The organism is Pseudomonas sp. MDT2-39-1, assembly GCF_054898085.1.
Genome location: NZ_CM142716.1, coordinates 1 through 54,754, shown reverse-complemented (window position 1 = coordinate 54,754; position 54,754 = coordinate 1). Strand labels below are relative to the sequence as shown.

Annotated in this window: 57 protein-coding genes and 13 pseudogenes (1 of these 70 cut by a window edge); 24 read left to right on the top strand and 46 right to left on the bottom strand. The window is 52.1% G+C overall.

What is annotated here, in order from left to right:
• The 4 genes from ACYZTM_RS00350 to ACYZTM_RS00335 form a co-directional block, all read left to right on the top strand.
• On the top strand, positions 1 to 170 hold the end of the coding sequence (locus ACYZTM_RS00350) for a metallophosphoesterase family protein (protein ID WP_461986307.1). It extends 559 nt beyond the left edge of the window; only the last 170 of its 729 coding nucleotides appear in the window; the start codon falls outside the window, past its left edge; it ends in the stop codon at positions 168 to 170.
• A 43-nt stretch (positions 171 to 213) separates the two neighbouring features.
• Positions 214 to 618 (top strand): DUF6957 family protein, encoded by a 405-nt coding sequence (locus ACYZTM_RS00345; protein ID WP_461986305.1) that lies wholly within the window; start codon positions 214 to 216, stop codon positions 616 to 618.
• Positions 619 to 667: 49 nt separating this feature from the next.
• On the top strand, positions 668 to 1,024 hold the full coding sequence (locus tag ACYZTM_RS00340) for a hypothetical protein (protein ID WP_461986303.1): 357 nt from the start codon (positions 668 to 670) through the stop codon (positions 1,022 to 1,024).
• 734 nt (positions 1,025 to 1,758) lie between these two features.
• Positions 1,759 to 2,064, top strand: coding sequence for an NIPSNAP family protein (locus ACYZTM_RS00335; RefSeq protein WP_461986301.1), 306 nt, complete (start codon positions 1,759 to 1,761; stop codon positions 2,062 to 2,064).
• A 138-nt stretch (positions 2,065 to 2,202) separates the two neighbouring features.
• Here the strand turns inward: ACYZTM_RS00335 and ACYZTM_RS00330 are convergent, their stop codons facing one another.
• Positions 2,203 to 2,868 (bottom strand): TetR/AcrR family transcriptional regulator, encoded by a 666-nt coding sequence (locus ACYZTM_RS00330; RefSeq protein ID WP_461986299.1) that lies wholly within the window; start codon positions 2,866 to 2,868, stop codon positions 2,203 to 2,205.
• Between the two features lie 92 nt (positions 2,869 to 2,960).
• Between ACYZTM_RS00330 and ACYZTM_RS00325 the strand changes: the two genes are divergently transcribed.
• The 3 genes from ACYZTM_RS00325 (at position 2,961) to ACYZTM_RS00315 (ending at position 5,236) form a co-directional block, all read left to right on the top strand.
• Entirely contained in the window at positions 2,961 to 3,596 is a 636-nt protein-coding gene (locus ACYZTM_RS00325) for an NAD(P)H-dependent oxidoreductase (RefSeq protein WP_461986297.1), read from the top strand.
• A 198-nt stretch (positions 3,597 to 3,794) separates the two neighbouring features.
• Positions 3,795 to 4,448: a hypothetical protein gene (locus ACYZTM_RS00320; protein ID WP_461986295.1), complete on the top strand. Its 654-nt coding sequence runs from the start codon at positions 3,795 to 3,797 to the stop codon at positions 4,446 to 4,448.
• 353 nt (positions 4,449 to 4,801) lie between these two features.
• The gene (locus ACYZTM_RS00315) at positions 4,802 to 5,236 is read left to right on the top strand and encodes a LexA family protein (RefSeq protein WP_461986293.1); all 435 of its coding nucleotides are present in this window, start codon (positions 4,802 to 4,804) and stop codon (positions 5,234 to 5,236) included.
• A gap of 431 nt (positions 5,237 to 5,667) precedes the next feature.
• Here ACYZTM_RS00315 and ACYZTM_RS00310 read toward each other — a convergent pair whose 3' ends face one another.
• Positions 5,668 to 6,105, bottom strand: a complete 438-nt coding sequence (locus ACYZTM_RS00310) for a GNAT family N-acetyltransferase (protein WP_461986291.1) — start codon at positions 6,103 to 6,105, stop codon at positions 5,668 to 5,670.
• Between the two features lie 373 nt (positions 6,106 to 6,478).
• On the opposite strand from ACYZTM_RS00310, the pseudogene ACYZTM_RS00305 reads away from it, so the two are divergent.
• Positions 6,479 to 6,706 (top strand): annotated as a pseudogene (locus ACYZTM_RS00305) (histone-like nucleoid-structuring protein, MvaT/MvaU family); the annotation flags it as partial.
• Between the two features lie 163 nt (positions 6,707 to 6,869).
• Here ACYZTM_RS00305 and ACYZTM_RS00300 read toward each other — a convergent pair.
• The gene (locus ACYZTM_RS00300; RefSeq protein ID WP_461986289.1) at positions 6,870 to 7,760 is read right to left on the bottom strand and encodes a DMT family transporter; all 891 of its coding nucleotides are present in this window, start codon (positions 7,758 to 7,760) and stop codon (positions 6,870 to 6,872) included.
• Between the two features lie 14 nt (positions 7,761 to 7,774).
• A complete protein-coding gene (locus tag ACYZTM_RS00295; protein ID WP_461986287.1) occupies positions 7,775 to 8,650 on the bottom strand; it encodes an aspartyl/asparaginyl beta-hydroxylase domain-containing protein in 876 nt (291 codons plus the stop codon).
• A 118-nt stretch (positions 8,651 to 8,768) separates the two neighbouring features.
• Here ACYZTM_RS00295 and ACYZTM_RS00290 point away from each other — a divergent pair, with 118 nt between their 5' ends.
• A complete protein-coding gene (locus ACYZTM_RS00290; protein ID WP_461986285.1) occupies positions 8,769 to 9,653 on the top strand; it encodes a LysR family transcriptional regulator in 885 nt (294 codons plus the stop codon).
• A 1,181-nt stretch (positions 9,654 to 10,834) separates the two neighbouring features.
• Here the strand turns inward: ACYZTM_RS00290 and ACYZTM_RS00285 are convergent.
• The 5 genes and pseudogenes from ACYZTM_RS00285 to ACYZTM_RS00265 all read right to left on the bottom strand — a co-directional run bounded on the left by ACYZTM_RS00285 (position 10,835) and on the right by ACYZTM_RS00265 (position 13,336).
• The gene (locus ACYZTM_RS00285; protein ID WP_461989291.1) at positions 10,835 to 11,041 is read right to left on the bottom strand and encodes a hypothetical protein; all 207 of its coding nucleotides are present in this window, start codon (positions 11,039 to 11,041) and stop codon (positions 10,835 to 10,837) included.
• Positions 10,975 to 11,109 (bottom strand): annotated as a pseudogene (locus tag ACYZTM_RS00280) (DUF2256 domain-containing protein); the annotation flags it as partial. The gene ACYZTM_RS00285 and the pseudogene ACYZTM_RS00280, both read right to left, overlap by 67 nt.
• Positions 11,106 to 11,993 (bottom strand): annotated as a pseudogene (locus ACYZTM_RS00275) (cryptochrome/photolyase family protein); the annotation flags it as partial. The pseudogenes ACYZTM_RS00280 and ACYZTM_RS00275, both read right to left, overlap by 4 nt.
• A 73-nt stretch (positions 11,994 to 12,066) precedes the next feature.
• Positions 12,067 to 12,597: pseudogene (istB, locus tag ACYZTM_RS00270) on the bottom strand (IS21-like element helper ATPase IstB); the annotation flags it as partial.
• A gap of 133 nt (positions 12,598 to 12,730) precedes the next feature.
• Positions 12,731 to 13,336 (bottom strand): hypothetical protein, encoded by a 606-nt coding sequence (locus ACYZTM_RS00265; RefSeq protein ID WP_461986283.1) that lies wholly within the window; start codon positions 13,334 to 13,336, stop codon positions 12,731 to 12,733.
• A gap of 189 nt (positions 13,337 to 13,525) precedes the next feature.
• Between ACYZTM_RS00265 and ACYZTM_RS00260 the strand changes: the two genes are divergently transcribed.
• Entirely contained in the window at positions 13,526 to 14,032 is a 507-nt protein-coding gene (locus ACYZTM_RS00260) for an AAA family ATPase (protein WP_461986280.1), read from the top strand.
• Positions 14,033 to 14,261: 229 nt separating this feature from the next.
• Here the strand turns inward: ACYZTM_RS00260 and ACYZTM_RS00255 are convergent.
• Positions 14,262 to 14,504, bottom strand: a pseudogene (locus ACYZTM_RS00255) (transposase); the annotation flags it as partial.
• Positions 14,505 to 14,867: 363 nt separating this feature from the next.
• Between ACYZTM_RS00255 and ACYZTM_RS00250 the strand changes: the two are divergent.
• From ACYZTM_RS00250 to ACYZTM_RS00235, 4 genes and pseudogenes are all read left to right on the top strand, one after another.
• Positions 14,868 to 15,464: a methylamine utilization protein gene (locus ACYZTM_RS00250; protein WP_461989263.1), complete on the top strand. Its 597-nt coding sequence runs from the start codon at positions 14,868 to 14,870 to the stop codon at positions 15,462 to 15,464.
• Complete coding sequence (locus tag ACYZTM_RS00245) at positions 15,448 to 17,805, top strand: putative bifunctional diguanylate cyclase/phosphodiesterase (RefSeq protein ID WP_461986278.1); 2,358 nt, start codon at positions 15,448 to 15,450, stop codon at positions 17,803 to 17,805. Before ACYZTM_RS00250 ends, ACYZTM_RS00245 begins: the two co-directional genes overlap by 17 nt.
• Before the next feature lie 5 nt (positions 17,806 to 17,810).
• Positions 17,811 to 18,674 carry a DUF3034 family protein gene (locus tag ACYZTM_RS00240; RefSeq protein WP_461986276.1) on the top strand — a complete coding sequence of 288 codons (864 nt, stop codon included), beginning with the start codon at positions 17,811 to 17,813 and terminating at the stop codon, positions 18,672 to 18,674.
• A pseudogene (locus ACYZTM_RS00235) lies at positions 18,674 to 19,084 on the top strand (group I truncated hemoglobin); the annotation flags it as partial. The gene ACYZTM_RS00240 and the pseudogene ACYZTM_RS00235, both read left to right, overlap by 1 nt.
• A 458-nt stretch (positions 19,085 to 19,542) precedes the next feature.
• Here the strand turns inward: ACYZTM_RS00235 and ACYZTM_RS00230 are convergent.
• From ACYZTM_RS00230 to ACYZTM_RS00190, 9 genes and pseudogenes are all read right to left on the bottom strand, one after another.
• Positions 19,543 to 19,749, bottom strand: a pseudogene (locus ACYZTM_RS00230) (hypothetical protein); the annotation flags it as partial.
• A 209-nt stretch (positions 19,750 to 19,958) separates the two neighbouring features.
• Complete coding sequence (tnpB, locus tag ACYZTM_RS00225; RefSeq protein ID WP_461986274.1) at positions 19,959 to 20,294, bottom strand: IS66 family insertion sequence element accessory protein TnpB; 336 nt, start codon at positions 20,292 to 20,294, stop codon at positions 19,959 to 19,961.
• Positions 20,291 to 20,614, bottom strand: a complete 324-nt coding sequence (gene tnpA, locus ACYZTM_RS00220; RefSeq protein WP_461986272.1) for an IS66-like element accessory protein TnpA — start codon at positions 20,612 to 20,614, stop codon at positions 20,291 to 20,293. The genes tnpB and tnpA overlap by 4 nt, the downstream gene beginning before the upstream one ends.
• Before the next feature lie 311 nt (positions 20,615 to 20,925).
• Positions 20,926 to 21,461: pseudogene (locus tag ACYZTM_RS00215) on the bottom strand (IS66 family transposase); the annotation flags it as partial.
• Positions 21,439 to 21,765: a hypothetical protein gene (locus tag ACYZTM_RS00210; RefSeq protein ID WP_461986270.1), complete on the bottom strand. Its 327-nt coding sequence runs from the start codon at positions 21,763 to 21,765 to the stop codon at positions 21,439 to 21,441. The gene ACYZTM_RS00210 and the pseudogene ACYZTM_RS00215, both read right to left, overlap by 23 nt.
• A gap of 72 nt (positions 21,766 to 21,837) precedes the next feature.
• A pseudogene (locus ACYZTM_RS00205) lies at positions 21,838 to 22,272 on the bottom strand (methyl-accepting chemotaxis protein); the annotation flags it as partial.
• A 108-nt stretch (positions 22,273 to 22,380) separates the two neighbouring features.
• Positions 22,381 to 23,064 (bottom strand): annotated as a pseudogene (locus ACYZTM_RS00200) (PAS domain-containing protein); the annotation flags it as partial.
• Between the two features lie 858 nt (positions 23,065 to 23,922).
• Positions 23,923 to 24,333 carry a hydroxyisourate hydrolase gene (gene uraH, locus ACYZTM_RS00195; RefSeq protein WP_461958919.1) on the bottom strand — a complete coding sequence of 137 codons (411 nt, stop codon included), beginning with the start codon at positions 24,331 to 24,333 and terminating at the stop codon, positions 23,923 to 23,925.
• A 10-nt stretch (positions 24,334 to 24,343) separates the two neighbouring features.
• Positions 24,344 to 24,847: a GlcG/HbpS family heme-binding protein gene (locus ACYZTM_RS00190; protein WP_461959317.1), complete on the bottom strand. Its 504-nt coding sequence runs from the start codon at positions 24,845 to 24,847 to the stop codon at positions 24,344 to 24,346.
• 150 nt (positions 24,848 to 24,997) lie between these two features.
• Between ACYZTM_RS00190 and ACYZTM_RS00185 the strand changes: the two genes are divergently transcribed.
• The 3 genes from ACYZTM_RS00185 to ACYZTM_RS00175 all read left to right on the top strand — a co-directional run bounded on the left by ACYZTM_RS00185 (position 24,998) and on the right by ACYZTM_RS00175 (position 28,973).
• A complete protein-coding gene (locus ACYZTM_RS00185; RefSeq protein ID WP_461958920.1) occupies positions 24,998 to 25,669 on the top strand; it encodes a heavy metal response regulator transcription factor in 672 nt (223 codons plus the stop codon).
• Positions 25,666 to 27,036, top strand: a complete 1,371-nt coding sequence (locus ACYZTM_RS00180) for a heavy metal sensor histidine kinase (RefSeq protein ID WP_461989262.1) — start codon at positions 25,666 to 25,668, stop codon at positions 27,034 to 27,036. Before ACYZTM_RS00185 ends, ACYZTM_RS00180 begins: the two co-directional genes overlap by 4 nt.
• Before the next feature lie 377 nt (positions 27,037 to 27,413).
• On the top strand, positions 27,414 to 28,973 hold the full coding sequence (locus ACYZTM_RS00175; RefSeq protein ID WP_461989260.1) for a diguanylate cyclase domain-containing protein: 1,560 nt from the start codon (positions 27,414 to 27,416) through the stop codon (positions 28,971 to 28,973).
• Positions 28,974 to 29,068: 95 nt separating this feature from the next.
• On the opposite strand, the gene ACYZTM_RS00170 is transcribed toward ACYZTM_RS00175, so the two are convergent.
• The 6 genes and pseudogenes from ACYZTM_RS00170 to ACYZTM_RS00145 form a co-directional block, all read right to left on the bottom strand.
• Positions 29,069 to 29,194 (bottom strand): DUF2256 domain-containing protein, encoded by a 126-nt coding sequence (locus ACYZTM_RS00170; protein ID WP_461986269.1) that lies wholly within the window; start codon positions 29,192 to 29,194, stop codon positions 29,069 to 29,071.
• The gene (locus tag ACYZTM_RS00165; protein ID WP_461986267.1) at positions 29,191 to 30,729 is read right to left on the bottom strand and encodes a cryptochrome/photolyase family protein; all 1,539 of its coding nucleotides are present in this window, start codon (positions 30,727 to 30,729) and stop codon (positions 29,191 to 29,193) included. The genes ACYZTM_RS00170 and ACYZTM_RS00165 overlap by 4 nt, the downstream gene beginning before the upstream one ends.
• 25 nt (positions 30,730 to 30,754) lie before the next feature.
• Positions 30,755 to 31,060 (bottom strand): DUF6482 family protein, encoded by a 306-nt coding sequence (locus tag ACYZTM_RS00160; RefSeq protein WP_461986265.1) that lies wholly within the window; start codon positions 31,058 to 31,060, stop codon positions 30,755 to 30,757.
• Between the two features lie 14 nt (positions 31,061 to 31,074).
• A complete protein-coding gene (locus ACYZTM_RS00155) occupies positions 31,075 to 31,785 on the bottom strand; it encodes a Rossmann-fold NAD(P)-binding domain-containing protein (protein ID WP_461986263.1) in 711 nt (236 codons plus the stop codon).
• A 35-nt stretch (positions 31,786 to 31,820) separates the two neighbouring features.
• A complete protein-coding gene (gene folE, locus ACYZTM_RS00150) occupies positions 31,821 to 32,381 on the bottom strand; it encodes a GTP cyclohydrolase I FolE (RefSeq protein WP_461986261.1) in 561 nt (186 codons plus the stop codon).
• Positions 32,382 to 32,535: 154 nt separating this feature from the next.
• Positions 32,536 to 32,836 (bottom strand): annotated as a pseudogene (locus ACYZTM_RS00145) (thiol-disulfide oxidoreductase DCC family protein).
• Between the two features lie 208 nt (positions 32,837 to 33,044).
• On the opposite strand from ACYZTM_RS00145, the gene ACYZTM_RS00140 reads away from it, so the two are divergent.
• From ACYZTM_RS00140 to ACYZTM_RS00130, 3 genes are all read left to right on the top strand, one after another.
• Positions 33,045 to 33,542, top strand: coding sequence for a Rieske 2Fe-2S domain-containing protein (locus ACYZTM_RS00140; protein ID WP_461986259.1), 498 nt, complete (start codon positions 33,045 to 33,047; stop codon positions 33,540 to 33,542).
• A gap of 699 nt (positions 33,543 to 34,241) precedes the next feature.
• Positions 34,242 to 34,706: a DUF3429 domain-containing protein gene (locus ACYZTM_RS00135; RefSeq protein ID WP_461986257.1), complete on the top strand. Its 465-nt coding sequence runs from the start codon at positions 34,242 to 34,244 to the stop codon at positions 34,704 to 34,706.
• On the top strand, positions 34,703 to 36,022 hold the full coding sequence (locus ACYZTM_RS00130; RefSeq protein ID WP_461986255.1) for an ABC1 kinase family protein: 1,320 nt from the start codon (positions 34,703 to 34,705) through the stop codon (positions 36,020 to 36,022). Before ACYZTM_RS00135 ends, ACYZTM_RS00130 begins: the two co-directional genes overlap by 4 nt.
• A gap of 237 nt (positions 36,023 to 36,259) precedes the next feature.
• On the opposite strand, the gene ACYZTM_RS00125 is transcribed toward ACYZTM_RS00130, so the two are convergent.
• From ACYZTM_RS00125 to ACYZTM_RS00105, 5 genes and pseudogenes are all read right to left on the bottom strand, one after another.
• The gene (locus ACYZTM_RS00125) at positions 36,260 to 36,487 is read right to left on the bottom strand and encodes an AbrB/MazE/SpoVT family DNA-binding domain-containing protein (protein ID WP_461986253.1); all 228 of its coding nucleotides are present in this window, start codon (positions 36,485 to 36,487) and stop codon (positions 36,260 to 36,262) included.
• Positions 36,488 to 36,584: 97 nt separating this feature from the next.
• Positions 36,585 to 36,896, bottom strand: a pseudogene (locus ACYZTM_RS00120) (DUF7693 family protein).
• Between the two features lie 95 nt (positions 36,897 to 36,991).
• On the bottom strand, positions 36,992 to 37,201 hold the full coding sequence (locus tag ACYZTM_RS00115) for a hypothetical protein (RefSeq protein ID WP_461986251.1): 210 nt from the start codon (positions 37,199 to 37,201) through the stop codon (positions 36,992 to 36,994).
• A 63-nt stretch (positions 37,202 to 37,264) separates the two neighbouring features.
• Positions 37,265 to 37,960, bottom strand: a complete 696-nt coding sequence (locus ACYZTM_RS00110; RefSeq protein ID WP_461986249.1) for a hypothetical protein — start codon at positions 37,958 to 37,960, stop codon at positions 37,265 to 37,267.
• Positions 37,961 to 38,450: 490 nt separating this feature from the next.
• A complete protein-coding gene (locus ACYZTM_RS00105) occupies positions 38,451 to 39,314 on the bottom strand; it encodes a Fic family protein (protein WP_461986247.1) in 864 nt (287 codons plus the stop codon).
• A 228-nt stretch (positions 39,315 to 39,542) separates the two neighbouring features.
• Here ACYZTM_RS00105 and parS point away from each other — a divergent pair, with 228 nt between their 5' ends.
• Positions 39,543 to 40,004, top strand: a complete 462-nt coding sequence (gene parS / locus ACYZTM_RS00100) for a type II RES/Xre toxin-antitoxin system antitoxin (protein WP_461986245.1) — start codon at positions 39,543 to 39,545, stop codon at positions 40,002 to 40,004.
• Between the two features lie 57 nt (positions 40,005 to 40,061).
• On the opposite strand, the gene ACYZTM_RS00095 is transcribed toward parS, so the two are convergent.
• The 14 genes and pseudogenes from ACYZTM_RS00095 to ACYZTM_RS00030 form a co-directional block, all read right to left on the bottom strand.
• Entirely contained in the window at positions 40,062 to 40,472 is a 411-nt protein-coding gene (locus ACYZTM_RS00095; RefSeq protein ID WP_461986243.1) for a hypothetical protein, read from the bottom strand.
• Positions 40,473 to 40,474: 2 nt separating this feature from the next.
• Positions 40,475 to 40,582 (bottom strand): annotated as a pseudogene (locus ACYZTM_RS00090) (AbrB/MazE/SpoVT family DNA-binding domain-containing protein); the annotation flags it as partial.
• Between the two features lie 111 nt (positions 40,583 to 40,693).
• The gene (locus tag ACYZTM_RS00085) at positions 40,694 to 40,834 is read right to left on the bottom strand and encodes a DUF7693 family protein (RefSeq protein WP_461989258.1); all 141 of its coding nucleotides are present in this window, start codon (positions 40,832 to 40,834) and stop codon (positions 40,694 to 40,696) included.
• A gap of 14 nt (positions 40,835 to 40,848) precedes the next feature.
• Entirely contained in the window at positions 40,849 to 42,147 is a 1,299-nt protein-coding gene (locus tag ACYZTM_RS00080; RefSeq protein ID WP_461986241.1) for a tyrosine-type recombinase/integrase, read from the bottom strand.
• A gap of 1,117 nt (positions 42,148 to 43,264) precedes the next feature.
• The gene (locus ACYZTM_RS00075) at positions 43,265 to 43,810 is read right to left on the bottom strand and encodes a hypothetical protein (protein WP_461986239.1); all 546 of its coding nucleotides are present in this window, start codon (positions 43,808 to 43,810) and stop codon (positions 43,265 to 43,267) included.
• 175 nt (positions 43,811 to 43,985) lie between these two features.
• A complete protein-coding gene (locus ACYZTM_RS00070; protein ID WP_461986237.1) occupies positions 43,986 to 44,210 on the bottom strand; it encodes a hypothetical protein in 225 nt (74 codons plus the stop codon).
• 10 nt (positions 44,211 to 44,220) lie between these two features.
• Positions 44,221 to 45,468: a type IV pilus secretin PilQ gene (locus ACYZTM_RS00065; RefSeq protein ID WP_461986235.1), complete on the bottom strand. Its 1,248-nt coding sequence runs from the start codon at positions 45,466 to 45,468 to the stop codon at positions 44,221 to 44,223.
• 28 nt (positions 45,469 to 45,496) lie between these two features.
• Positions 45,497 to 46,588: a zonular occludens toxin domain-containing protein gene (locus tag ACYZTM_RS00060; protein ID WP_461986233.1), complete on the bottom strand. Its 1,092-nt coding sequence runs from the start codon at positions 46,586 to 46,588 to the stop codon at positions 45,497 to 45,499.
• On the bottom strand, positions 46,588 to 46,875 hold the full coding sequence (locus ACYZTM_RS00055) for a DUF2523 family protein (protein WP_461986231.1): 288 nt from the start codon (positions 46,873 to 46,875) through the stop codon (positions 46,588 to 46,590). Before ACYZTM_RS00055 ends, ACYZTM_RS00060 begins: the two co-directional genes overlap by 1 nt.
• Before the next feature lie 9 nt (positions 46,876 to 46,884).
• Positions 46,885 to 48,183 (bottom strand): hypothetical protein, encoded by a 1,299-nt coding sequence (locus ACYZTM_RS00050; protein WP_461986229.1) that lies wholly within the window; start codon positions 48,181 to 48,183, stop codon positions 46,885 to 46,887.
• Positions 48,184 to 48,320: 137 nt separating this feature from the next.
• Positions 48,321 to 48,548 carry a hypothetical protein gene (locus tag ACYZTM_RS00045; protein WP_458556019.1) on the bottom strand — a complete coding sequence of 76 codons (228 nt, stop codon included), beginning with the start codon at positions 48,546 to 48,548 and terminating at the stop codon, positions 48,321 to 48,323.
• Positions 48,549 to 48,557: 9 nt separating this feature from the next.
• Positions 48,558 to 48,782 (bottom strand): hypothetical protein, encoded by a 225-nt coding sequence (locus tag ACYZTM_RS00040; protein ID WP_458556020.1) that lies wholly within the window; start codon positions 48,780 to 48,782, stop codon positions 48,558 to 48,560.
• A gap of 11 nt (positions 48,783 to 48,793) precedes the next feature.
• Positions 48,794 to 49,126 carry a DNA-binding protein gene (locus ACYZTM_RS00035; RefSeq protein ID WP_458556021.1) on the bottom strand — a complete coding sequence of 111 codons (333 nt, stop codon included), beginning with the start codon at positions 49,124 to 49,126 and terminating at the stop codon, positions 48,794 to 48,796.
• A gap of 260 nt (positions 49,127 to 49,386) precedes the next feature.
• Positions 49,387 to 50,676 (bottom strand): phage/plasmid replication protein, II/X family, encoded by a 1,290-nt coding sequence (locus ACYZTM_RS00030; protein ID WP_458556022.1) that lies wholly within the window; start codon positions 50,674 to 50,676, stop codon positions 49,387 to 49,389.
• Positions 50,677 to 50,814: 138 nt separating this feature from the next.
• On the opposite strand from ACYZTM_RS00030, the gene ACYZTM_RS00025 reads away from it, so the two are divergent.
• The 3 genes from ACYZTM_RS00025 to ACYZTM_RS00015 all read left to right on the top strand — a co-directional run bounded on the left by ACYZTM_RS00025 (position 50,815) and on the right by ACYZTM_RS00015 (position 52,961).
• On the top strand, positions 50,815 to 51,018 hold the full coding sequence (locus ACYZTM_RS00025) for a hypothetical protein (protein WP_080520536.1): 204 nt from the start codon (positions 50,815 to 50,817) through the stop codon (positions 51,016 to 51,018).
• A 214-nt stretch (positions 51,019 to 51,232) separates the two neighbouring features.
• Positions 51,233 to 51,640, top strand: coding sequence for a hypothetical protein (locus tag ACYZTM_RS00020; protein WP_458556023.1), 408 nt, complete (start codon positions 51,233 to 51,235; stop codon positions 51,638 to 51,640).
• Between the two features lie 1,015 nt (positions 51,641 to 52,655).
• A complete protein-coding gene (locus tag ACYZTM_RS00015; RefSeq protein ID WP_282378387.1) occupies positions 52,656 to 52,961 on the top strand; it encodes a hypothetical protein in 306 nt (101 codons plus the stop codon).
• 96 nt (positions 52,962 to 53,057) lie between these two features.
• Here ACYZTM_RS00015 and ACYZTM_RS00010 read toward each other — a convergent pair whose 3' ends face one another.
• Both ACYZTM_RS00010 and ACYZTM_RS00005 read right to left on the bottom strand, forming a co-directional pair.
• Entirely contained in the window at positions 53,058 to 53,312 is a 255-nt protein-coding gene (locus ACYZTM_RS00010; protein ID WP_461986225.1) for a bacteriocin immunity protein, read from the bottom strand.
• Between the two features lie 8 nt (positions 53,313 to 53,320).
• Positions 53,321 to 54,562, bottom strand: coding sequence for an S-type pyocin domain-containing protein (locus tag ACYZTM_RS00005; protein ID WP_461989256.1), 1,242 nt, complete (start codon positions 54,560 to 54,562; stop codon positions 53,321 to 53,323).
• Positions 54,563 to 54,754 lie beyond the last annotated feature (192 nt).

Sequence of the window (54,754 nt, the reverse complement as noted above, 5' to 3'; positions counted from 1 at the left end):
CCTACGCCAACGAATGGCCGGAGCTTCTGGGCAAGGCTGATCTTTGGGTCTATGGGCACACTCATGTGGCAGCAAGCTTCACCAAAAATGGATGCCATGTGGTCTCAAATCCACGCGGTTATCCTGGGCAGAGCACCGGTTTTGATCCTGAGTTGATTATCAAGCTTTGAAGGCTGGCGACTCATCCGCGTTCAATCAAATTGAGAACTTGAAATGGCAACATTGGAGGAAGTCGCGCAGCTTTTTTACGGAGAGGGTGAGGCCATACCTGGATGGGAGGGCTCTCGGGAAGACCTGATTTCCTTGGCGTCAAAGGCATTCCCGGGCAAAGCATTTTGCGTGGTGAAAAAGTGGATTTTGATCGACCTCACCATAGCGCCTGATGAGAAGGAAAAGCTTACGAAGCTCGGCTTGCTTCCTGCAACGCTCTTCGCTCATGAGGTAGTCCTGGACAGCAGAGGGCGCTTCCAACCTCGCATGTGGGTACGCAGTAACTTCGGAAAATCCTTCACCGAAGGCTATATGTTTGAAACCAAGAACACCGTCTACCTGCTCTCTGGGGCAGGCCAGAAAAAGACGGCTAGCTTAGGTGCCGCGTTTTCGATGTCGCCCGCGTGAGTGGTAAAAACCGCAAACACATAATGAGTCATTTTGGAGATTTGGCCGGATGCCTGATGTAGTCGAAGTAGAGCTTCATGGTAAGGATGTTAGTGACTTTCAGCTGCGTCGCTTGGTGCGAGCGAGACATCGAAAATACAGCGTGCCAATTACCGCTTTCATCAGTGATGCTTTCATCGCTGAGGACACGTGTGCAGGTGTTTCTTTTGACCACGCAGAGAAACACGAGGGCTACCGAAAAGTAGATGGTGCCATCCTGCGAACAGGAAAAATCCACACCGTAAGGAAAGAAGGGCGTTTCTGGCTGCTCGAAGCACAAGATGGCAATTACGTCATTGGCAGCTTTTTGCGAGGCGTTGGACGGGGGAGTTTTCTGAAGTTTTTGCGCACCGGCGAACGCATCTGAGAGTTCAATCAAAGAGCTCCGACCGCAATCGGAGCTCTTCATTCTTAGGCCCTACTTTGTGAATCCCTCACCTATTCCCCGTTGCTACGAGACTAGAGACCGGCCTTCATAGCCGAACTCGCTCAACAATTTTTGCAAGAACTCGCGCCGTCTTTGCACAATACACAGGATCAAGTAATCCCTGTCCGTATCTCTCGTCGACAAATGCCCGGCACCCACCAGGCCATGGATGTAACCCTCAGCTTTGCCCCTGGCTTCAAGTAAGGCTTCGATGGAGGTGCTTTTGTAGATGTCGCTAGCGATGAGCTGCCACCGCTTCATTTGACGCTGTCCAACCGCGTCGTCCGAAAATTTTGGTGCGCTGATCATTACTTCGAAATCGCTAGGTACGTTGGGTGTGCTCAAGGCAGGTTCTCACGACGGTTAAATCTGACCGCAGGCTATCATGCGTACACTTAATCGCCTGTCACTACCTGGGCATTGGTGAACCACATGCCTGATTGGATCATTCCCCCGGTACGGCCAGCCGCTTGCGCGAAGAAGCGATTGCCTTTCTACCGGAAATTGCACAGGATCGCACGCCAGCTTAAATCCATTCTGACCAGCTTTTTGCATCGAATTTGACGCTGAATCTAGATGAGCGACCGGCAGAGATCGACCCAAAACTGCCGTCGACGACTCAGCTTATGGCATGTGTAGAATAGCGGTTTTCCCATTTTCAAAGGAATGATCCAGTGATCACTTGCCACGTCAGGTATGTAATCGATCCCTACCAGATCCCGGCTTTCGAAAGCTATTCTCGCCATTGGATTCGTGTGGTGACCCGTATGGGAGGAAACCACCACGGCTACTTTCTACCAGCCGAAGGCGCCAACAACATCGCTTACTGCCTATTCAGTTTTTCCAGCCTGGCAGATTATGAGCAGTACCGTAGGGAGGCCGGAGTAGATCCTGAGTGCGTTCAATTGGTGACGCAGGCTACCGAGCAAAAATTCATCCTGAGCTACGAGCGCAGTTTCCTTCGCCCCATTCTTGATTGAACTGACGTGTTTGCGGCCGCTCCCGGGCGCGCCAAAGAGGCTGCTTTTGACCGATTTCTGCCTATCGCGACCAGCTTACAACGACCCTTTTTGGACGTCGGATAGATTCGTGAGCTAGCTGCTGTTTGGCGTTCCGGTTCAATAGGCGCTCAGTTTGCCGCCCTCGTCGACACTGTGCGTGCCACCGCGCGCGCTTCTGTCGACCATTGCGATGATCGTTTCGAAGAGTTCGTCCTGCGCCTGCTCGGGTGTGATTTCTCCGGTTGCGGCAGCATGGGACAGGGCCTCGGCCGCACCGAGCATCGCCCGAAGACTCGCGGGCGCGATAGCACCCTCTCTGGTAAATGGGGAGAGGGCCATCCGGCACTTGTTCATGAAGATCGCTTCGTATTCGCGCTTGATCTTTTCGAGCTCCGGTGAACTGGCCAACGCCGCGATCACGCCGGGTATCTCGTTGCCCTGGAGAAGCACGCAGTCGACGTAAGACGATGCGATGACCGTCGCAGTTTCCAGCAAGGTGGGTTCGCTCGTCTGAAGCGCGGCGTCCATGAGTGCGGTCTGGCGAGCATCGAACTCCTGATAGAGCGCCGCCAGCAACCCGGGCCTCGTGCTGAAATGATCGTAAACCACGGGTTTTGTCACGCCAGCTTGTTCGGCAAGCCGTCCAAGCGTCAAGGCTTCCGTGCCTTCCTCCCGGACTAACCGCCAGGCGACGTCCAGCAATTGGCGTTGCCTCTCTTCTCTTGACATGCGCCGACGCGGCTTCGGACTGGAATCCTGCTTTCTTGTCTCAATGCTTGACATGGCTATATACCAAAAGTAACTTAATAACGTAACTTACCATGAGTATATAAGGTTCGCCCTCACGCCCTCAATCACTCGCAGGAGTTTTCGACATGCACGCACTCATCGTTGTTGCTCATCACGATCCCCAGTCCCTCACCCATAGCCTCGCTGCGCAAGTCGCCGAAGGCTTATCCCTGGCCGATCCCGGCAACTCCTTCGAAATCGCGGATCTCTCTGCGCAAGCATTCGATCCGAGGTTCACCGCGGCTGATCTCGCTGTCCATCACAGGGAGGCACCGCCCCCCGCCGATGTTGCCGCCGAGCAGGCGCGGATCGATCGCGCCGACGCCCTTGTGCTGGTCTATCCCGTCTACTGGTGGTCGATGCCAGCGCTTCTCAAGGGATGGATCGATCGCGTGTTCGCCAATGGCTGGGCGTTCGATTTCAGTTCAGATGCCAAGCTGGTGAAGAAGCTTCGCCACCTGCGGGTTCATCTTGTCGGTGTCGGCGGCGCCGACGGGGGAACCTATGAGCGGCACGGCTATGCCGACGCCATGAAGACGCAGATTGACCATGGGATCTTCGATTATTGCGGCGTATGCGTCGTGACGTCCGAACTCCTGCTCGAATCGGAAACGCAGGATTTGACTGCTCATATGGACACTGCACGAGCTCTCGGTCGAGAACTTTTCACTGTATCGAAGCGATGCAGTAATAACGGGACAGATTTATTGCCCATGGCTTGAATGCCCGCTTCTGGCCGATTACTGCCTGACACGAAGTGCCGATCGACCCAAAGCGGACGATCACATTCACTGTTACTAGCAGCTTAGCCAGACAACTGATGAGTTTTCTTTCATTCAACGAGCACTCAAGCCCAAAGCAGCAGGGCCGATACAACTGTCCGTGTAACCACCAAAAAAACCCTCAGTAAGGATACCCACGTGGGCGTTTCGCAAGCGGCAATCGCATTCCGTACTCCGCAGATCGACTTTAATCCTCAGCAGGTGGTGTCTGATCTGTTCAACAAGCGCGCTGAGGTGCTCGATCAATGCCCCCCGCGCTTCGACACTCGCCAGATTAATGATGTGGCTGTTGAGCAATACGGCGATATCTGGGTGATCAGCAGCGACGCGCTGACTATGCCGCTGCTGGAAAATCCTCACTATAACGCCAGGGAATTGCATCGAACTCTGGGCTCGCCAGCAATGATCATCCCGTTCTGCCAGTACGACTCCGGAGGCACCTACGGCTACGCGTTCATCGAGAACGGAGTTCTCACGCGATCACGACTGCATTCATGCGATAGCCCGGTGCAGCAATTCGGGCCCTTGAAACCGTTTGAAGAACGCTGGGCATCAGCTGAGTTTTACTTTGAGGAAGATGATTGCCCTGAGGATGAGCGGCAAAAGATCTACTATCTGGGCGACCGCGAGGTGGAAGTGCCAGAATTTGGGTTAAGCAACCGTTTGAGTTATGAAGCGTTGAGCGAATACCTCGGGATTTGCCCGTGGGACAATGCCCTCAAGCCGCGTATCTGGTACCTACGTCTTCATGACCTGCCACTGCCGCGCAAGCTATGGTGGAAATTCTGGTAGGCGGCAACGCGATAAAATCATTCGACGCTTCTTCACTGTTGGTTCCTGATGCCGAATGCCTGCTTCTGGCTGACCTCTGCCTGTCGCATGCCTTGCTCCGCGTCCATTTTGGTTTGGGAAAAACCAATGCACTTGGTGGTTTGAATGCAAACCGGTTAGCGGTGGAATGCGATTCACAACCTCGGGCGCCACATCAAAATTCGGTCAGATTGCAGCGCTCATGACTTCCTGGCCAACTTTCAAACGTCCACTCAGAAATCCCACCGGTCGCAATTGTCAGTGCCCGAGATTGACCGCAAGCAGTCTTCGACGTTAACTGTATAAATGTACAGTTATGGCTTAAGATATTTCTCATGAGCGTCACCATCCTCGGCCCCTTGGCAGCAGGGGGAGTTCAGCTTCCCTTTTACTCGTTCAGAGTCCCAGCGGGTTTTCCCTCTCCAGCAGCCGATCATCTCGAGCAGCATATCTCCATCGACGAGATCTTGGACATTCGGGCGCCGCATATCTACCTGGTACGGATAGAGGGCAGCAGCATGGAAGGCGCAGGTATTTTCGATGGCGACATGGCGGTGGTTGATCGCTCGATGACTGCTGAGCACGGGCATATCGTCATTGCTGCAGTGAACTCTGAGCCGGTATGCAAGCGTCTCTGCAAACGAGGCCCCAACATCATCCTGATGTCTGAAAACACAGGTTACCCGCCGCGTTACATCCTCGAAGGCGACGAGCTGATCATTTGGGGCGTTGTGACGTTTAGTGTGCTTGCCCATGATCCAAAAGCCTGAACCCGTTTTCGCACTGATCAACTGCAACAGTTCCGGGGCGTTACTAACAGTTAGTTTCGATTTTATGTAGAGAATACAGTCGGTTAGGCTAGGTAACTTTTTTTCATATTTTTTGTTTTCAGGTAGTTGTCGACCACGTTAATCGGGCTCTGCATGCCCTCTTTACATCCACTATCCTTGTAGCTCCCAACATCAGGTATGGAGGGACATGGCAGGACTCCACGCGGCAATCCAGTTTCTGGCTGGGGAGTTGCACAGAATTGCCCGCCCGTTTGCATTCGACCTGACCAGTCCTTTGGGCCGGATTCGACCAGCACGCTTCTTGATCATGTTCGGCAGAAGACGACCCAATGCGGACGCTGACCAGCATTTGGCTAAGGGGCGGGCTTTAGCCCGTCCCAGTGAGCGAAGCGAACGGTTTGAACCAATTGTTATGCATGTTTTACTAGCCGTTTCTTTAAATGATACAGGTTAGTCCCGATTGGTCGATCCTCAAGAACACCATAAATCTCATACCCATGCTGCTCATAGAACTGTTTAGCATCAACGGTTTTTAAGAATGCAACTACTGCCCCATTGTTGGCGCCAATCGTTTCTGCTTTTTCCAATAGCATAGAACCGACTTTTCTACCGCGATGAGATTCCTTAACCCAAAAGGTATCAATTTCTAAGCCATCCCAGTAACAATTACAGCTTATTGCACCGATGTAGTCGCCTACTTCATCGTGTGCAACCACCATAAATATTTTATCTTCCGATTCTGGCGGTATATTTGGATATTGAATTTGAAGATATTCTGAAAACTTATCATTCAGAACTCCTTGATCCTTTTCTGTTGGAGAATCCAATATATCAATCTTGATTTCCACTTTGTTGCTCCGATCATTCAACTTTGAGGTGCCGTACGGCTTTTGGCATAACAATAAATTTTGCGACATGCGATGTCGCATAACATTCCATGTTCATGCGTAATCCCTTGAACAATCAAAAAATCGAGTCTGTAAATGCGACATCAAGAAGGGGGAAAACGGCATATTTTTTTGCACATTACTGACGTATTAGCTGCGTGTCCATGGTCTGCTTTTGGCCGTTCTCTGTCGGTCACGGCCACGAAGCATGCTGGTCAAATCCGATGCAATCGGTGGTCAGGTCGAATGCAAACAGGTGGTCAAGTGAAGTGCAATTTCGCATCTGGCGGCTCGGAACAAAAATTACAGACCGTTTGATCTGTGGGTCACGTTTTATGGGCGGGGCCTGAAAGACGTGGTCAATCTGCTTGATCCTCAAACTGGTCGCCGTGCTCCAGCCACCGAGTCTAAAACTGGCAGCCGCAAGCCACGCCGAGTGAAGGTCTACTAGAATCCAGAATCTGGCGAAGTTGTAGAAACCAAAGGCGGCAACCACAAAATTTTGAAAGAGTGGAAAGCGAAATACGGTTCTGACACCGTCGAGTCCTGGCTGACCAAGTGATTTTGGTTTGAGTACAAAAGGGCCTTTTTGGCCCTTTTTTTTGGAGATCATTGAGAGTCGATCTTTTGAGTTCTCCGGCAAAACGAAGGGCGGGCCGAGATGAATAAAGGAGAGGTCGCCCGCATCAAGCTGTTTTTCGCATCAGTTGTACTATGTGGTTGCTCTAAGCCTTAGATGTGAGAACGACCGGGGTAAGCTGGACTTTTCCGAAGCCTTTTACTGCTACGATCACTAATAAAGCTCCCATGATAGTAATCCAAGTGACTTTATTTCCGAATGTGAGGTAGTCCAAAAGCATTGTGATTACTGGAACCATGTAGAAAAGTACGCCGACCTTGCTTGCTGAATTTTTCGCTAACATACGGAATAAAAGTAATACGGCCAATGTTGATACTACAATCGTCATCCATGTGGCTGAGACTATAAATGTGGGGGTTAAGTTAAGTGTTATCTCGGTGAAAGGGAGTAGTAATAGAAAAATGCAAGATGCGGTCAGAGCTTGGTAGAAAGCTGCGATAACAGGATCGATTACGGACTTCTTCTGCATAACTGAACCGGCGCTTATAGCTATGACAGATATCAGGCCGAAGAACAGTCCAAGCATGGTTACGGCACCAAGGTCGCGCGCCCCAAAAATAGCGATTGTCAAACCTGTCAATCCAAGAAGTAAATAAAAACATCCTACTTTGCCTATTTTTTCATTCGCGAATATCGGGGTTAAAATTGGTTGAAGGCCTAAAATTATTGCAAGAACCCCTGGAGTTAATTTGTAGTTGAGGGCTAAAAAGTAAGCCGTCTGATAGACTACTTGCAACAAGACGCCAATCAGTATTGCTCGTAGCAGCAAGCGTTTTGGCAATAACAATGTCTCTTTTAATCCGCGCTCGCCTGCAATTAAGGCGCATACGATAATCAGCGCCAAACTAGCACCTACGGAGCGTATAGTGAGGAATACGGAAACAGACGCATCCTCAAGCCCTAGCTTGACGAATATGGCTCCGCTACTCCACATTAAGAGAAATAGTAATGGTGAATATTTTTCTAAAGTGTTCATAGCGAAGCTCCAGATTACACGTTCCAGTCGTTTATTGTATAGCGCTCACCCATGTCTCTTTTCTCAATAAGATATCGACGCAAAGACTTAGCCTTTTTAATGATTTCGCCATTGTTTGCCTGCTCTGCGGCACTAATTATCCAGTCGTAGCAAGATGATACTGGCAAATCATAAATGAAATGATATTTGGAAAGAGCGAATATTATATCTTTGAAAGTAAAGCGATTGATAATTTTTGATGTCGCGGCAATTACCTCCTTTTTATTGATTTCTGAGAAGGGTTCGCGTTTTATATGGAAGGAGTTGCGATAGGGGTCAAGCGAGGAAGGGGCAGCAAAAATATCGGTATATTCAAACTCGCCCTCATACATGAAGTCCAGGCAGAGAAACATACGGCTTTTCAGTCCGAAATTCACAGCTGCATGGCTGATCCCCGCGTCCAAAAACCAGACTTCACCTGCCATCATTTGGAAAACGCCACGCTCGTCAGAGTGGAAGGCTTCGTCGTTATTCTCAAGGGCTACGAAAACCCGGAAGTAGGTTGTCGCTTTATCAAGCTCAACAAAGTCGCGGTGCGGTATAACCAAGCCGTCGACGAGGCTTCTAGCGCGGATCATTTTGAGGTTGTCGAGTTTAAAATGCTGCGATACCAGATTTTGGATGCCCGGACAAAGTTTCGCATGTTCAGTAGGAAAGCATTGCTCGGTATTCCTGTATTGAGTGTCCGATGCGTCGCCGCTTGCGTTATAAATAGAAAGGTTTTTCCAATACCCTTGGCCAAACTCATCATATTCTTCAGGCTGCTTAGTGACCGAGTTAAGATATTTAACGTCGGTTTCTAAGTCGTAAGCACTGATGTTGATTTTTCCGATAATCTTTGACGCCATCATTTGACTCCCTATTAATTTAGGCTTCGATAGTAAGCCATAGATTGACTAGCTACGCGTTAATAATTATGATATGCCCTATCTCGGAATGTGATGATGGATTATCAAAATGAATTTGGACATGAATCAGCTACGTGCATTTGTCACCGTTGCCGAGCTTAAAAGTTTTTCCAAGGCATCCCAGAAGTTATGCCGCGTCCAATCTGCTATCAGTCAGCAAATACAAAAACTTGAAGGCCATCTAGGTTCAGATCTTTTCGTTAGAGGTAAGCGAATGCTGGAGCTGACTGCTCATGGCGATAGTATGCTTGCTTATGCAATAAAAATTTTGGAAGTTAATGATCAAGCAGTAGCAAAATTAACTGATAAATCTTACAAGGGTGTGGTTAGAGTTGGGACGTCTGATACTTACGCATCTAACTACTTCTCGGAAATTATAAAGTGTTGTGCAGACCGCTTTCCTGATATTGAAATCGAGGTGCATTGCGGATACAGCAGTCAAATTTGGCAGAGCTATGAAGTTGGCGAGCTTGATGTTGTGCTGACGCAGGGATGCCCGTCGAGCGTACCGTCGGAACTCCTTCACTCAGAACCCCTGAAATGGGTTTGCACTTACGAGAGCAAAATTGTTGAAAGAAATCCTGTCCCTCTAGCGCTTTTTACTAAGGGCTGCGGAGATAGAGACTTAATATTAAACGCTTTAAATCGAGTCAAAAAGGCGTACCGGATAAGTTATCATAGTACAAGCCATGCTGGGATTCTCGCGGCCTTGTCGTCTGGCTGTTATGTATCTGCTGTGTTGTTGAGCACTGTTCATGACGAGCTTCGTGTGTTGGGCGAGTCTGAAGGCTTTCCACTAATAGGTAATTTAGATATTTCGCTTGCCTATCATGATAAATCGAAAGGCTCACTCTCAAGTTTATTTGCGGATATATCGAGGAGCTATTTTCAATCATTGAGTGCGGGCCATGTTATCTGTTCAACCAAGCGTGCGTGCGCGACTTGATGTACAAAAAATAATTCGCCGTTTTTTGGATTTACCTGTGAGCGGAGCAATAATTCAGCTGTTCACCTTCGTGCTTGGGGAAGGCAAAGCGAACGCCCTCCATATTTAGGTATAGGGTGTACTGTGATGCCAACTCGGAGATTCGAGAGAGGAGAGGTGTATGAACGTCTTCATTAGTCAGTAGTTGGAGGTTTCGAGAATTATCGCGCCGTCGCTAAGAGAGCTGTGACGCTGCTAGGCCACACACCTAAAATGAGTGAGGAGTTCGGCGCAAGACCGTACTCGTCTCAGGCAGCGTGCATGATGGAGGTCGATAAGACTGATTGTCATGAGCATATGATTCTGACTCTGAAGGGCGAAGTGCTCTACCCGGAGAGTTTCAAATACCCAGAGGTCGAGTGCCAGCTATACGCAGAATCCTCGATTGATGCAAGACATAGAATCCTCCAAAGGGAATCGGGTCTATGGCAGCAAGCGGGAAACGGCTGGTTGCGTATGTAGCAGTGCCTCGCGAGCGGATTGACGCCCTGGTTGGTGCGGCTGACCGACTTCTTTCCCTCGAGTTGAATGCCACCCCGTTGCACTACCGGCGTGCGCTGATTATGTCGATTCATTTGGGTACAGAGCCGGAGCCCGATTGGTGATCCCATTGCCGGCTAACTGGATGCCCTTTTGATGGGGGCAAGGGAGCAGCCTCGTAGTGTTGAGGAGGTTCTACGTTTCGTACCGACTGAGCCGCATAGCTAGCTGGCAAGCCAAGAAGAGCCTGGACGAACTAAGGGTAACCAGCCTTGCTCTATCATTCTGACCACCAGTCCTTTTCTGTACGTGCCATCCCATAGCCGTTGAACCAGCTTTCAATTTCGACGGTGAGCCAAGTGACAGATGAAGTGTTTGGGTGGAGTGGGTCGAGAAGGTTCGCTTGCGATGTAGCCCAGGCCACCCACAGCGCAGTTTGTTGCTGGGTTTGCTCTGAGGTATCGGCATTGGCATCGCAGGTCGCCTGGATGAATGCGACTGAGCCCTTGCTGGTCGATATCTGGCTCGTGGCTAACCTCGTCTGCAGATGAAACTCAGCAGATGAAAATTAAAAAGGTGCCTAACGTCGGCACCCAAAGCCCGACTCTCAACCAAAGGGGAACACACGTGCTGATTATTGGAGTCGGCCTCTACGTGGGCTTTCATGGTTGGATCGGCTTGAACGCATAACCATCGCGATTTGAAGCAATGGAAGACAGAACATGGCTCAGATACAGTCGAGTGGTGTCTGACCAAGTAATTTTGGGTTGAGTACAAAGGGGCCTTTGATGGCCCTTTTCTTGGTTTGGCTTTTGCTGCGCCGGCAGCGCTCCGAGCAGTAGCGAACTTCCTCCCAGCAGCGTGCCCATTTCTTTCTCCATGTGAAGGGAAGGCCGCAGGTGACGCAGGTTTTGACTGGAAGCTCACTTTTTTTCACAACGACTCACCGTTGTCTAATTTGTCGAGCAACAACTGGCCGCGTTGCCATAGCGCCTGCCGTTTGGATTCATCCATGCGGTCGAGGTTTTTATAAATCATAGCCATGCGTTGATTGCCGCGCAGGCGGTCGCCGTGACGCATCAGGAAGTGCCAATAGAGCGCGTTGAAAGGACAGGCGTCTTCTGTGGTGCTTTCACTAACCTTGTAGGCGCAGCCACGGCAATAGTCGGACATGCGCTTGATGTATCGGCCGCTCGCGCAGTAAGGCTTGGAGCCTAGATAGCCACCGTCGGCGTGCATAACCATGCCCAGAGTATTGGGTAGCTCCACCCAGTCGAAGGCGTCCATATAGATCGCCAAATACCATTCACATATTTGACTCGGTGCGATACCGGCGAGCAGGGCGAAATTACCGGTCACCATCAGCCGTTGGATATGGTGAGCGTAGGCATGCTCCAGGCTCTGGCCGATGGCTTGGCGCATGCAGTTCATCTGTGTCGCGCCCGTCCAATAGAACTCTGGAAGCGACCTCGTATTACCGAAGGCATTGCCATGGGCATAGTCAGGCATCTTCAGCCAGTAGACGCCTCGGACATACTCACGCCAGCCGATCAGTTGTCGAATAAAGCCCTCGGCGGCGTTGAGTGCAATGCTGCCTGACCAATACGCAGACTCCACATCGCTGCATAGCTGGCGGAGATCCAGTAAGCCAATATTTAGCGCCGCGCTTATGCGGGCATGAAACAGAAAGGGCTCATTGCTAGCCATAGCGTCTTGATAGTCGCCGAAGGCTGCCAACCCCCAGTCGAGGAAGTAATCCCATAGGGCCTGAGCTTCGGCTTGGGTTACCGGATAGTCGAACGTGTCGAGGGCCCCATAGTTGTCAACACCGGTTGAAAACTGACCCACCCTACCGAAGTAAAACTGACCCACCCCGACGGTGTTTGAGGTCTGTTTATTTCTGTGGCGAGGCCGTTTCTCTCGGCACCACCTGACCTGATTTCAGCTTGTCCTTCAGTCGATAACTTTGTCCGCTGACCTGGACGATATGCGCATGGTGCAGAAGCCGATCCAGCAGCGCAGCGGTCAGTGTCGAGTCGTCCGCGAAGGTCGTTGCCCACTGGCTGAACGGCAAGTTGCTGGTCAGCACCAAGCTGCCATGTTCGTACCGTTTGGCGATCACGTTGAAGAACAAGTTGGCTTCGTCACGGCCAAACGGCAAATAGCCGATCTCATCAATCACCAGCAGTTTCGAGCGTTGAACAACGCGACTGAAATACTGAGCTAGGCGCCCTTGATGGTGCGCGGCGACGAGTTGCAAAGTCAGGTCGGCGGCAGAGATGAATCGGGTGGAAATGCCTGCCATGATCGCCCGATGAGCCAGAGCGCTGGCCAAGTGTGTTTTGCCAACGCCCGACGGCCCCAGCAGTACGACGTTTTCCTTACGCTCGATGAAGGCCAGCCCGGCCAGTTCCAGGATTGGGCTCTCATCTTGAAATCCAACTGGCGTCGGCGCCCCCATCTGTGTAAGCGGCTGGCTAATACGCCTGTACATTGCTTTCACGTCAATTCACGTTCTCTGCATCAGCCTCTCAAATCCCTGTCGGCAGGAGTGCTGATTATTTTCTGGGGAGCGATGCGATCATTTGATCAAAGGCCGTCACCGAATATCTCCCATCAAGGTTTTCCACGGTGGGCATTTTTGAAGGAAGCCCGAATCGCACTCTGCCGGGTAGCACTTCATCCATAGCTGAGTACCAGGTCAGCAGAGCTTGTTGGAGGCGCACATGTAGCTCGAATCTACTCCGTCGGCGGGTGGTGTCTGCTTTGGCTCGTTCTCGCGCGAGCTGAGGATCTATGCGGCCAACAATGTAACAGTCAGCAAAGCCAATACGTCCTTGTGCGATCGTTTCTCTTGTGGAGTCCAACTCTATTCGCCAGTCGTGTTCGCTCGTCTCGCCGATCTGCCAAAGGCTCCAAATGTAGTGGAGCTTGAGAGGGGCACTGTCACACAAAGCCCACGAAGAAATGTCTTCCATGGCCAACGCTTTTTGCCAGCGATCCACGTTTCGCTCTGCCCAAAAAGTTGCTGCTCCGACTGGATCCTTTATCCGATCCGGCTCGTTTTCAAAACGGCCATTTTCAGGAATGACATGTTGCCCTCCATGCTTAGCGCACCAAGTGGTTTTCCCGCTGGCGCTGATACCTTCAACAACCAAAATCATCGTTATGACTACTCCGTTGATTGCGCCATCCTTGTAAATCCCAAAGCATGGGGGGCTTACGTGGTTTCTGCCGCCACCCACGCATGCGGCAGCAGTTGCCCGATCTCACTCGCTCGCTGTGTCGGCAGCCGCATCAGCACATCTTTGAGATAACTGGCAGCCACCTAAACTTTAACCTAAGGACATAGAATGCTCATTGTCTTCAGCGGCCTTCCAGGTACCGGAAAAACGACTATCGCAAGTGAACTTGCCACCAGAACAAGTGCCGTGTATTTGCGTATCGATACGATTGAGCAGGCTATTCGAGACTCCGGTGCTCTTGCACTAGATGTAGGACGGAGCGGTTACATGGTCGCCAATGAGCTTGCTCTGAGCAATCTTCGTTTTGGCAGCACGGTCATAGTTGACTGTGTTAACCCAGTAATTGAAAGCCGAAAGGCGTGGAGCGATATCGCCACACGCTCTGGTGCTCCATTAGTGAACATCCAAGTGATCTGCTCTGATAAACATGAACACCAGCGCCGGGTAGAAACCAGAAAGATTGATATTCCTGGGCTGACTCCACCAACCTGGCAATCTGTACTGGATCATGAATATGAGGCGTGGGAAAGCGCTCCGTTTAATATAGACACAGCCCTGACGTCTCCGGCGCAGGCGGTGGCGATGATCACCGAACGATTTTTATCCAAGGAGTAGTGCCAGCTAAAAACCCAAGGTCGCAAGGTGTGATTAGCAGACGCTTACATGGAGAGGTCGCACCTTCGGTCTTAAGCCCGGCTCGATCTCGCGGCTTCAGGTGATGTGTCCAGGTATGCGTTTCCAGCTTGGCGGAGGACTCTGAAGTTCAGCCTGATGTACTGGTTCAGCGAAGAGTTTTATGGCTTCCTCATTTGTCTTCGAGGCTGCCGCGATGTTCGCTATTCCAGGCTTCAGTGAGCTCGTCTACCACGGCTTCGCCAGCACTGACCGCCGACAGGCTGCCGTCCTGATACAGCTTGCGCCAAAGGAACAGTTGGTTGGCATTGATGCCGTTGCGCCGAGCCACCACCGAAACGCTTTGCCCTGGCTCAAGACTCTCGCGAACCATGGCCAGTTTTTGCTCTGGGCTCCAGCGGCGGCGCCGCTCCTGGCCCAAGAATTCCCCACTCTTGTGGTTGCTATGAGTCATAAACATAACCGTTTGCCTATCTTTTATCGTAAGGGGGAAACGGCGTCCTGTCTTTCATGGGGCTCGTTCAAATACCTTCAGATATCGCTTATACGGTCGATAACGAGTAGATGGGCTTTGTTGTCCGTCAACTCTTGACGCAGCTCGAACACATATTGCATGAAATATCATGATGGCAATTAGCCTCGACTGGTGCATGATCTGCTCCATTCCTCCAACTGAGTTACCACTCCGCCAAGGACTGCCAACCGCAATCACTATCGTATTGGAATCGGCATGCCCAGGATTTGCTCGCTTTTTCTGCTAGTCACTGTTTTGTTATGTGCCAATAGTTGGGCTGGCGTCACCAAGCTTTACGTCGAAATGCATGAGCAAAACGGCAAGCCTCTGTCCGATGTCGTAGTGACCCTCCAAGGGCCTATGGGTCAGGCTAACGTTCAGCTCAAGGCCGACATGGATCAGCGAGCTCAGCAGTTCGCACCCCACGTGTTGGCCGTGCATACCGGCACACCAATCAAGTTCCCCAACAGCGACAATATTCGCCATCAGGTGTACTCGTTCTCGCCGGCTAAACGCTTCGAGCTACGGCTTTACGAAGGGACACCCTCCGACCCAGTGCTGTTCGATAAACCAGGTATTGTGGTGCTTGGCTGCAACATCCATGACTGGATGCTTGGTTATGTGTATGTCACCGATGACCCTCGCTTCGGTGTTACCGATGATCAAGGTAAACTGACGCTGGAAACTTTGCCGGCTGGTGAGTACCGGGTCACCCTATGGCATCCCCAACTCAAGGACATGAAACCATTCAGCGCAGGCTCCATAAAGATCCCGGTCACCGGCCTCAAACAGACCTTCAGCCTGGCTCTGGAACTGTTGCCTACGACCGCTCCGACCGCTCCCGCACCAAGTGCCTTCGGTGACGCGTTTAAGCGAGCTGCCCGTGAAACTACGGAATAGCTTTCAAGCGCAAGTCACTGCGGTGTTGATCCTGCTGTCGCTGGTGGTGATTGGCTCATTGTATTTCAGCGTAAAGGTGGCGACCAACTCAGCGGTTCGCAGTCAAGCAAACTCCCAATTGGAGGTAGGTACACGAGTCTTTGAGCGGTTGCTGGAGGTGCGCGGTCGACGCTTAGCCGATGGCGTGCAATTACTTGCAGCTGACTTCGGTTTCCGCGATGCGGTTACCAGCAGCGATTCCGCTACCATGCGGTCGGTACTGTTCAATCATGGCAAGCGCATTAACGCCAGTGACATGATTTTGCTTAGCATGGATGGAAAAGTCCTTGCCAGCACGCTGGACGATGTACCAGACGGTTCGGTATTTCGATACGACCTGGCGCTGCGCGAAGCCCGACGCATCCAACAAACCATGTTGATCGTTCCTTTGCAGGGTAAACCACACTTGCTGGTGGAAGCGACTGTACTCGCACCCCTGCCGATTGCGAGGGTGGTGATGGGCGTCAGCATGGACAATGCCTTTGCCAGTGAGCTGCGTTCGCTGACCAGTCTTGAAGTATCGTTTCTTACCATTGATAAGCAGCAACCCGGGCAGCTCATCAGCACCCAACCGGACGTTCTCGGCAAAAGTATCACCGGCCTGATGTTGAGTTCGTCCCCGCAGGACGCAGTGCTGCTAACGGAGCACTTGGAGCATAACTTCCTCAGCCAGTCTTTGGTGTTGGCTGGCGCCGCGAGTGAGTATGACGGTCAGGTTATAGCTTTACTGCAAAGTCCAATCGATGCAGCCATGCAAGCGTTTGCACCGCTGGATGAAAAAATCCTTGGTATTGCCTTGATAGCCTTGCTTGCATCGTTAGTCGGCGCTTTGCTATTGGCCCGTGGTGTGTCGCAGCCAGTTAGATCGCTGGCGCTGGCAGCGCAGCGGATCGGCCAGGGCGACTATCAGACCCCTGTGATACTGCGCAGAAGCGACGAATTCGGATTGCTGGCCAATGCAGTCAACTCGATGCAGAGTGGCATCGCTGAGCGTGAACAGCAGTTGGCTCACAACGCTCTGCATGATCCACTCACAGGCTTGCCAAACCGTACGTTAGCCATGGAGCGACTAGGTAGTGCGATTGCAGCACAACGACCCATGGCGTTGATCTTTCTCAGCATTGAAAATCTTCGGTATATCAACGAAACAGCTGATCCCGAGACAGTTGGTCAATTGCTCCGTCAAACCGGTCAGCGCTTGCAAGTGTTGCTAAGTCCAGGTGATACCGTGGCGCATTTGATAGCAGAGGAATTCCTCCTTTTGCTTGATGGCCTCGACGGTGAAGCGGCAGTCGCAGTAGCTGACCAGCTTCAGCAATTACTGCTTAAACCTCAGCAAATCAACGGTCACGATCTGGCTCTTGATTGCAATCTCGGTATTGCGGCATTCCCCGCTGATGGGCAAAGCGCACAGAACCTGCTGGAACGCGCCTCTATTGCTATGAAAGACGCCGCAAAGTTGCCCGGCCATTTACAAATTTATCAGCACGGGCGTGACTTGGCCCATCGTCGTCAGATCACTTTGATTCGCGACCTACGTCACGCGGCAAGCAAAGGTGAGTTCCTACTGCATTACCAACCCAAGTTAAATATCCGTGAAGCTCGCGTCAGCCAAGCAGAAGCCTTGTTGCGCTGGCAGCACCCGCAACTGGGCATGGTTTCGCCTGCTGAATTTATTCCTTTGGCGGAACGTACTGGAAGCATTCAGATACTGACCAATTGGGTGATCAACGAAGGCATGCGTCAACTATCGGAGTGGAATCAGCGGGGGTTGCGCTTGCAGCTGTCGCTAAACATATCCGCCGATGACTTGATTAGCGATGACCTGGCCGCTCGTGTGTTGGCGCTACTACAGAATTACAGCCTGCCGGCAGAACAACTGATCTTTGAAATCACTGAAAGCGCTGTCATGCGGGAGCCAGAGCGGGCATTAAAAGTCCTTCACCAATTGCGTGATTGCGGCATTAGCCTGTCAGTGGATGACTTCGGCACTGGCTACTCGTCCTTGGCTCACCTCAAGCGACTCCCTGTGCAGGAGTTGAAAATTGATCAGTCCTTCGTCCGTGACTTGGATGAAACCAGCGAGGACGCAGTGATCGTCCGTTCAACCATCGAAATGAGCCACAACCTCGGACTCAAAGTGGTCGCCGAAGGAGTCGAATACGAGCACAGCTTAAGTTTACTCGAGCGCTGGCACTGCGATACGGCGCAGGGTTATCTGATCAGCCGCCCGCTCACAGCGCCAGCATTCGAGGCCTGGGTGGCGTTGCCCTTAAGCTTTCGTACATCCATGGTTCATTGAACGATATGACCTCACGTTTGTTTTTGGTGATCGGCTGCCTCGTCAGCTTAATTCACCAATCCACCCTCGCCGATAACGGACGCCTGATTGCTACAGGTGGTGCCAGTAGCCTAGAGGGCGCGGCAGGCGGAGGAATTACGCCTTGGGCAATGCTTGCCGGCTACGGCGAAAAAAATGAGTGGGGCGCAACTGTGTTCGCGACCACAGTCAACCTGCCCGATTATCGGCTGGATGTGGCTGGGCTGGCCGTGGCCTATGACAACCGCGTCGAGTTATCTTTCGCCCGACAGCGCTTTGATCTCGGCTCTTTAATACACAAACTGAGGCTGCCTGAGAACAGCCTCGACCAGGACGTGCTCGGCGTTAAGTTGCGTTTGTTCGGCGATTTAATTTACGACGATCTGCCTCAGGTTTCCCTAGGCCTCGAATACAAACATCTACGAGATTTCCTGATCCCGAGCTTGGTCGGCGCTAAGCGAGACAGCGACACAGAGGGCTACATGGCCGCCAGTCGCTTGTTCATGGGCGCAGCGTTCGGATATAACCTGCTTGTCAACGGAAGTCTGCGTTATAGCCGTGCCAATGAGCTTGGGTTGTTGGGGTTCGGTGGTGACCGTCGCGACACGCGCAGTCTGCTCAAGGAGGGCTCCCTGGCCGTATTGTTCAATCCACGTTGGGCGGTAGGCGTGGAGTATCGAGAAAAACCGGACAACCTGTCATTCGCCGGGGAAAGCGATTGGGCGGATCTATTTTTAGGATATTTCCCTAACAAACATTTGTCGGTAGTGCTGGCATACGCACGCCTGGGCGAGATCGCCACGCTAAAAAACCAGAATGGCACGTACCTTTCTGTGCAAGGAAGTTTCTGATGCGCTTGTTCCTACTTTTTCTGGTTCTATCACTGAGTGCCTGCGTGCAAAAGCCGGCCAAGGATGACAGCCTTTATCAGGCTCTTGGCGAGCGTCCCGGCATCACCCGAATTGTTGAGGGCATGCTGCTGAACATTGCTCAGGATGAGCGAATCGTTGAGCGCTTTCGCAAGATTGATATCCAGCGGCTACGTGACAAACTGATCGAGCAATTTTGTGTTGAGGCTGGCGGGCCTTGTATCTATACCGGTGACAGCATGGCTGAAAGTCACAAGGGGCAGAACGTCAGCCGCAGCGACTTCAATGCTTTGGTTGAGGACTTAATCGATGCGATGGATGATCAGGCGATCGCGGTGCCGGTGCAAAATCGGTTGATTGCGCGACTGGCACCGATGCGCGGGGACGTAATCAAGCAGACGAGACCGACAGATACTTGCCATACGTCGTCGACAGTGAACATCGCATTGCTTCCTGAGCTCTACCGCAACACATGCATTGAGAATCGTCGTCATAAATGAAAATCGAAAAGCACAGGCGCTTGAAGAATGGCATTCATTGCTCTCAAAATCCGAGATCCGTATGACGGCTCATGAGCAATACGAAGAGCTACTGCGGCTTGCCGAAAAATACTTAAAGCAGGGTTTTATCAATCGTGACGAGCGTAAGGTATTGGTGATGGAGGCGACCCAGAGGTATGCCCAAGCCGTGGAGGAGGTGGGTCAAGGAACTTAGCTCGTAATAGAGGCCAGGTTATTTTCGATGGCTGCCGCTGCCCTGCAAGTTGATTAGGTTCTACGTTACGTGGCTCAGGGTCTCAAGCTTCGCGGCCCATACGGGTAGCGCATGAATAAATGGTCGCACTTGGTAACTCCGGTGTCATAAGCACCGCAAGAGTCAATCTGATGAACTCTTCGTTCTTGTCAGTTGCCTCCAAGGCCCCCCGAACGTTCTGGGCTACGTCGTCTGATCCACGCTGCTCGACCCAAAGCGTAAGTTCCATAAGGGCGGCCTCGAGCGCGAGTTGGTTTTCGTTGATTTTGAAAAGCAGGGAAGGGAGCAGGTCTGCGTTGGACATCGTGATTCCTCCGTGGAAAAGGAGAGAGTAGTCCTTTAATGCCTTAACGTTACTCGCGCTCCAATTGCCTGGCGTCTGACGTCAGCTGCGCAGCGAATGCACGCAGTTGGTCGGGAGTCATTTGATCGAGATTGGGCGAGGAAGTCATACCGTGGATTTTACCAAAGCAGACCGCTTGCGGCAGCAAACCGAGATGCTAATTACAGTTTTTAAAGCAGCGTAATAGCTCCGTCAGACCCCACGCGTTGCCAAGGTAGACCTAGTACCAAAGCCTGAAGTTGCTCGGTATCTAACTGCACTTCACTGCCTTGCCGAACGCCTGGCCAATGAAATTTACCTTGGTTCAAGCGACGTGCCGCCAGCCATACGCCAATCCCATCGTGTACCAGCACTTTCATCCGAGTCGCGCGGCGATTGGCAAACAGATAAGCGCAGTGCGGCTTCGCCGCTCCGAACACCGCGACCACCCTCGCCAGCGCCGTTTCAGTGCCGGCGCGCATATCCATGGGCTCGGTGGCGAGCCAGATGGCGTCGACGCGGATCATCGCAACAGGTCTCGAAGGAAAGCGGCGCAGGCAGCAGCGCTATCGGTTGGCCAGTTCACTTTGACGGTGCCGCGTGGGTGCAGAATCTCAACGCTGATATTCGATGAAGATATGGGCGCCGTTGTTTGCATAGGCAATGGGATGAATGCTGGTTGAACCGCCGTGCTTTTCTGCACTTGCACCCGAATCCATTTGTGAAGGAGGTTTGCGTTAAGGCTATGGCTGAGGGCGATGCTGGCAATCGATGCGCCGGGTTGGGCACACTCTTGAATGACCTGGGCTTTGAAGGATTTGGAATACGAACGGCGTGTTGGCTGCATGAAATACCCGCTTAAAAGGCTAGAACTGGTGCCCACCTAAACTTAAGTGCACACCATGTCCCGGCTTTGCGGGGTTGGGTAGATGACTTGGCCGGACGCATACACTTAATTTTCAGATAGAGAGATTGTCAGCAATTCATCGTAAGACTCATCACTGCCTGGACGGCGCAGGCAATGCGTAGGTCGCCTTCATCCATTCGATCTCTGCCTGAGGCGTTCAGCCAAAGAAGCGTTTGAATTCGCGGCTGAATTGTGAGGCGCTTTCATAGCCCACATTGAAAGTAAGCGTTCGCCCAACACACCATGCGTGGTTAAACAGGCGCCCACTTATGCGGCAGCAGTTCAGCAATTTCACTCGCCCGCTGCGTCGACAGGCGTGTAAGAACATCCTTCAAGTAAGCATACGGATCATGCCCGTTGAGCCTCGCCGACTGGATCAAACTCATGATCGCCGCCGCACGTTTACCGCTGCGTAACGAGCCCGCGAACAGCCAGTTCGAGCGCCCAAGAGCCCACGGCCGGATTTGATTCTCGCGCCAGTTGTTATCGATGGGCACAGCGCCGTCATCGAGATAGCGCGTCAGCGCTATCCAGCGTTTGAGGCTGTAATCCAACGCCTTGGCGATGGCCGATCCCTCAGGCACAAGATGCCTCTGGGCGATCATCCTGGTATGAAGTGCGTCGATGATCGGCGATGCTTTGTCCTGCCGTATTCGCTGCCGGACACCCGGTTCCAGCTCGCGTGCCTCTCGTTCAACTTCGTACAAGGCGCAATGTTGTGCAGCGCTTTTTCGGCGATCTGGCTCTTGTTGGTCGCGTGCAAGTCAAAGAACTTGCGGCGTGCATGCTTGATATACCGCATTGGGTAAGAAGTTGATGCTGACAAAGCAGGGTATTTGTAAGCGTGAAGCAAGCTCAACAGCCTTGACTCGACATGCTTGGTCAAAGGCATAACGGTTCTGTTCGGTCACCTTTCCAAGAATGGCAGCGGCACCACTGCCATCACAACCACGTACCAAAGCCTCGTAGGCAAAAATACTGTTGTCGCGCAGATCTACGATTGGCTGGAACGCCATACTGAACTCAAAATCCAGTTCATTGCCCTCCCCGCAGGCGCTACAAGGAGCTACTGGTCGTGATTTTTCGTTCATTCAACCCCCGTTTTTTCAATCACTATGAAGGTGTAGATCAAGCCAAGATTTTGCACATGCCGCAAGGCTGAATCATCTAGCTAATGTCGACGAGAAATTGCTGATCGCGTGTACGACTTGGCGAGCACTATCCTGAATATCCAGGATTACTTGACCAGCCTCACCGGCTAATTTGACTCCTTGTTCTGCCTTGTCTTTACTCGCCTCCATCCTGGCCACTGCCCCCTGGGCCAATAAACGATTGTGCTGCACCACCTCGACAATTTTGATGGTGGCCTGGCTTGTGCGCGAAGCCAGATTGCGCACTTCGTCAGCTACCACCGCAAAACCTCGACCCTGCTCTCCGGCACGAGCGGCTTCGATGGCGGCGTTTAGCGCAAGAAGATTCGTTTGTTCGGCGATGCCACGGATGGTCTGCACGATGCTGCTGATTACTTCCGACTGCTGACTGACATCATTGATACCTTCGGCTGCGTGATTCAATTCGCCAGCCAGGCTTTGCATGACATCCACGGTCTCCTGCACCACTCGGGCGCCTTCGTGTGCTGTATTGTCGGTTTTCAGTGAAGTCTCGTAAGCCATGCGTGCTGCTCGTGACTCAGTTTCCTGCTGGAGAACCTGAGCCGTGATATCGCTCGCAAACTTAACTACTTTGTAAAGGCTGCCGCTGGCGTCGAACACCGGATTGTAAGTCGCACGTAACCAGACGGTTTGTCCCTGGTTGTTGAGGCGTTTGAAGTTACCGGAGAAAAATTCGCCGTGATTCAGGCGCTCCCAGAACTGGCGATACTCGTTGGATTCACTTTCGCTACGCTCACAGAACAGACGATGGTGCTTGCCAACAATCTCATCCAAGCGGTAACCCATCACTGCAAGGAAGTTTTCGTTGGCGCTGATGACTTCTCCCTGCCGGTTGAACTCAATGGTTGCCATGGAACGGTTAATCGCTTTGATTTGGCTCTCCTGCTCTTGTTCCTTCCGCACCCGGTCAGTTACATCAGTAGCAATCTTGACGACCTTAATCACCCGTCCAGAGGCGTCGCGAACAGGGTTGTAACTAGCCTCCAGCCAGATCTCACGCCCCTGTTTGTCCAGGCGCAGGAAGCGGTCGTTTATGGACTCACCATTACTCAGCCTTGACCAAAAACCTTGATATGCGACGCTGTTGGCGTATTTCGGTGTACAGAATAAGCGGTGATGCCGGGAGTGAATTTCCTCAAGGCGGTAGCCCATTACGCTCAGGAAATTGTGATTGGCGCCGAGGATCGTGCCATCAGGTTGGAACTCAATCAGAGCCATGGAGCCACGTAATGCTGCGAGGGTGGCTTCGCAGTCAGCCAAACGCTGCTTGCTGATGGTCAGTTCTTTTTTGATTTGCGAGTTGAACATACGAACCTCAGTGGCTATGGACTGCTTGGCACTTTCATCAATCCACCGCAAAACCTATACAGTGGTATGGTGATTGTACAAGAAAATTCCAGATTGAACACGAGGGAAGCATGTTGATCGCGAGTAATGCGCTGATCGGGTAGGGGATTGCGCACCGGCAATAGACTATCGGTTTACGTAGCTTTTGCACTCTCGGCAGAGCACTCGATATCCGACTGAAAGGGGCGTTCGGATTGCACCTCAAGTGATTTTAGTGGCCTAAATTCTTAACGTTTGCAGCACGAAAGCGTCCAGGCGCGGGTTCAATCCGATCACAACGGATACCAATAAATAGCGGTTCGGACTCATTGGCGCCTCTGCGCAGGTCATTGATGTATAGCGCGCAGAACGGGCATTCATCGATAAAGTAAGGCGTCACCGCCTGCTGATCAGTCTTGTGCGAATTTCAGGGTCTTGTATAGGTTTGTATCAAGTAAGCACAGGAACACACTGAGGATGGACGCTATTCTTTGCGCCTTGAAATCCACCGCATGCCTTGTCTCGGCATGACCAATCGGGTGGGGTGATCAGTGGCCTGCAGTTCATGGTCGAGGATCAGAAAGGTGCTGTCACCGGCATCCCCCCCCTGAAACGTGAACCAAACCTAAGGAGTGAGTGTGGTCATTGCTTAAGGTTTTGATGCCGAAAAATTAATCGACAGTGCCGCCCTTTTGAGTAGGGGCGGCTGTCTTCACGTTCGTGCGGTATCCATTTTGTATCGTTTAACGATCAATTTCCTCGGTAGGTGGAGAAGCCGTAAGGGCTGAGAAGCAACGGGATGTGATAGTGAGGAACGGTACCGTCCACTTCAAAAATGACGGGTACCTCCGGAAAGAAGCTGGACGTTTTGTGCGCCTTGAACCACTCACCAGTCTTGAAGGTGACACGGTAGGTACCTTTCTCCAGACCCCGACCTTCCGGATACAGCCCGGTGATACGACCTTGCTCGTTGGTTGCCGCGCTGTTGAGCATGTCCCAGTTTTTCCCATCCTGTTTTTCCAGCGTGACATTGACTCCAGGGGAGGGCAGGCCATCCTGCAAGTTGAGTACATGCACGCTCAATGGATTTGTTGCCGCTAATGCAATGGCTGAAAGGGCACTCAACACAGCGCCAGCGAAGAAACTTTTCAATACAGTCATGGTGATGTCCTTAGTTTTTAACGGCAGGTAGAACGTTGTTGATAGCGACCTCTGCACAACTTTCATCCTGTGCAGCGCCACCCGCACCGGCCACCCCGAGGGCGCCGATGACTTGGCCATCGAATTTCAATGGCACGCCTCCACCGAGCAGTAACAACTCATCAAGGGTGTTGAGGTTTTCCGCATCTGGATTAGCGCGAGCGCGTTCAGCTAACAACCGCGTCGACGTCTTGGTCGACAGGGCGGTATAGGCTTTGCGTTGCGCGGCTAACGTGTTGTGCGGGCCGACATTGTCATCGCGTTGCACGGCAACCAAATTGCCGCCTCGGTCAACAACCGCGGCAACGGCTGTGCGGCCATCGGCGTGACAGGCCGTCAGCGCGGCCGTTAGCAAATCGTTGGCCATTGCAAGTGACACGTCCTTGCGCTGCGCAACCTGATCCGGGGCTGCAACGGCGAACGCAGAGCTCATTGCGATTGTGATCAGCAATGAAGTCGATAGGCTTGTACGCATGCTGTTTCCTTGGTTGGTTGAGTCTGTCTCAGTCATTGCCAGACATCATGACCAGCCCGCTCCGTCAGAATGATTACCTCCTGATTACCAATATGTAATGTGAGAAATCACCGAAGCGGGCTAGCCTGTGCTCCAGTCTTGGAGGAAAAAATGCGTATCCTGGTGGTTGAAGATGAAACGAAAATGGCGGATTACCTGCGCAAAGCCCTGACTGAATCGGGCTATGCAGTAGAGATCGCCCTTGACGGGCTGGACGGCCAGCATTTGGCGCAGGAGAGTGAGTTCGATCTGATCATTCTGGATGTCATGCTGCCGGGGCTGTCTGGCTGGCAATTGCTGCAAATCATCCGGCGTAAGTGGCAGACCCCAGTATTGTTTCTCACCGCACGTGATTCGGTTGATGATCGGGTCAAAGGCCTGGAGTTGGGGGCCGATGATTATCTGGTGAAACCCTTTTCCTATGCCGAGTTGTTGGCACGGGTACGCACTTTGCTTCGCCGCGGCCCGCCTCGCGAGGTTGAGTATTTTGTGGCAGGCGACTTGAGCCTGGACTTGTTGCGACGCAAGGTAACGCGCAACGGAGAGCGCCTCACCCTGACCAACAAGGAGTTCGCACTACTGCACTTGCTGCTTAGTCGTGAAGGGGAGGTGCTATCGCGTTCGTTGATTGCCTCACAGATCTGGCAAATGAACTTCGACAGTGACACAAATGTGGTGGATGTCGCCATCCGTCGACTGCGGGCCAAGGTTGACGATCCATACTCACTTAAGTTGATACACACAGTGCGTGGTATCGGTTACATGCTTGAGGTGCAATCCTGAATCTGTTTCCGCACACCCTTAGCCTGCGTCTGGCGATCATGTTCGCGCTGGTCAGCGCACTGTTACTGGGCTCCATTGGTTTTTATCTTTATCAATCGTTACAGCGAGAGATTGCCTGGCGCGATGATCAGGCCCTGCTGGGGCGCCTGGAGCGAATGCAAGCATTGATCAGCGATAGCGACAGCATCGAGCAACTTCAAGGTCGGCCCAAGCTCTACGAAAACATGTTGGGCAATCGCGACAATCTGCTATGGATTGTCGATGACACCGGCAAGGTGTTGATCGAAATCAACCCAGTGGGTATGACTTTTCCAAAGTTGCCGGCTACACCCCAGGCTCGCCTCGTTGACGATCACTCTTCTGAGCCAGTGCGGCTTGCTTGGCAGGATGTCATGCAGGGTGATCGCGGCTTGACCCTGATCGCTGGCAAGTTGTTGAGTGAGCGCGACCAGATGCTGGGTGCTTATCGACTCAAGCTCTGGCTGGCCATGTCGGTCGGCGCGCTGCTGGCTTTCGCATTCGGCTGGTGGGTGAGTCAACGAGGCTTGCACCCTGTGCGCCTGCTGGCCAAGCGCGCTGCCGGAATCGATGTGCAGCATCTGCATCTGCGGCTGGATGAGTTCAATGAACTGAATGAACTCAAACTGCTCTGTAATGCCCTCAACCAGATGCTTGCACGCCTTGAGGACGGATTCGCCCAGCTTTCGCGCTTCTCGGAAGACCTCGCCCATGAGATGCGAACCCCGCTTGGCAACCTGATGGGACATACCCAGCAAGCTCTGAGGCGCAGTCGCTCTATCGAGGACTATCAGAATTTGTTGGTATCCAATCAGGAAGAGTATGAAAGGCTGGCGCGAATGATTGACAGCATGCTGTTTCTCGCCCGCACCGAGCAGCCAAACGCCTGCGTAAAATTCGTGCAAATCAACCTGCACGATCTCATTGAGCAACTGTGTGAGTATTTCGAAGGCGTGGCGCAAGAGCGAGATGTGCAACTGATAAACCAGGCCCAAGATCAGTTGCTGGGGGATCCAGGGTTGATCCGTCGAACATTGGCCAACTTGCTAGCCAATGCGCTGCGCTACGCAACTCCCGCGTCAGCAGTGACCGTCAGCAGCGAGATTTCGGAAGATAGGCTCGAAATTACGGTGCACAACCACGGCGAGCCGATTGCAGCCGAACATCTGCCACGATTGTTTGAGCGCTTTTACCGGTGCGACCCATCACGTAATCAGCCCGACGACTCTGGGGGGCTGGGATTGGCCATTGTTCGTTCGATTATGCAACTGCATGGCGGTTGTGTAACCGTTGATAGCACTGAAGCAGGTACGAGCTTCCACTTGGAGTTTCCCCTTATAAACGGCTGAACTCGAACCGAAGGTATTGCACCCGACACAGCGAATGCTGGCAAATTGCCCTATAGTGAGATTTCTTGCAGTGGTGACCGCGTAGGAAGCATGCAAATGGGGCTTGAAAAGTTTTCTTTCGGGCACATGCTAAAGGGGAGACGCTGTGCTGAGCATGAATCCGAAAGCCTGCTACGTCATTTTTGGGGAGGTAACCTTGCCCAGCATCATTTTTGAATCGCAAATATGCGCATCAGATCTGATCCCTTGGGAATTGTTTTCAATACTAAACGACCTTAAGAACAGTATGTCATCGGTCGTTCACCCCCAATCACGTTTGGCTTCAACGGTGCTTGCCAAGGCACGGCTCTCGCTCTGCGCGTGGGAAAATTAAAGTGGTGCTTACTAAACGGCGCAGCTCCCTCGCGGGGTTCATTATCCTTGCTGTCGGATTGGTTGGTTTTTCGGCCCTGTTACTGCTGAAGTCCGAGACTGAACGCAGAGAAAAGCGTTTCTCGGAATACGTGCAGAATATTTCCGGCATCGTGCGCAATCAGCTTGATACTAATGAGGCTGTGTTGGCGGGTTTCTCGGCATTTCTTCAGGCCGTCGATCAGAGCGATACGGAAGCTGCGGCCCGGTATGCGGCAGTCGTTTTAGCCGCTTATCCTCATATTTACATGCTTGAGGCGGCGAGGGCGGTACCCATCGCCGAACAGTCGGCTTTTGAAGATCTGTTGCGTCGTACTTGGCGTCCAGACTTTCAACTCAAGGATTTTCCGAGTCTCACTCATCAACCTGCGCAATATCAGGTCTATCTCAATGAGACTTGGCCTGTATTGTTCATGTACCCCTTACTCCCTGAATCCAGTTCGATCTATGGCGTCAAGCTAGAAACCGTCGCCTACCTGTCCTATGCGTTGGCTCGAACCCACAATAATCAGAAGCCGGTCGTATCGCCTGTTTTCTCAATGTATGAGGGTGGTGACGCTTACATTCTGATGCAGTCAGTCAGTCGTCCTGAACAGGATCGAGAGAACACTCGCCCCAATTTCTTTGGCAGCACGATGGTGTCTTTGCTTTTGATCAAGACGGATTCGCTACAGGATGCTGTGAGTTATGCGAACGTAGATCCCCTGGTTCGCGTCAGTGCTGTCCTGAAAACCGCTGCAGGATCTGAAAGCAATGTCTTTTCAACGCAGACCGAGCAAGCCGGTATCCTGGATCGCTTCCTATTACCGGCGCTATCTGACCGAGTCGAGATCAGGAGTGTTTCACAGCCGATGACCTTGTTGTTTGAGCGTCAGTTGCGATTGGGCGATATTCTGACAGCGGAAACATTGATCATCCTTGCGGTTCTCGCGGGGGCATTCGTGCTTGTGCCTGTGGTGTTGATTCGGCATTTCAAAGCGATCGAAAAAGCAGAGGTTGAACACGAACGCTCGGCTTATCTCGCAACACATGATGTTCTAACTCAATTGCCGAATCGCTACCTCTTCGCCGACCGTTTTGACCAAGCCCTCTCAAACTGGACAGTGCGTGGGACTGCGTTCGCCGTTCTGTTGATAGATCTGGATCATTTCAAGGACATTAACGATAAGCATGGCCATGAGGTGGGTGACCAGGTTCTCAAGGCAGTCGCCAATCGCATGCTTCAGGTCACTCGTTCTTGTGACACCGTCGCACGCTACGGTGGAGATGAATTCGTGATTCTGATCACGGATCTTATCAACTCAGAGAGTGCTGAACTCAACGCTGAAAGAGTGCTGGAAGTCATTGCGCAGACAGTAGCGACAAGCGCAGGAATGCTGTCACTGTCGTGCAGTATCGGAGTCTCTCTGTGCCCTGATCATGGCCAAAATTTGGGCTCATTGCTGAAAGCAGCGGATCAGGCGATGTACGGCGTTAAACAACTGGGGCGAAAAGGAGTCGCGATGACTGAGTCCCCGGAAGCTTGAGATGCTTATAGGATATTCAGGCTCATTTAATCGCTAAGTTCGGCAACAAAAACCCAGGGAGCCAGGCTTTGTTAAAGGTTCTCTGGATGCAGATATCATTTCTGCATTTCTGCATTTCTGCATTTCTGCATTTCTGCATATCGGCATTCCGACTTCTTGCGCCAGGCGAAAGGCAATCCGCAGACCGCACACGCCTTTACGGGCAGTTCACTCTTCTTCAAAACGACTCCCCTGCATCGAGTTTGGCGAGCAGTTTTTGGCCCCGTTTCCAGAGCGCTTCCTGCTTGGCTTCAGTCATCCGATCGAGGTTCTTGTAGACCATGCCCATGCGCTGATTGCTGCGCAATAGGTCGCCGTGACGCATCAGGAAATGCCAGTAAAGCGAATTGAAAGGGCAGGCGTCGTCGGTCGTGCTTTCACTGACTTTGTACGCGCAGTGACGGCAGTAGTCAGACATGCGCTTTATATATTGGCCACTGGCGCAGTAAGGCTTGGAGCCCAGGTAACCGCCATCGGCGTGCATGACCATGCCCAGTGTGTTGGGCAGTTCGACCCAGTCGAACGCGTCCATGTAGATCGCCAGGTACCAGTCGCAAATCTGGCTCGGCGCAATGCCGGCCAGCAGCGCAAAGTTGCCGGTCACCATCAGCCGCTGGATGTGGTGGGCATAGGCATGTTTCAAACTTTGGCCGACCGCCTGGCCCATGCAGTTCATCTTGGTGTCGCCTGTCCAATAGAACTCTGGAAGCAGCCTGCTGTTACCAAACAGATTGCCGCCGGCGTAGTCGGGCATTTTCAGCCAGTAGACGCCCCGTACATACTCACGCCAGCCGATGAGTTGACGGATAAAGCCTTCGGCGGCGTTTAATGGAATGTTGTGCGCCCAATACGCAGCCTCGACGTCGCTGCACAATTGACGCAGATCCAACAGGCCAATATTCAGCGCGGCGCTGATCCGCGCATGAAACAGGAACGGTTCATCGTTAGCCATCGCATCTTGATAATCGCCGAAGGCTGCCAGGCCCCAATCGAGGAAGTTGTCCCACAACGCCTGGGCATCGGCGTGGGTGACCGGGTAGTCAAAGGTGTCGAGGGCGCCATAGTGGCCGGAGAAGTTTTTTGCGACCAGCGCCAGCACCTCCTGGGTAATCGCATCTGCCGAAAAGCGCACGGGCGAGGGCGCTCTTGAGCCTTTGGGAAGCGCCTTGCGGTTTTCGGCATCAAAGTTCCAGGCGCCGCCGACCGGGCTGCCGTCGCCGTTGAGCAACAGGCCACTCTTGCGTCGCATCTCACGGTAGAAGAACTCCATGCGCAGCTGCTTTTTGCCTTCGGCCCAGGACGCAAACTCGAGTCGGGTGCAGAGAAAACGGCTATCGGTATGCCACTGGATCGCCAAGCCACAATCTTTCAGTGACTGCTCCAGGCGCCAGTCACCGCATTCTGTCAGGTGCAGCTCATCCGGTTGCAGCAGTGACTGCCAGCGCCGTAATTCGCCCGGCACCGATCCGCTATTGTGCGGATCATCGAGCGTGACGTATTGCACGCGGATGCCGCACTGCTTCAACGCCTCAGCAAAATGACGCATCGCACTGAAGATCAGTGCGATTTTTTGCGGGTGATGGGGCACATGACTGGCTTCCTCCATCACTTCGACCAGTAAAACCGTATCGCGCTCGCTGTCCAGCCCCTTCAATGAGGCCAGGTCAAAAGACAACTGGTCGCCCAAGACCAGGCATAGTCGGTGAGTCTTATTCATTCCACAGAGTCCAACGGAAGGTGACTCACCAAGGCGCAGTCAGCGAGAAAGGAATGCGTAACGACCCAATGGGCTCTTCACGTGAACCGCACATCTCGTCATGGACGCACTGCTGCACAAGCACGCAGGGGAATGGCGGGACAAACTGCAACAACTCACGCAGGTGATTGATGGAGCGAAGGCGAATAGGTTTTGCTTCGTCGTCCAGCAGTGTGGACTGGCCTTGATCCAGCCCGACTCGCGCCAGATAAAAACCGCCTTCCAGAGACAGCAGCTCCAACTCTCGTACTTCGCCATTCGCGGCCCGTTCGGTCAACGCTTGCAGATTCAAGGTTCACTCCCTGCCTACCACGGTAGGCGTTCTCCGTTATAAGCAAAGAAATTGCCGCTGTCGGCAGGCGCCAAACGGTCAATCAGTGATAACAATTCGCGGGCAGCGAGGCTTGCGGGCCTGGCGGCAGAAGCGCCTTTAAAGGGCTGGGACAGGCCCGAGATGACCGTACCTGGATGAAGAGTCAGCAAGCGGGTCTGAGGGCGTGTTCGTGCTAGTTCGATCCCAGCCGTTTTAATCAACATGTTCAACGCTGCCTTGGAGGCGCGATATGCATACCAGCCGCCCAAACGGTTATCACCGATGCTGCCCACCTTGGCGGAGAGCACTGCCATCGCACCACGAGGGTCAAGCAAGGGCAGGAAGTGACGCAAAACCAGTGCAGGCCCGAGTGTGTTGACTTGGAATATCGCCTGAAGCGCATCCGCTTCAATAGAGGTGTAACTTTTTTCAGGCTTGATGTCTTCGCGATGAAGCAGACCGGCAGCATGTAAAATCAACTGGTACGGGGCTTCTTCAGCTAATTCTGCGGCCGCCCTGGCGATACTGTCGGGCTTTTCCAGATCCAATCCTGGAGCACTGTTGCGCCCCAGCTCACGAACAACCGAGCATCTTGGATCTTCGTTGAGCAACTCACAAAACGCCGCGCCGAGCGCTCCACTGGCGCCTATCACCAAGGCACGGTAGCCCTCGCCAAGGGAGTTCATCCTGAAGGAACTGTTCATTTAGCCTCTCCGCAGGCAGACGTGATCTATTGGCGCTAACCGAGTCGCCCTATCAGTTGCAGGAACTCGTGACGGGTAGCGGAAGAATCGCGAAAAGCGCCCAGCATCACCGATGTGGTCATCACCGAGTTTTGCTTCTCCACGCCTCGCATCATCATGCACATGTGCTTTGCCTCAATAACCACAGCCACACCGGCGGCATCGGTCATGTGCTGAAGGGCGTCGGCAATTTGTTTGGTGAGGTTTTCCTGAATCTGTAAGCGGCGGGCAAACATATCGACCACTCGCGCGACCTTGGACAGGCCCAATACCCTTCCTGTGGGGATATACGCGACATGAGCTTTGCCGATGAAGGGCAGCATGTGGTGCTCGCACAATGAATACAGTTCGATGTCGCGCACGATGACCATTTCGTCGTTTAGCGATTCGAACAGTGCGCCGTTGATGACTTCCTCCAAATTCATCGTGTAGCCGTTGCACAGGTACTGCATCGCTTTGGCTGCGCGCTTGGGCGTGTCCAGCAGTCCTTCACGCTCAGGGTTCTCGCCTACAGCGACGAGAATTTCACGGTAATGCTCGGCTATTGATGGGTTCATTTAAACTCCTCGCAGCCATGCTGCGCTTCATGTGACGGCAATCCTTGGCTGTAGGGGCGTTTCTGCTGCGCACGATCTGACGCAGATAACACGAGCATCGCGAGATCAACTGTGGATCAGGTTCTTCGTCAGCCCAATACCAAAGCGAAGCGTTCTAGAGCTGCTTTGTTTTGACGGTGAGCAGCTCGTCGCGTGTGGGTTTTGCTTCCGGCACCGCGCAACGGTTATCGACACATCGACGGCGGCCATCCGGGTGAGGTAACCACGCCAAATGGGGACGGCATTTGCTCGAACGTGAAACCAAGTGCTTTGGCGTCGAACTCAGGACTGTCTATGTCAACAAACAGCAGTCGGCTCTCTGCGGCGTGTCGGCGCAGGATCCTGATTTCACGCGCACACAATGGACAGTTGCCGTCAAAGTACAACGTCAGTGGCCAATGCTCTTTGTTGTACATTGATTATCGTCTTGTATAAGTTTTGTATAAGATAGGCCCAAAAAAACGACCTGACAATCACGGTCATTCCTTTACCGTGAAATGAACCACTCACGGCAGGCAGCGTTCAAAGTCAGCGGATACGTCCCTGATGCAATGCTCATTGGTCATTTGCCACTCATGCGCAAAAATCTCTGGTACATCGTGCTTCCTTCCTCCCGATTGTCTGATGGGCTGGTACCTGTTCGGTTACTGGGTCAGCGTTTTGTTGCCTTCCGTGACAGTCAGGGAAGCACATCTGCTTTCTGATATTTGCGTTCATCGGGGTGGCTCCCTCTCTGCCGGCAACCAAGTGGGCGACAGCGTGAATTGCCCCTATCAGGGTTGGCTTTTTGGAGCGGATGGCATCTGCACTCACATTCCGGCACGGCCGCACCTGCGCATTCCGGCGAAGGCTCGGATCGACGCGTATCTGAAATTGGAGCGCTATGGCTGGATCTGGCATTTTTTGGGTGACCTACTGGCGCCAGAACGGCCAGCTCTACCGACGCTTGACTGGATCGTCGATTCAGCTGAAAGCGTGGTGTCCGGTCATTTCGATTGGGAGGTAAGTTGGAATCGTGTGATTAAAAACGGCCTCGATTTTGCGCATGCATCGTTTGTACATGGCTCCACATTCGGCAATCGGGATCACCCCGAAATCGACGTCGTTCGACGTAACAACTGATCTTTGGAGCGGCCATGCACAAATGATCATGCGGCGCCCTACACACAGGCTTGCTAAGACGCAAATCTTCCAGCGAGTTTGTAAGCGAGCCACTGTTCCGGGGTTTCATCTGTCCGGCCCGTGTACGACGCTGGGGCTCGAGTTGCCGAATGGCTGGAGAGTCTACATCGTCTCGGCGCACGTCCCAATTTACGCTAACCGCACACGAGCCTGTCCGGTTCCATTAGACCACTACAGACCTCGCGCTTTGTCTCCGCTGAAGGGAGGCCTGTAAACATCTTAAACTCGCCGCAGGGCAGGGAACCTTGGACGACCAGGCAAAGCACAGCTGGCGGGGTTTTCCTATTAATTTTGGTTTCAAGAATCTGTTCATTGCATTGGAACGCTTTAAAAACCTGCTCACGAAGAACTGAAGGCTGGAAGGCTGGAAGGCTGGAAGGCTGGAAGACTGGAAGACTGGAAGACTGGAAGGCTTGTAGGGTGCGGTCGACTTGGTGAATGCAGGCACTGAGCTTGATCTCAAGGATGCGAAGCTCCTCATATGCAGTCGCCTGCTTGCCCGAAAAGGTATGGGGCAATGACCTAATTCTACCAAGCGACTCATTACGCTGCCCCCAGCTTCGGATCGCCATCAATATCTCGGCCAAGCGGAGCTTTTGGGCCTACAGTCTTGAGTGTCGCTCACTGCAAGGAATACAAATGAACGTGTCGCCTTCAACCTCTCTGCCAAAGCACGTCAGCCTGCTGGGTTATGGCGGTCTGTTGCCGTTTATTTTTCTGGCGCTGCTGATCCCGTTCTCTCTCGACTATCGACCGTTGTTTGCGATTGCGCTTGTTAACTATGGCGCAGTCATCCTGAGCTTCGTCGGCGCCTTACACTGGGGCTTCGCCATGACCGTGCAAGACATGAGCGCCGAGCAGGGCAGCGACCGGTTCATCTGGAGTGTCATTCCTGCGCTTATTGCTTGGATTGCCACGTTACTGCCAATGCCACTGGGTTGCTTGCTGTTGGTCGTCGGCTTAGTTGTCCACCTCCGGCAGGACAGGCAGCTGTTGCGGGTTACGAGCTTGCCCGCCTGGTACCTGCCGATGCGATTACGGCTTACCCTCGTGGCGAGCGTCTGCTTGCTGCTTGCCGCGATTGTTGAGGCGCTTCATTCATGAAGCCTCGTGTGCCCGGCTCGTTGCCCGTGCCTGGCAGCCGCTTATCGCGGTTGATGCGTTTTGGCAGTTTGGCCTCGGGCGTCGCGGGCGGCATGCTAGCCGAAGGCGCTCGGCAGTGGGTTCAGGGCAAACGTCCGGCGCTCAGCGAACTGCTGTTGACCTCGGGTAATGTGCATCGGGTGGTCGAGCAACTGTCGCAACTGCGTGGCGCCGCCATGAAGGTTGGGCAGTTGTTATCGATGGATGCAGGTGATTTGTTGCCGCGCGAGTTCAGCGAAATCCTTTCTCGTCTGCGTTGCGACGCTCATTCTATGCCCATGAGCCAGTTGGTGGCAGTCCTCAACGAAAGCTGGGGCAAGGGCTGGGAAGGGCGCTTCGAACGGTTTTCCTTCACGCCATTGGCGGCAGCGTCCATCGGCCAGGTTCATGTTGCGAAAGGAAAGGACGGCCAACGTCTGGCGATCAAGGTGCAATACCCTGGCGTGCGCGAGAGTATTTCGAACGATGTGGATAACGTTGCTACCTTGTTGCGCATGTCCGGGATGCTGCCTAAGGGCATGGACGTCGCCCCATTGCTCCAAGAGGCCAAGCGTCAGCTGCAGGATGAAGCGGACTACATGAAAGAAACCGAGCACTTACGGCGCTTTGATCAACTGTTGGCCGACAGTCCTGACTTTCTGGTTCCTCGTGCGTATGCCCAGTTCAGCACGCCGAATATTTTGGTGATGTCCTTCGTTGACGGAGTAGCGGTGGAGTCACTAGAGCACGCGCCCCAGGCAGAGCGCGACCGGATCATCATGTTGCTATTCGGCCTGTTTCTGCGCGAGGTGTTCGAGTTCCAGTGTGTGCAGACCGACCCTAACTTTGCCAATTACCGTTATCAGCAAGACTCCGGCCGGATGGTGTTGTTGGACTTCGGCGCCACGCGACTTTATGACCGCAACACTACCGAGGCTTATCGCCGCTTGCTGATTGCAGGCCTGCATGAAGACCGTGCCGCCATCACCAATGCCGCGCTGGACGTCGGCTACTTTCAGCCTGAAACGCTGCCCAAACACCGAGCGGTGCTCATTGATCTCATTACACAGGCCTGCGAACCACTGAGGCATCAAGGTGCCTATGACTTTGCGACGTCTGACCTGGCCGTACGCCTACGTGATACCGGTTGGGAACTAGGTGCCGACCGCGACTTCTGGCACACGCCACCTGTGGATGTACTGTTTCTGCATCGCAAGGTGGGAGGTTTGTACCTGTTGGCCGCGAAGCTGAAGGCGCGGGTGAATGTCCGGAGGCTGTTCGAGCCTTACGTGATTTAAGCGCTTTATGGACGATAAATGCTCGCCTTGGGTACCGCTACCGCTTAACCAGGCCTTTACATAATTCTCGGCCCGCAAGTACCTGATCTCTGATTCAATTGGCGATTTGCTGGGCTGCGGAGCTATAGCTACATCGGCTATCGCTCATTCGGGCTTAAGCCCGGCTCGACCCAAAGTCTTCACATGCCCTGGTCGAGTCACTCCACATATGGCCCACCGTGACGCATTGCAGCTGCCTCATTTCTCCGGGGCGTTACTAAGCCGTCCGCTATCCCAGGCTTCAGTCAGCTCGTCTATGCGATCCGCAATCTGAGGCGTTTTCGATAGGACTAGACAGCGCGTGTTGCCGACAAATTCTTCTATCAGATACACAGAGTCGCCGACATCCAGCTCCAGCTCCTGCAGCGCTTCGTCCGGAATTCGAATCGCACCGTCACCATCCCATTCTTCGATGATGATTTTCATAGGTGGCTTTCTCACGTGTGGTCTCCATTGTCTCTGCGTCGGCAATGGTAACGTGCTTTCGCGTGTAGGCTTAGAGCGCAGCGAGCAAACGTTCGAGCTATTCACGCTCCCAGGCACTCAATAGGTCAACAGGTTCAGCTCCGTCGCGCTGCCGGCGTTCAAGTGTCCCGACTCTGCCATCTGGCGACCTGCCGTACTCGCAGTAGTCCAAGGTGTCACAGTCATTGAAGAGTGTGAGTCGCCAGCCATCAATTTACACGGGCATAAGGCCGTGATAGGTCTCACTCCAGGACTGGATGGAGGCTCGCATCATGATGCGAGTGCCGAGCGCTACGTCCTCCAGCACCTGGCAGATCTCGCGGGCGAGGAGCGGGGAGGCTGTGTTCAAATCATTTAGCGCTCGAGTCATCGTTTGCCCATAGCTAAGCTGTGAGGTGATGTGACATTAACGAGAAGGTCGCTCCTTCGGGCCTACGAGGCCCGGCTAGCCTTCCAAGAGACTACTCACTCAGGCGTCATGAGCACAGCTAACGTCATGTTGATGAACTCTTCGTTCTCGCTGATTGTGTCCAAAGCGCCACGAACATTCCCAGCGACCTCCGCTGATCCGCGCTGCTCGACCCACAGCGTCAGCTCCATGATCGCGGCCTCAAGGGCGAGCTGGTTTTGATTGATCTTGAATAGCAGGGAAGGGAGCAGGTCTGAATTTGGCATCGCGATTCCTCCGTGGAAGAGGAGAGCGTAGCAGGGGAAAATCTGAAGATAGGAAGACTTGAATCAAAGTGACTGCAATGCCAATGGAGTTGCGCGCTGCGTAAGACTATCGATCAGAAGCACCTCGCAAAATGGCGTTGCGACGACTGCACGCTCGACCTCAGAAACGAGCAATTGCCATTCGGTTGGCACGTACAAGTTATTCAGATGGCACTGAACGACTAGCGACGTATTTTCTGGGTACGGAATGTCCATTTTTTTTCTGATAGCAGAAACGACAAAAAGAGCGAATCCAAGCACATGCTCGGAGTTGGTGAAAACCACTGATTCTGACGTTAGAGGTGTTCCTCTCTTTGCATCGACTCCTTCGGGCGCAAACGTAGTTTCTCCTTGGTTTAAGAGCTTCCATGTCCAATGCTCGTTTGGGTGCATTGCGCTAGTGGTTTCGAGAAAGGCATTTTGCTCGTAGTACCCGAGATTTATATAGTCCCCGGACTGGACTAGCTCAGCATCGTAGGACTGGCTTCCGCTGATCCAGCGAACGGAAATGTAGCGTCCGGGCCTGTAGTAGGTCTGGATATAGCGGCAGATTGGAAAAACTTCATCCAAGAGAAGCTTTTCGACCTTGGCCGTCCTCAGTCGTAGGCGCTCAATTCCACCAGGTTCCGTTCTCAGCGCCTCGAACAATGCATAGGCTTTGGCACAAAACTCCAAGCCATCAAGGAGCTGACCATCCAACTCACCAATCAGATCTCCCACTTGGCAGCGCTCCCTATAGCAATATCAGTTGCACTGGCTCAGTAGGTGCAATGCGGTGCAGCACCACGCACTTCCAAGTGCCTCGGATGTTGAGCATTCAATGTCGAGCAAACAGTGTCTGCCTCTGTCCTAGCTTTGAACACGCCATGCTTGCTGGCTGAACCGCCCTCTACGAGATCAACAACTCGATATCGCTTGCTGCCATCGTTCAGTGTGGTGGTTTCAATCACTCTGAATCTTGCGTGCATAGTTGCTTTCCGTGCATGACATTAGTGTCCTACAAGTACCGACAAAACAAGACGATTTCAAGAATGGGGCGGGTTTCAGATGAGACAATTTATGACAGTGCAACGCGCTCATCTATGCGGGGGAGCGGCTGAGCCGTAGGTGGCGTGTAGAGGCATTTTCCAAATGTCGCTGCTTCGGGCCTCATGGCCCGGCTCGACGCAGTATCTGCCAGGTTGCATCTTGGCGATCAGAGGTACCAACTCTAATACAGATCCGGAAGGAGCTCTCTTACAAACCAGTCTGGTAAGGCAACCTCAAGTGTGAGGAGGTCAGATGGCGAGCTCACGACGACACCGACGTCAATCAACCCGTTGAGCTGATCGTTTGCGATGTCAGGCTGAAGTCCGGTAAAGGTCACGAACTCAGAACGAGGAAGCGCGCCTTGGATCAGCAGCGCTATAAAAGCTGGTGCAATTTCTGCTCTGATTCCGGCCTCTGTTAAGCGAGAGTTTGTGTGGAACGTATGCGTAACAGATTCACGAAGTTTGGAACGACTCAGGGCTGCAGTCATGTAGTCCACCTCCTCATGGCAGACATCAAGCATGAACTCAATGAAGCCGAGAAGGGCTTTGTCAGATCGCTGTACACCACCAGCAAGCTGAACATCTCGAGTACTCTCAGTCGTGTCCAGGGCAGCGTGATACTCCTCTCGCCTACGGGCCAAGCCGCAAGAAAGTGACCAGAGTTGCGGATGTAACTGGAGCTGAGCCAAATGCTGGTGAGCGATCATTCTCGCCACAACCCCATTCCCAGCTGGAGTTTGTAGAAGGCGATAGTGGTGGGCTAGCGCCGCTACGATACGTCGGCGAAGCTCTGGTACCTTCTCCAGCGTGGACTGCTGGTTCGCTGAGTTCAGTGCATTCTTCAGAGCTTCTGGCTCTGTGTGGTAGCCGTCGATTATCCTTGAATAATGGGCGTCAGAGTCCATTAAAAGGCTGCTCAAGCACGCTGCGGTTTCAGGTGCGACCATGCCGGCCAGGAAGGCTGACTTCTTTACAAGCAAGTCTGCGCTCACCAGCATTGATGGAGGAATCGAGTCGGGGAGGGCAGGGTTTGAGACATTCATGGCGCTGACACTATCCGTGCTTGAGGCGCTTGTCATGCAACAAGTGTAGATTTCGGAACGAGCGAAGCGGTGCATAGCATTTTGTGGAAGTCACGAAAGCTCACAGGCTAGGAGGAACTCACTATCTATCGAATCACGTCTTCTTGGGGCTGACAGATCCTGCGCAGCGGGCAATGGAGATGTCGCTGGTTCGGGCCACCTGGCCCGGCTTGGTGGTAGGTTTTTCAGATGGAGGTGAAAGTGCTGTCATCGATCAAGGAATACCAACCAGGGCCCCAGATCCCACCGAGCATTTGGATGACCATCGGGCTGCCGTCACGCGACACCAGGCTTCATAACCTAGTTCGCGAAGGACTGCCTTTCGAATACCTCGAGCGGATAGCGAGCGCTCTGCAGGTGCAGCGAGGGGGTATCTCCAAAGCTATTTGCATTTCACCAACAACGTTGGCTCGTAGGGCGAAAGCAGGACGGTTTAACGCCATAGAAAGCGACCGCCTCGTTGCATTGGTAGCTGTTTTTGAGGACGCACTCTGCCTCTTCGAAAACGATAAGACCGCAGCAACGGAATGGATGAGCTCACCGGTTCGAGGACTCGGATCGAGGTGTCCACTCGACATGCTGGGGACGAGAGTGGAGACGAACGCTGTCTTCGATATTATCTGCCGGCTGGAGAAGGGCGTTCTTGTGTGAGATCCGTCAGGCGGACTAATTGATCCTCTGGCAAATGATACTCACGAATACACCCCATCAGGTTCTTAACGCATCTCTGTGCGCCGCGAGGTGCTGCATCTCGGCTGTCCATAGTCGTAAAAAACGGCGCCAATCTGTCGCATAACAGCCTTGCCGCAATCGAGTAGACCCAGTGCTCGCTTCTTCGAAACGCGTCTTCCACGGTTCTGGTATGTGCTCGTCAAGCACGACGACGAAGTGGGATCCGCTGACTCCCTCGATCTCGGTTTCTGGAACAGATTCTCGTAGCTCCTCAACCAACATGGCGACTGCATCACCAATGGGGTCATCACGATCTTGGCGATCAATTTCATCAAGAACAGCGAGGTACGGTTTCGCTTGCTCAGATCCAGGCTGCAGCCTTTCCAAATCCCACAGAGCGTAGCGCCGTTTGCGTTCGCGCTGCCAAAGACGATTCGCGTCAGTCATTTTTATTGTCCGCTGTTCCAGGTATCAGTGAGTTTGTCTATTCGATCCGCGATTTGAAGAGTTTTTGAGAGAACAAGACAGCAGGTGTTGTCGAAAAATTCTTCTATCAGCTTTCTCACTTGTAGGTCTCCATTGCTTTGAGTTGGCAATAGTAACGTGCTTTTGCGTAACTGCTCAGAGCGCGGCGAGCGAACATTCGAGCTGTTCACGCTCCTATGCATTCAATAGGTCGACAGTATTAGCTCCGTCACGTTGTCGGAGTTCAAGTGTCCGACTCGGCCATCAGGCGACCTGCAGTACTCGCAGTAGTCGAAGGTGATACCGTCATTGAAGAGCGGGAGTTGCCAGCCTTCGATCTCCATGGGCATGAACTCGCCTAACCACGATCGCGTAAGCCTAGGCGCTTGATCGAGTGGGCACGTTCCTGGTCGTGAGAATGGTAATACGTGTTTTGGGTAGTGCTGAGATTGCTATGCCGCAGATCGACCTGCAGGTCTTTGGCGTTCCGCAAGGGCGCGTCGAAGGTCGCAGAGGTATGACGCAGCCAGTGCAAAGAAGCGACCTTCAAGCTTTCCATCTCGTGAACCGCACGACCCTCGATTCGCATACTTTCAAAAGCTTTGTCGAAGACAACTTGGAGGAGGGCGCGTACCTGTCGATCTGACAGACCAGAACGTCCTCTGAGGGTCTTGATCAAAGGTGTGGTTTCGCCGATCTCAGGAAGTTCGGGCAGCCCCAAGAATCGACGATATCGCTTCAAATATAGATTGATATATTCATCCCTGACGGCAACCTTTCCGACCTTGTTCCCTTTGCCAACGGTGTGATACCACCAGTTGCCCTCAGGATCCTGGCGGAAGTCACCCATAGAGGGCTTCCAGTTTTGTCGCCCGACAACATCAGACACGCGTAGATACATGGAAAACAATGTTGAAAGTATAAACAGTGTTCGCTCATGCCTAGCAGGTTCGGAAACAGCCAGCTTTTCAGCCGTTTCAAGCACGTAGTTCCATTGTAGCGGCGTCAATGCACGCGTAACGCCTTCATCTTGAATATCATCGCTATAACGGCCAGACTTTTTGATCATTCGGAAAGGATTTGCCGCTGAATAACCATCCTCAACCATAAATTCAAAGAAGCGACTGCAAATCGAGAAAACTTGATTTATCGTGCCGTTAGCTGCGCTATATAGACTCTCGCTTATTCCTTGCTCTTGATGGTCAGAACCAATACGTGGCTTCGAGGATTTAATGTTGAATGGGCGCCAGTTAGGATTAGGGATAACAGGATCTCCGAGCCCAGTCAGCGGATTATTATTTTTCAAGAAACGACTACGCGTCACAGGCCCAATCCAGTCTCGAGGTGGATTACGACAAAAATTCAAATAATCCTGGGCGTCCTGGCGCTTAAGTTGATTCAGCGGCTTCTCGTTAATCAACAATGACCACAGCAGCAACCGCTCAATATTGATGCGATACGAGCTGAAGGTCTGAGCATTGTCAGAAAAGGCCCGCAGGAACGAGCGCACGGCTAGGTAGCCGCGCGGAGCCTCTAGCGCCGCGGAAAATGTGGCAAGGTAGGCTTTAACACACGGGGTGAGGGCCTCACTATAACTGAAGTCCTGATCAAGGAAGGACTCGTACGTATCAAACAAGGGCTTCGGCGAGCGAGACATTCATGACTACCATAGACGTTAGTTAGTGCTATTGAGAAACTTCCAGTTATAGCAGTAATCGGAAGTAATAGGCCTATTTTTCATAATCGGCCTCTCTTCTCATGAAACTGGGATTTAAGAAGGCCCGATGGTATCGCGCTCATTTCTATCGCGCAACTGTAGATCCTGGCTGCGCCGAACATCTGAACTTATCTCAATGTTTCGTTAAATGTCTCTACAAATCTCCCGTTTATTTTACAGACATCCGTCCGGACGCCTTTTAAGAAAGGAGGCACCTGCGAATACATCCTTTTAAGTCTCGTGATTTCGTTACTTGCTGTAGTCACGGTAAAATATCGTGAAAACGTCACACCCTCGCTAATGACTGGAATTACTGGGTGGCGGGTAGTCAGGGGTGTAAATCCACTGGTGAAATCTCACGATTTTGTGTCCGGAAAGTCAGATCCGCAGCACCACATGGGGTCTAGTGCAGAGCAGTTCTCAGCCCATTTTTTCCAAAAAGTATTTTGGGGTAGATCTACTAGGCCAAGTCAGGCTTGATCTTCGGCACCCTAGCGCTGGTATGGCGCAAAACTCTTCCTACGCCATCAGAGCGGTCGGAGCCTAGATTTATCTCGTCAAATCTTCACAAAAAACACTGCAGGCTATGTCTCGCGATTTCGTTAAACATATCTAACCCATTGTATCTATTGGTTTTTATCTCGGTTATGCAAGCAGGGTTAAGCGAAGCTGTCTCACGATTAATTGATAAACTCTAAGCTAACAACAAAAATGATGAAATCTGCTGAAGCCCTCGTAAATATAGACTTACAGGCAAAATCTAGGATACATGGCAGTCTCATGATTACGTAGCAATCGATGGTGAGGCCAGCACTACATTTTTCGTAATATCTATGTAAATCAATTGGTTAATGGTTTATCTAAGAAAAATCTCGTCATTTCGCGATTGCCTCACCACCGTTGAATTGATGGGGCCGAATCCAGTTGTACCTGGAAACATGCACAAGCATAGGAAGTTCCGCACAGACACATCGTTTAACATAATATACATTATGCGAAGCGTCCTATAGAGGTCTGGGGGGCTCTGGTGGTCAGATTTGAAGGCAGGCACTGCCTCTTACGCATCACCTGGTCCAGCTTGCTGCTTGGCGATGTAACTCACAATGAATGCATCCTGCGATCCGCGCTCTTTGTGATATCCAACCACGTTGGCCAGCGTCCACCGCAGCATCCTCATCAGAATCGGGTCAGAAAATTTTGCGCTGGTGGACTCGTATGGATACCGGCTGTTGGTGAACACGCGTCGGTATTTCTCAAAGCAATCTTCTTGGCTGTCCAGTGCCAGGCTGCACCGGATCTGTTCAGGAACGGCATGAAACAACGTCAGCAAATCATGCCCATCAAGACGTTTGTTACGATCGGTTTTCCCCGAGTCCTGAAGGCGTTTGTGAGCCGCCTTGATGGCATCCTTATCAAGGTCGTAGGTTTCACCAGTGGTTCCCTGGTGCTGGTCAGGAATCGAAATAAAGCTCTTTAGCAGGATCTCCATACCGATCGCTGCATTGACTTGCGCTACGTGCGGTAGATGTTGCGCATCCAGCAGCTCCGCTGCTTTTAGGTAGCTGTGCGCGCTTTCCAGCATCCAGCCTGGGAAATGATTCATTGATGTTTTTTCCCTTATTGGCAGATGCTGATTTTCTCACCTTGAGCGATATCGTCCATTTTTGGAAGATAGCGTTCAAGGATGAGCTACCCCTAGCTCATCTGATGAGCTACCCTACTCTTTTGATGCTATATAGTTATAACTACACTAAATGCTTGTTTATTTTAGTTATATGCTAAAGCTTTCCTGAATCCTTCGATGGCCACCCTTCAAGCTCACGTCCAACAGCCGGCGCATTCAACCACGCGGCTTCTTCTGCCTTTGCGACGTTTTCCAAAGCCTGCTGATAAACCTGCGGATCTGGATCATTGCGGGCTAGCTCCAGGTACTCACGAATGACGTTTTCGTTGTCCAGGTGCATAGCTGGATCGAACGGTTTAAGCGGCTTTTTGCTGGTCATTGGCGTCGGCCTATTGGGGTTGTCTACTTCTTAAGTCCTGTACCTGGGCCACGTCAATAGCAGGAATCAACGTCGGTGTGATGAAAAGAATCAGCTCGGATGTACCGCTCGATTTCGTGCTGTAACGGAAAATCCGACCCAAGTAAGGAATCGAAGCCAGTCCCGGCACTCGGTGCTCTTGGACGTGCTCGGTATTTGAATAAACCCCACCCAGAGCAATCGTTGAACCTAAACGAACGCGAACCTTAGAAGTCAGCGACGCTGTTTTGATCGGCGGAACACCATTGATGGCATTGGAAAAATCAGGCTCATCCTTGGCTAATTTTACGTCCAGTAAGACGCCGGTTTCATCAATCGAAGGTGTTACATCAAGGGAAAGCGCGGCCTCTTTAAAGGACACAGAGGTTGCTCCATCACCGGCGGCTTGCTGGTAAGGAACCTCAGACCCTTTAACGATGCGAGCTTGCTGCCTGTCAGAGGCAAATACTCGAGGACGTGAGATAACTTTTCCGTAACCACCCTTCTCCATCGCTGCCAACTCCAAATCCAGAATCAGCGCGCTTGAAACAAAACCAATACCTGCATTAGAAATCTGGCTACCCATATCAACAAAATTGGTTGAGCCAGTTGCTGTGAAATTACCAGGGCGAGCGGTTCCCGACCAATTAACACCAAGCTCCTGAGAGAAAGACCGATCCACCTCAACGATGCGAGCTTCGATCATCACCTGGGCACGAGGAAAATCAACAGCACTGAGATATAGACCAAGCTCTTCAAGCCTCTCCGCGGACATACGAGCCACGACAATAGAGGATGCATCATTTGACGTGAGGGATTCTTGTTTTCCTGACTCAGAGAGTACCGGAAAGCCCTTAATGGCTTCTGAGGCAAGTATGTGCCTGACTTTAAAAATAGAGTTTTTATATTCAGGCACTACAGATTCTTCAGCGCTTTGGAAGTAATCGGCACCGTGCGACACATACAGAACACCACTATCAATGTGGTAGTTGAGGCTCTTTGTTTTGGCGACGTACTCTAATGCGTCCTGCCAAGAAACCCCTTTCATCCGCATGGTAACAGTGCCGGTAATATCATCGGCACTCACCAGATTCAACCCAGCAAAATCAGCGATGAGCTGTAGGGCTGCACTGGTATTGATTGCGTCAAAATCAAACGTCATTTTGTTGTCCGTTTCCGCAAATGCAGACAGGGAAAAGGACAGCGAAATAAACATAACAAAGGCACGAAAATATTGCATATAGATACCGTCAATAAATTAAGGAGACTTAGCCGGATGGACTGCTTGCGCTACGCTGAGCAGTTCCACCGCCAAAGCCTCCTATGATTGGAGGCATGACTAGGCTGGAACTTTGAGATGTCCAGGTTGTTATTCGCTCACCTTCAATGTCACAGTAAACCTCATTGAAATCAGAAAAATAACGACACTCCGAGAATGCGACATACCGAGTGCGTCCAGCCTTGTCTACTAAGATGGCGGTTGAAGGGTCAGTTTTAGCTTGAGGGTCAGGGACATACATGTGAACAAATCCGCTGAGCCTCCATGTTTGTGAATATTGTATTGGCGGAGGAACCGGAATTTTATTTGGGATCGCCTTTTTCGCAACCTTGTCAACTTGTGGCAGTGGTAACGGCGGAGGTGCTTGAGTGGTTTTAAAGAACGTCTTCAATCCAAGAATACCGACAACAAGACATATCACGACAAGTGCAATCAATGACCAAAGACCATACGACCTAAGAAATGATCCACTCTTATCTGCCACAGATTCATCACCAACTTCTCCGGTAGCAGATAGTGTGGCTGAACGGTAATAGCCTTGAATCTTACTGCTGAATACACCCGGGATTTGCCGGATGATTTTACTGCGCGGCGGCTTATCGCCTGTTACAACACCCGTGTAAGCATCTACGCGGTAAACTTTTTTAGAGATTTTTACCACTCTAAACGTTGTTTCAATCAGCGTTCTAGCCCAGCTCGCAATTTGTGAAAGGTCTTGCGTAACCATCACAATGCGCATTGAGTTGTTGTTCGCGTCTACCCTGTGCCGGTGCTCAGCTAGCAAAGATTTATCATAAGGATTTGCGGTATTGGCTTTCTCACCACATGGCCAACGCCTCCAGCACTCATCGAGAATAAGAACGCAGCCGCTAGTCACGTACTCGGATAGATCATCTATCTCAAACCAATCCTCTGGAAGCTGTTTAATGGTGCCGCCAAAATCAGCCAGCAAGTCATCCGAGTTAAGAGGGATATTAGTTACTACATGTCTACCCTGCTTTAAAGATGGGATAACGACACGTTCAACAACACCGTAGCTTTTGCCATGACCCGGTTTGCCTACATAAGCATGAATGGCCATTAGCCCACCACTGGAAGGCGACGAATAAAGAAGCGCACGCCATAGGCAGACATAATCAGACCTAGGCCGAATTGAATCTCAAACATATTCATAAAGTACCAGACAGAATCCGGTATAGAGTCGAAGGCATGAGCGGCCCCCTCAACTTGTTCTGCGACACCTAGCGTATCAAGTAAAGCGATGAAGGCGGACCAAATCCAACCCAAGACTAGAAATACAGTGTCGATGGCAAATTGTGCCAATTGCTCAAAGATACCTTTTAGCCATGTAGCAAAACTAGAGAGCATTCCAATTCCTCAAGCAGACAATACAATGCGTGCAGCGAACAGCATCCACACGGCTATAAAAACCATCCTTAAGATGGGCGCGATCATTGCAAACAAGTCACAGTGCGAATCGAAAACTATATTCTGGCCGAATAGAAATACAGAGCCGGTCGGACAAGCCGCACTAGAGTGACTACTTCCGCTAAAGGCTTTGTTGAGGGATTCAAAAGTCCTACTGGAGTCGATATCACTTTTAAAATCAGAGAACTGCTTCTTAACTTCTGCGCCTCGCTGGTCATTCTTACCATTGAGGTCTAAATCACCTGGTGATTTGAAGCTTTCCTCGGTACCGCCATCGGAACCATTGCCGTCAGGACCACCTGACGACCCATCTCCACCGGTAGATCCTCCAGGGCTTGTACCACCGCCTGTGTTACCGCCAGATCCTGTTTCTCCACCGGTGCCGCCTGTTCCTCCACTTCCAGAGCCAGTGCCGCTACCTGTGCCCGAGCCATCGCCGGAGCCGCTACCAGAGCCACTTCCGGAGCCATCACCAGTGCCCGTGCCTGAGTCGTCACCAGTGCCGTTACCGGTTCCTGAACCATCTCCTTCACCACCCTCCTCTCCACCTGGATCAGGCGTTTGCGGGGGTACCTCTTTACCATCGAGGGGGTCGCCTTCATCTCCCTCTTCAAGTGCGGGGTCTGATTCGCAAGATTGCTTTTTGCCATTTGAATCAAGCTCAGCTTTGTACTCAAAGTTGCAAAATCCTTCGTTTGTCTTTCCTGTTACCAAGTAGCAGTCCACGGATTTTGGCGAGTTGTACTTGCAGTTATTGGTGCAGATATTATCGCCGGGGTTTCTGGATAATACGTATTTCTTTGCGCCCGAGACTATAACGCTGCCGAGACTTCCTTTTAGTTCTGCGGTGTCATTGCAAACTACTTCTTCAACCTGCTGCTTGTTGATGAGGATCGGTAAAGGCTGCTTCAGGAAAATAGACGACTTGCCCTCCTTATCTAGCTTGTAGAACACAAGCTGTGCGATGCACTGCCGATACATATCCATTCCGGCGTAGACCTCACAAGCGCCGAAGGTGTATGTGATATCAGAGTAGTCTTTCATTTGCTGGGCAATATAGGCTTTGATCACTACATCAGCTGCAGCTTGAGCGCTGGAATAGATGTAGTTTGAGTTTGAGCACCATCCTTGGGCTACATAATTTTCACAGCTGTATTTGTCCGCATCAGCAGCCTTGCTGAAAGTTGAAAAACACACAATAGCGACTAAGTAGGCACACACAACAAGCTTGAAAATAATTTCCCGCATGTTACCAACCCCAGAAGACGGCATATGCGCAGGATGCACCTATTATAAAAAAGGAAAATGTATATAACTGATCCATGAGGGCTGCCCATATGAAAAAGGGCTCAATGAAGAGCCCTTTGTGTCTGTGGTTTTTGTTCTTAGCGCAGGAAGGCCAGAACGATTTTTGCACCTTTGATACCGGCATAAACAGCAGCCAACAAAGCGGCGACAGCAAGAACACCGACACCGATTTGCGAGAAGTCGATACCAGAGGTCAGTTTGGTGTAATCCCAAGCTACAGCACCTTCGGCTGCGAAAGCATTTGCCGAGACAACCGAAGTGAGTGCTACAACAGCGAGAACTTTATTGCTTGCCTTTTTGAACATGATGAAACCTCAACTTTGTTTGATGAAACTTAAAAATGCGCGAATGCCCATTGCCATAACCATGAAGGTTGCAATCAAGGTGAATCCGGCACCGAATGCTTGCCCTAAGACGATGGGGTCAAGCTGGGATGGATCAAAAGGAGGCTGAACTTGAACAGTCTCCCAAGATCCCGAACACTGAGGGTAACCACCCTCAGTTCTTAGCTCGCCAGTGCAGCGAACAAAATCGGACATTTGGTTTACCGCTATGAAGCCTTGGATGGAGTGATTTCAAAGTTCTGCGGTTTGCCATCGCCGGAGAGGTAGAAATCAAAACCCGCATTACCGGCTTTAGATGCCCATGCAGCTACGAAAACAGGAACAGATACGGCCTTGCCTTTATATTGGTTCCAGACGTTGTTGAGTCCCAGCTCCATGTTTTTCTTGGAGAGTTTCACTTTGAGCGTCTTTACTTCCGGAAGGCCATACTGGTTGACGTCCTGAACCTCAAGCAGAATGAGGTTCTCGGTGAAAGTGTTTTGGCCGACAGTACGGTTGTCAGTATGAAAACCGTGGCACAGGCCGGTTAGAGTCAACATGGTTTACCTCACAGGATTATATTTTGGGCGAGTGCCCGGTTCACGATATGCCCAGCCAGGAATTTGGGCGTTTGGATCTCGACGAAAACTACGCAGAGCAAGGCGTCCTTTATTTCTCTGGACGACTTCGGCGCATGAAAACGAAAGGAAGTGGCGCATGATCGAATTGATCAAGGCGTTCGACTCGGCGGTGACGCCGAGCTGATCGATCACTTCAAGTTCAACAGTGCTACGCAGGATTAGATACTTTGACCGTTCCATCATGCTGCCTCGACAGTAGGTTCTACGTACCAGCCCGGGCGCTGGCCATTGAAGTCGACCTGCACAAATCGAAGAATCGGGACAACGTTATTTTGCTGGTCCGACACTTTGAGTTTCTGCAAAGCGGCCTTTGAAATTCCACATTCACAGATGTCTCTGATGTGGTTGTAAAAACTGGCCCGATTCATCGACGCCTGGGTTTCTTCCCAGCCGTAATCTTTCAAACTACGGTACGTACGGAAAAGGCTACGAGCGTATGCGTCAGAGGTTTTACCAGGGACAAAGATTGGCGGAACCAAGATTCCAGCAACCATTTTTTCCTTGGTGTAACGGCCTTTGCCTTGTTTAGTGTGTTTTTCAAGAAGTGCGGCCAGCACTTTTTCATCGTTAATAACTCGCATCTGGATTCCCTCAAAGGCCGCAAAAAGGTCTTTAGTCACTTGCTCCCAACACCACTGAATAAAACAAATGCCCTGCTCTGACAGCGCTTGCTGATGACGAATCAGGTCATTAAGTAAATTTGAAATTCCGCGACGGTTGAACCATCGCTTTGCAACTGTTACTTCAAGACGAAGCAGGTTTTCTGACCACGCCTGTAGGTCTGGATTGCTGAGGACTTTTACAGTCCTTGCAGCGGACAAATCGCCGCGACCGGCTTTCTTTGCGTCCTCCAACTGCTTCATGAACTCGGGATGTTTGAGGTAAATCTTCAACCGTCTCAAGCGAGAGTCTTTGGCGCCGAAATAAGCCGTTGTCTCGTAGTCGTCTCCCCTACCCTTCATTTGGCCGTTGGAAACGCCACGAATGGCCTGAATTGCTTGGCGCGCTGTGCGCTCATCGGGCAATCGACTGGAGTAAGTGCAATCGATGTCGTAGACCTCACAGCTGTCTACCGCGAGCATTTCAAAAAGTTTGGGGTACGTGCCTGCAAGCCACTTGAGCATTGTCAGAGCGCCCTTCTCAATGCAAGTCGGGCCAAAAACGTTGTGCCCTTGCATCAGCTTTGCGGGAGAAGCTTTCAGTTCAACACCCGGCATCAGACGTTTCCCCATGCTTTCGTGGAAAACTTTCATGGCCATCGGGGTGAAACCAGTCCCCAAAGATTCCCAAGCATGGCGCAGGTAATCGGCGTGTTTGTTGCCCTCCTCGTCGACGGTGATTTGAGCTTGAAGAGGAATGCCTAAAGACTCGATATCGACCAGGTGCACAGGATCAACTCGACCATCAACACCCAGTAAGGTGATGTGCTCAAGCTTGAACGGCACAAAGAGGTGGATTCGATCTAGCACTTGTATACACGCAACAAATCACAATTCAGGCAATCGTATGCGAGTGACAAGTAACGTGTCAATACGCAACTTGTATACACGCAACTGTTGAGCAAGAATCAGCGCTTACGTGATTGGCACCGGCATACAGGAAACGCGATGAGCACCGTCAGAATCGATCAGGAACGCTGGGAGCGGCTGGAGAAGAAGGAAGTAGAATTCACCCTGAAACGCAAGAAACTGACCAAAAAGTCAGAGATCATTAACATCTTGTTGGACAGGGTTTTGGACAAGGTAAAAATGAATGCCGATGGAGAAATCTACATCGAGCAGGATGATGGGAAGCCACCAGTAAAAGTCTAACCGTTAGACAAGAGTCCACCATTAGAGATAGTGGACCCTGCTGCGCAGGGAGTGCCCGTTCTCTCCCCTCCTTCGCCTCGATCTGAGCTGGTTATCCAGCTTTTTTCGCGTCCGCGAAAATGGGGTTTTTAACGCAGTTTCAATGCGTTAACCTCGCGGAACCCCAAGCTAAGCGGCTGTTCAAGCCGCTGAAAGCCCCTCTAAGGAAGTAACAATGGCATCAGATAAAAAGCAGGCCAAACGGGCTAAGCGCGCCAAAGCGAAAGCCAAGCAGGCACGGGCAGTTCGTAATAACACGCCTCAAGGATTGTCTGATGAAATGCTAGATGACATCGCAGAAGGATTGGTCGCCATACTCTGGCGGTTGGCAGAAGCAGAGGCCATTAGCCAGGTCGAAATGCTCACCACCCTGATCATTGAAACGGGCATGTCTAAAGCAAAAACGTTGGACGACGAAATCGATAATCAGATCGTCATTCTCACGACGTACGGAAGGAAGATCGTGGGGCGACCAGAAAATTGGATGGAAGACGCTGGATTCCTAGATGCCTATGCAGAAGCTGCACGTAAGCTCGGCCGGGAAGAGCTAATCGAAGCTTGGCATGACGCTCACGACTTTTAATAGCTAGTCGCTAGAGAATCGGACCTACCGGGACCTGTCCAAATGCGGCGCTGCCCGTCATGGATCCGCGGAGGCTTCGCAGTAGGTTACGTGCATAAAAGCTTGGTTAAACAATGCGCGAAGTGCCTTCCTCGTGACCTGGTAAAACTAGTCCGCGAATAAACCCTCAGTGACTTAACGATCGCTGGGGGTTTTTCTTTGCCTGAATACCGGCCGGCGTTGCCGGGTATCGGCGCGGAAAGAGCTCCTTTTCACTGTGAAAAACCATGGCGCCTAATGCCCTTCGGGCAGTCGAGGAACGCCTGATTCACAGTGCTCAGCTTGAAGGATGTTTTTTCGCGTACGCGAAAATGGCTGGTTTTCACGCTGAAAAAGCATAGGCCGATGTCCCTGCCAGCTCAAAAGAATTACTCCCTAAAATGTACATTTAGGGGAGTAATCAACGCGGCCGAAGGTGATTTTCGCGTACGCGAAAACGATGGCCTCCACGGTGAAAACCATCCTCAGGCTCAGGCGGGAAGTTTCCGATTCGGAAACTTATGCGGAGACTCAGCCGGAATCCTTCCCTGATTGATCACAACCGAGGCCAAGCGAAAGTTTTCGCGGGCGCGAAAATACTGGTTACCAGGTGAAGTTTCCGATTCGGAAACTCTCGCCGAAGACCTAGCCGGAATCCTTCCCTGATTGGTAGTCACCGAGGCCGGACGAAAAGTTTCGCGGACGCGAAACTGCGGGGTTACAGGGCCAGTTTCCGATTCGGAAACTTACGCCGAGGGGGTTAGCCGGAATCCTTCCCTGATTGGTCGTAGCCAAGGCAAGGCGAAAAGTTTCGCGGGCGCGAAACTGCGAGGTATCAGAGAGAGTTTCCGATTCGGAAAGTCATGATGAAAGGCATAGCCGGAATCCTTCCCTGATGGGCAAAAAGCCAGCAGGTTTTTCGCGGACGCGAAAAAGCTGTGACAGAATCCCAGGTGTTCAATGAAGAACACTTACTCATGAGTCAAAGGAGTCATTGATGTCGAAGAAATTTATCACCACCTGGTTCTACAGCCCGGTCGATTCAGAAGAAAAAGCGGCGGGTCTTTTCGGAAACAAAATCAAAAAGGTTTACGACCCTCGATCTGTAAACTTTGACCTTTTCGCGCAAACCTTGGAGGAAACCTACAACAGCTTCGATGACCAGGGCTATGACGTGGTGAACGTTATCCCGGTCGCAATGGGGACCTCGGAGCATTGCAAGCAGAGCAATGGCAACTATGTCGGCGATGTAGGTTTTTCCCTTACCCGAGGGGCGGTTGTTGTAGGAAAACGCAGGGACTAAGGTTCAGGCTTCCGCAAATTTCCGATAACGATCAGTTATCGGAAATCGCTACGGAAATCCTAAGCTGTCGAGCCAGTAGGACTTAATGCTCTGCAGTCAGGCGTCTTTGAAGCTGGGCAGACCATTGGAAAGGCAGTAGCTTTTGATTGTTTGTACTACGCCGTCCGGCGAGTCATCTAGGCCATCTTCTGGGTAGAACAGCAAGTCGCTACCCGCAGGGTGCGGCACGACCTTGTTGAAGTGTTCCACCAACTCCCCGCGATCCTCTTCCGTTCCAGCATCGTCAATAGCGTCAATCAGGGCTTTGAACTCCTGCTCTGTGTAGTCGGCAAGATCACTCTTAAATTCCATTACTCACCTCATCTATGTATGTCGATATGACGTCTTGGCGTAACAGCTCGCAGATTGTCGGCATCGTACACAGCACCACCGTCTTTGATTAATTCTACGTGGTGCAACTCGAATGCGATTCGCTTTCCTGCATGCTCACTTTTCGGTGCTGCGGGAGCCAAGCCTTTCGCCATGCCGGACAGGTTGCGTGAGCTGAACTGCTGACTTAACTCAGAGTCATTAGCTACCGCAATCCAAAATGCCTTCCTGAACGCATCAAAACTACTGAAATTTTTGCCACGGAGCTGATCGGCAATACGAGTCGGAATCGGTGCACCAAGCCCAGCCCCTGCACCGGCTAACCAGATCCCCGAAACGTCCTGCCCCTGCCCTGTCACTGTCCCCGGATCGAGGCGCACGTTCATCACGATGTAGAGCGGTTTTATGCCCGAGCCAGCCGGAAAAATGAGGATAAAATCCTTGTAATCAGGAGGATGAATCGGGTTAACGATCATCGTGTCAGCTTGTTCTGTCGGTGGGTAAATCCAGATCTGCGGGGCTTGCGGAGCAGCCTCAAGCGCGGGAATTCCTAGCGTGTCTGAGGGATTGGCGGCAGGTGTCCAAATCAGGGTGACACCATCACCAAAATCAGCCACCTGCTGTTCGCCCTGGGCAATGAATTGCACGACAGGAATCATCTCCCAATCGCGGCGCTTCTGAGTGTTGTAACCGTAACCTTTCAGAGTGCCATCGGCTTGTTGCTCGATATGCAACCGAACACGTGTGCGGCCTTCCTTGAGCGACTTAAGCTGTTCGTCGGTGTACAGACTGCTATCACCGAGGCTTGATGGCCAGAGCAGTGCAACCACACCGGCCAAGGCACCGGCAGCAACACCTGCCGTGACTACACCTGCTCCAGTCCCCGCACCGGTTGCAGCAGTCCCTGTACCCGCAGCAACGGCCGCTCCAGCGGTGCAAAGACCGCCACAGGATGCACCGGCAGAGGCAAGAGCCGACCCGCCCAGTAAGAGGGTTCCCAGTGCAGTAGGTAAGGCATTACCGCTGATTTTCTTAAGCTGGATGTTGCCCAAGGCATCCGTTTGACGACCGCCGAGCAAGGCAAACTCGCCATACTCTTTGACCGCATCGGTGGGAATGGCCCCAGATGGACTGACGTAATTAATGGAGCCATCAGGCAGCTTGCAAGGTTTGGTAAACGAACACCCGGCAGGTTCCGGCTTTTCCAGAGAGGCGGGCTTTGGAGGCGGCATGTATTCGCGAGTTTGAGCTACTGGAGCATCCGGCGCGCGTTTGGGTGGACCATTCTTTAATGCCGGTCGTAAGACGTTCGGCGCTGGCCCGGGGCCTTGATTACTTGCCATAAGACATCCTTGTTTCGTATACAAAAAAGCCTCCATACAAGGAGGCCAAAAAGCAAAGCAGTAGTATTCCAGTCAGCCCAA

Bases quoted from the DNA above. Each gene is read 5' to 3' on its own strand.
- ACYZTM_RS00095 (WP_461986243.1), bottom strand. From the start codon at position 40,472: ATGACTGACGCGAATCGTCTTTGGCAGCGCGAACGCAAACGGCGCTAC.
- ACYZTM_RS00210 (WP_461986270.1), bottom strand. From the start codon at position 21,765: ATGAACGAAAAATCACGACCAGTAGCTCCTTGTAGCGCCTGCGGGGAG.
- ACYZTM_RS00185 (WP_461958920.1), top strand. From the start codon at position 24,998: ATGCGTATCCTGGTGGTTGAAGATGAAACGAAAATGGCGGATTACCTG.
- ACYZTM_RS00035 (WP_458556021.1), bottom strand. From the start codon at position 49,126: ATGTTGACTCTAACCGGCCTGTGCCACGGTTTTCATACTGACAACCGT.
- ACYZTM_RS00040 (WP_458556020.1), bottom strand. From the start codon at position 48,782: ATGTCCGATTTTGTTCGCTGCACTGGCGAGCTAAGAACTGAGGGTGGT.
- ACYZTM_RS00250 (WP_461989263.1), top strand. From the start codon at position 14,868: ATGCATGAGCAAAACGGCAAGCCTCTGTCCGATGTCGTAGTGACCCTC.
- ACYZTM_RS00345 (WP_461986305.1), top strand. From the start codon at position 214: ATGGCAACATTGGAGGAAGTCGCGCAGCTTTTTTACGGAGAGGGTGAG.
- folE (WP_461986261.1), bottom strand. From the start codon at position 32,381: ATGAACCCATCAATAGCCGAGCATTACCGTGAAATTCTCGTCGCTGTA.
- ACYZTM_RS00020 (WP_458556023.1), top strand. From the start codon at position 51,233: ATGGCATCAGATAAAAAGCAGGCCAAACGGGCTAAGCGCGCCAAAGCG.
- parS (WP_461986245.1), top strand. From the start codon at position 39,543: ATGGAGGTGAAAGTGCTGTCATCGATCAAGGAATACCAACCAGGGCCC.
- ACYZTM_RS00055 (WP_461986231.1), bottom strand. From the start codon at position 46,875: ATGCTCTCTAGTTTTGCTACATGGCTAAAAGGTATCTTTGAGCAATTG.
- ACYZTM_RS00135 (WP_461986257.1), top strand. From the start codon at position 34,242: ATGAACGTGTCGCCTTCAACCTCTCTGCCAAAGCACGTCAGCCTGCTG.
- ACYZTM_RS00315 (WP_461986293.1), top strand. From the start codon at position 4,802: ATGAGCGTCACCATCCTCGGCCCCTTGGCAGCAGGGGGAGTTCAGCTT.
- ACYZTM_RS00330 (WP_461986299.1), bottom strand. From the start codon at position 2,868: ATGTCAAGCATTGAGACAAGAAAGCAGGATTCCAGTCCGAAGCCGCGT.
- ACYZTM_RS00070 (WP_461986237.1), bottom strand. From the start codon at position 44,210: ATGACCAGCAAAAAGCCGCTTAAACCGTTCGATCCAGCTATGCACCTG.
- uraH (WP_461958919.1), bottom strand. From the start codon at position 24,333: ATGACTGTATTGAAAAGTTTCTTCGCTGGCGCTGTGTTGAGTGCCCTT.
- ACYZTM_RS00140 (WP_461986259.1), top strand. From the start codon at position 33,045: ATGGGCTGGTACCTGTTCGGTTACTGGGTCAGCGTTTTGTTGCCTTCC.
- ACYZTM_RS00190 (WP_461959317.1), bottom strand. From the start codon at position 24,847: ATGCGTACAAGCCTATCGACTTCATTGCTGATCACAATCGCAATGAGC.
- ACYZTM_RS00240 (WP_461986276.1), top strand. From the start codon at position 17,811: ATGACCTCACGTTTGTTTTTGGTGATCGGCTGCCTCGTCAGCTTAATT.
- ACYZTM_RS00050 (WP_461986229.1), bottom strand. From the start codon at position 48,183: ATGCGGGAAATTATTTTCAAGCTTGTTGTGTGTGCCTACTTAGTCGCT.
- tnpB (WP_461986274.1), bottom strand. From the start codon at position 20,294: ATGATCCGCGTCGACGCCATCTGGCTCGCCACCGAGCCCATGGATATG.
- ACYZTM_RS00115 (WP_461986251.1), bottom strand. From the start codon at position 37,201: ATGCCAAATTCAGACCTGCTCCCTTCCCTGCTATTCAAGATCAATCAA.
- ACYZTM_RS00125 (WP_461986253.1), bottom strand. From the start codon at position 36,487: ATGAAAATCATCATCGAAGAATGGGATGGTGACGGTGCGATTCGAATT.
- ACYZTM_RS00130 (WP_461986255.1), top strand. From the start codon at position 34,703: ATGAAGCCTCGTGTGCCCGGCTCGTTGCCCGTGCCTGGCAGCCGCTTA.
- ACYZTM_RS00075 (WP_461986239.1), bottom strand. From the start codon at position 43,810: ATGAATCATTTCCCAGGCTGGATGCTGGAAAGCGCGCACAGCTACCTA.
- ACYZTM_RS00285 (WP_461989291.1), bottom strand. From the start codon at position 11,041: ATGGGCACGCTGCTGGGAGGAAGTTCGCTACTGCTCGGAGCGCTGCCG.
- ACYZTM_RS00295 (WP_461986287.1), bottom strand. From the start codon at position 8,650: ATGATGGCGTCAAAGATTATCGGAAAAATCAACATCAGTGCTTACGAC.
- ACYZTM_RS00325 (WP_461986297.1), top strand. From the start codon at position 2,961: ATGCACGCACTCATCGTTGTTGCTCATCACGATCCCCAGTCCCTCACC.
- ACYZTM_RS00300 (WP_461986289.1), bottom strand. From the start codon at position 7,760: ATGAACACTTTAGAAAAATATTCACCATTACTATTTCTCTTAATGTGG.
- ACYZTM_RS00015 (WP_282378387.1), top strand. From the start codon at position 52,656: ATGTCGAAGAAATTTATCACCACCTGGTTCTACAGCCCGGTCGATTCA.
- ACYZTM_RS00340 (WP_461986303.1), top strand. From the start codon at position 668: ATGCCTGATGTAGTCGAAGTAGAGCTTCATGGTAAGGATGTTAGTGAC.
- tnpA (WP_461986272.1), bottom strand. From the start codon at position 20,614: ATGCAGCCAACACGCCGTTCGTATTCCAAATCCTTCAAAGCCCAGGTC.
- ACYZTM_RS00260 (WP_461986280.1), top strand. From the start codon at position 13,526: ATGCTCATTGTCTTCAGCGGCCTTCCAGGTACCGGAAAAACGACTATC.
- ACYZTM_RS00165 (WP_461986267.1), bottom strand. From the start codon at position 30,729: ATGAATAAGACTCACCGACTATGCCTGGTCTTGGGCGACCAGTTGTCT.
- ACYZTM_RS00080 (WP_461986241.1), bottom strand. From the start codon at position 42,147: ATGTCTCGCTCGCCGAAGCCCTTGTTTGATACGTACGAGTCCTTCCTT.
- ACYZTM_RS00045 (WP_458556019.1), bottom strand. From the start codon at position 48,548: ATGTTCAAAAAGGCAAGCAATAAAGTTCTCGCTGTTGTAGCACTCACT.
- ACYZTM_RS00105 (WP_461986247.1), bottom strand. From the start codon at position 39,314: ATGAATGTCTCAAACCCTGCCCTCCCCGACTCGATTCCTCCATCAATG.
- ACYZTM_RS00265 (WP_461986283.1), bottom strand. From the start codon at position 13,336: ATGATTTTGGTTGTTGAAGGTATCAGCGCCAGCGGGAAAACCACTTGG.
- ACYZTM_RS00155 (WP_461986263.1), bottom strand. From the start codon at position 31,785: ATGAACAGTTCCTTCAGGATGAACTCCCTTGGCGAGGGCTACCGTGCC.
- ACYZTM_RS00010 (WP_461986225.1), bottom strand. From the start codon at position 53,312: ATGGAATTTAAGAGTGATCTTGCCGACTACACAGAGCAGGAGTTCAAA.
- ACYZTM_RS00290 (WP_461986285.1), top strand. From the start codon at position 8,769: ATGAATCAGCTACGTGCATTTGTCACCGTTGCCGAGCTTAAAAGTTTT.
- ACYZTM_RS00025 (WP_080520536.1), top strand. From the start codon at position 50,815: ATGAGCACCGTCAGAATCGATCAGGAACGCTGGGAGCGGCTGGAGAAG.
- ACYZTM_RS00060 (WP_461986233.1), bottom strand. From the start codon at position 46,588: ATGGCCATTCATGCTTATGTAGGCAAACCGGGTCATGGCAAAAGCTAC.
- ACYZTM_RS00005 (WP_461989256.1), bottom strand. From the start codon at position 54,562: ATGCCGCCTCCAAAGCCCGCCTCTCTGGAAAAGCCGGAACCTGCCGGG.
- ACYZTM_RS00065 (WP_461986235.1), bottom strand. From the start codon at position 45,468: ATGCAATATTTTCGTGCCTTTGTTATGTTTATTTCGCTGTCCTTTTCC.
- ACYZTM_RS00085 (WP_461989258.1), bottom strand. From the start codon at position 40,834: ATGGAGATCGAAGGCTGGCAACTCCCGCTCTTCAATGACGGTATCACC.